The sequence below is a fragment of the Paracoccus fistulariae genome, assembly GCF_028553785.1.
Taxonomy (GTDB): Bacteria; Pseudomonadota; Alphaproteobacteria; order Rhodobacterales; family Rhodobacteraceae; genus Paracoccus; species Paracoccus fistulariae.
Genome location: NZ_CP067137.1, coordinates 1 through 56,745, shown reverse-complemented (window position 1 = coordinate 56,745; position 56,745 = coordinate 1). Strand labels below are relative to the sequence as shown.

Genomic DNA, 56,745 nt, shown 5'->3' with positions numbered 1-56,745 from the left:
TCCGGCAGGCGCAGGACACGCTGGATGACACGCTGGTCACCGCCCAGATCGACGGCACCCTGCAACAGTTCACGCTGCGCGTCGGCGAGGTGGTCAACCCGGTCCTGCGCACGGCGGCCGGCGTGCTGATCCCCGAGGACGCGGGCCGCGAACGCATGGTCGCGGGCTTTGGCCAGATCGAAACCAACGTGCTGAAGGTCGGCATGGTCGGTGAGGTTAGCTGTATCGCCCGCCCCTTCAAGATCATCCCGATGGTCGTGGTCGAGGTGCAGGATGTCATCGCCTCGGGTCAGGTCCGGGCCAGCGATCAGCTTGTCGATGTCCAGCAGCTGGCGACTCCGGGCACGGTCACGGCCGTGCTGGAGCCGCTGTTCCCCGATCAATATGGCAAGATCCTTCCGGGCAGCAGCTGCGTGGCCAATGTCTATACCTCGACCCATGAGCAGCTGGAAAATGAGGATGTCGGCTTCTTCAAAGGCCTGTTCCTGCACGCGGTCGAGGCGACGGGGCTGGTGCATGCCATGATCCTGCGCATGCAGACCGTGGTTGCCCCCGTCAGAACGCTGGTGCTGTCGGGCGGCCACTGACGTCTGACGAACGCGACTGGGCCGCACATCGCCGGATGCGTGGCCCGGTCCGCTCTGCAAAAAGTGAACTGGCGGGCGCAGATTTATTACCTTGACCGCGCGCGTCTGGACTAGATTGCCGAAAAACCACGCGGCAGGCAGATATGAAGCGCAGGATGAAACGGCTGGCTCTGGCCCTTACGGTCAGTCTTGGATTGCTGATCAGCTATCTTGGCATCTTGCAGATCAGCGGCAATTTTCACGAAGTCAGCGCGGGCACCGTTTATCGCGCCGCGCAGATGGACGGCCAGGCGCTGGCCCGGTGGAAGCGCGAATATGGCATTGCCAGCGTGCTGAACCTGCGCGGCGAAAATACCGGCGCCGACTGGTATGAAACCGAACGCGCGGTCGCCGACCGGCTGGGCATCGCACATATCGATTTTCGCATGTCGGCCAGCAGGCAGCTTGACGGCGAACAGGTCCAGCGGCTGATCGCCGTGATGAAAGACGCGCCCAAACCGATGCTGATTCATTGTCAGGCGGGGGCGGATCGCACGGGACTGGCAGCGGCGCTTTATGTCGCGGGGATTGATGGCGGGGACGAATCCGCCGCCGAACGGCAACTGTCCTTGCGCTATGGTCATATCGGTCTGCCCTGGATCAGCAAGGCATGGCCGATGAATGAGACCTGGGAACGGATGGAGGCCTGGCTGGGCTTTCCCGACAGCTAGGGCCGCCCGATCCGAAGGGCAGGAATAGCCGACCTCCGACAGCCCGCAACAACGTCTTGCAATCGTTTTCAATTCAATGCAGGCTGCGTTTTCAGGGGGGATTATCTTATGCATACAATTCAGGGGCCGGGCCTGTTTCTGGCGCAGTTTATCGGGCAAGAGGCCCCGTTTGACAGCTGGGACGGCATAACCCGCTGGGCCGCCGATTGCGGCTATCTGGGCGTGCAGGTGCCCGTGGGCGATGTGCGCATGCTGGACCTGGACCGCGCCGCCGACTCGCAGGATTACCGCGACGAGTTTCTGGGCATCGCGCAGCAGAACGGCGTGCAGGTGACAGAGCTTTCAACCCATCTGGAAGGGCAGCTGGTGGCCGTGCATCCGGCCTATGACAGCGGTTTTGACGCCTTTGCCCCGGCCGATCTGCGCGGCAACCCCAAGGCCCGGCAGGAATGGGCGGTGGGCCGCGTCGCCAAGGCCATTCGCGTCAGCAACCTGCTGGGTCTGGACCGGATGGCCAGCTTTTCCGGCGCGCTGGCCTGGCCCTATCTCTATCCCTGGCCGCAGCGCGCACCGGGCCTGGTCGAGGCCGCCTTTGACACTTTGGCCGCGCGCTGGCGTCCGCTGCTGGATCTGGCCGAGGAAAAGGGCGTCGATATCTGCTATGAGATCCATCCGGGCGAGGATCTGCATGACGGCGTCACCTTCGAGATGTTTCTGGATCGTGTGAACGGTCATCCGCGCGCGAACATGCTGTATGACCCGTCGCATTACGTGCTGCAGCAGCTGGACTATCTGCAGCATATCGACATCTATCACGACCGCATCCGGATGTTTCACGTCAAGGATGCCGAATTCAACCCGACCGGGCGGCAGGGCGTCTATGGCGGCTATCAGTCCTGGGTGGATCGCGCCGGGCGTTTCCGCAGCCCGGGCGATGGTCAGGTGGATTTCAAGCAGGTCTTTTCCAAACTGACCCAATATGGCTTTGACGGCTGGGCCGTGGTCGAATGGGAATGTGCGCTGAAACATCCCGAGGACGGCGCCCGCGAAGGGGCCGCCTTTGTCCGCGACCATATCATCCGCGTCACGCCGCATGCCTTCGACGATTTCGCGGCCAGCGCGGTGGACCGCAACGACATTGAAAAAGCATTGGGGATTACATGAAACCAGTTCGTCTTGGCATGGTCGGCGGCGGCAGCGGCGCCTTTATCGGCGCGGTTCACCGCATCGCGGCGCGGATGGATGGCCGCTTTGATCTGGTGGCCGGGGCGCTGTCCTCGGACCCTGACCGCGCGGCCCAAAGCGCCGCCGAGCTTGGCATCCGCTCTTACAGCGATTTCACCCAGATGGCCGAGGCCGAGGCCGCCCGCGATGACGGGGTCGAGGCTGTCAGCGTCGTCACGCCCAACCATATGCATGCCGCCCCCGCCATCGCCTTTCTGAATGCGGGCATCCATGTGATCTGCGACAAGCCGCTGGCCGCGACGGCGGAGCAGGCCGCGCAGATGGCGCAGGCGGTGCGTGCGGGCAAGGCGCGCTTCTTTCTGACCCATAACTATTCCGCCATGCCCATGGTGCGCGAGGCCCGCGCGATGGTCGCCGAAGGCGCGCTTGGCGATATCCGTCTGGTGCAGGCGGAATATCTGCAGGGCTGGCTGGCGGATCAGACCAGCAACAAGCAGGCCGATTGGCGCACCGATCCGAAACAGGCGGGGGCCGGCGCGATTGGCGATATCGGAACCCATGCCTGGCAACTGGCGGCCTTTGTGACCGGCCAGACGCCCGACACCCTGTCGGCGGATCTGTCCAGCATGGTTCCGGGCCGCGCGGTCGATGACGATGCCCGCATCGCGCTGCGCTATGGCTCGGGCGCCAAGGGCGGTATCTGGGTGTCGCAAGTGGCGGTCGGTCAGGAAAACGGCCTGTCGCTGCGCCTCTTTGGCACCAAGGGCGCGCTGGAATGGCGGCTGCGCCACCCCGAAGAGTTGATCTATACCCCGAAGGACGAAGCGCCGCGCATCCTGACCCGCGCCCAGGATCGCAGCGCCAGCAGCCGCACCCCGCCCGGCCATCCCGAGGGCTATCTGGAGGGTTTCGCCAATCTCTACAGCGATATCGCCGCCGTCATCCGGGGCGATCGCAGCGTCGAGGATCGCATTCCGGGCATTCAGGACGGGCTGTCCGGCATGGCCTTTATCGCCGCCTGCCAGAACTCTGCCCAGCAGGACGGGGCTTGGGTCAAGGTCCAGATCTGATCCGCGAAAGCGTTTCGGGTTGAAATTGAAGCCGTCCTGCTTCGCGTTGAGCGCCTGCCGTTGGGCAGGTGCAGCGGATATGTATCAACCTGAACCCGAAAAGCTCTAGCACATAAGCGACGCCATCAGGCAGCCCATCCGCTGCACCTCATCGTTATGGGCCTGCTCCACCTGCGCGATGCCCTAACGGCCGCTTTCAGAGTCCATATTTGACAGATTAGGACATTTGTCCTAACCTTGATTGCATCGACCCTGCAGAGGCCTTCATGTCACGATCAGCGACGCGCGAACGTATCGAAGAAAAGGCAGATGCCCTCTTCTACGAGGCAGGTTTCGAGGCAACATCCTTTGCGGATATTGCGAGTGCGATCGGGATCTCTCGCGGGAATTTCTACCATCACTTCAAATCCAAGGACGAGATTCTGGAGGCGGTGATCACCCGTCGCCTTTCGGCCACGCAGGCGATGCTGGAAGCCTGGGACACGGACGCCGCACCGAAAGACCGGATTTTGTCTTTCATCCGCATCCTGATCACCAATCGGACCAAGATCATGGCGTTCGGTTGCCCGGTCGGGACGCTAACGACCGAACTGGCCAAACTGGATCACATCGCAGAGGCGCGCGCCGCCCAGATTTTCACCCTGTTTCGCGACTGGCTTGCCGATCAGTTCAGGGCGCTTGGGCACCGGGACGACGCCGATGCGCTGGCGTTGCATGTCCTGGCCCGCTCGCAAGGCATCGCGGTGATGGCCTCCGCCCTCAAGGATGAGGCATTCCTGAGGGCGGAAGTCGCTGCACTGGAGGCGTGGCTTGACCAGCTTCCCGATCACACCCCAACGAAAGGCTAGACGCCGTGTTCATCATCTATCTTCGATTCTCCGAAAACAGATCAGCCGCCGCAGAGTTCATGCCGGCCCATAACGCATGGATCGCCCGGGGTTTCGAGGACGGCATTTTTCAATGCGTCGGCTCGCTGACCCCGGAAGGCGGCGGCGCGATACTGGCGACAGGAGAGAGCCGCGAAGAGATCGAGGCGCGGATCAATGCCGATCCGTTCGTAGAACATAATGTCGTCCTGGCCGAGATCGCGGAGGTCGACGTCAAGAAGACAACGCCCGCGCTTGACGTGCTGAAAGCCTGAAAGATGCCAAAGCTCTTCACGGGACCCGATGGCGCACCGCGCTGCAGCTGGTCAGGTGCGGCGCCCGAGTTCCTTGACTATCACGACAGGGAATGGGGTTTTCCGGTTCTCGACGACGCCCGCCTTTTCGAGAAACTCTGCCTTGAGACGTTTCAATCCGGTTTAAGCTGGCGCACCATTCTGGCCAAGCGACAGAACTTCAGGGCTGGCTTTGCCGACTTTGACTACGCAAAAATCGCCGAATTCGGCGACGCCGATCATGCGCGTCTGATGGCAGATAGCGGCATCGTGCGAAACAGGGCCAAAATCTATGCGACGATAAACAATGCTGGCCGCATGATCGAGTTGGTCAGGGCCGAAGGATCGCTTGCCGCCTTCGTCTGGAGTTTTGAACCCACGCGTGAAGAATTGGCCGAACCGCAATCGGCTTCGACCTCTGCAACGTCAGTGGCCATTTCCAAAGAGCTGAAGAAACGCGGATGGAAATTCCTTGGCCCAACAACGACTTTCGCCTTCATGCAGGCCATGGGCTTGATCAATGATCATGCCAGGGGCTGTATCGTCAGGACAAGCGTAGAACAGGCAAGGGCAGAGTTCGAACGACCGGGCCGTCCGGCACGGTCCTTATCGCCGCCTGCCTGAACCCTTCGCAACGGGATGGCCGCTGGGTCAGGCGCGTGATCCGCCGCCACGCATGCGATGTCAGTCGTAGCCGGGCCGTGTTTGCGGCGCGATCTGTTTCAGCAGGGCGGCGACGATGGCCTCGGGCCGGTCTTCTTGCAGCAGATGGCCGGCCTTCGGGATCAGGATGCAGTCCCGCGCCGACAGCATGCCCGCCAAAGCCTGCCCCTTGTCGCAGGGGATCCAGCCATCCTCTTGCCCCCACAGGACCGTCACCGGGCAATCCATCCGCTGATACATCCCCTGCACCTCATCCGTATGGGCCTGATCCATCTGCGCGATCTGACGGTAGAAGGTCGGCTGCCCGACAGGGCCGGTCCAGGGCGCTGAATAGATCTCCAGCGCCTCTTCGGACAGCGGGTGATAGGCAGCCGTCTGCAGATAGGCGCGCAACATCGCCTGATGCATATAGTCCGGCATGGTGGCAAAGGCCGCCTCATGCTGGCGGACATGCCGGACCAGCGGCGATCCCCAGGGGGCCAGCGCCACGGCGTCGAAGATCGTCAGCGACCTGTAACGCAGCCCGTTCAGATAATAGCCCCGCAGCGCCGTCGCGCCGCCGAAATCATGGGCCAGAACATCCGGCCGGCTCAGCCCCCATTCCTGAAAAAGCGCCGCCAGCACCCGGTTCTGCACCGCCAGCGAAACGTCCTGCCCCGCCCGCATCTCGGACTGCCCATAGCCCAGCAGATCGAAGTAATAGACCGTCCGCTGATCCGCGATCTGCGGAATGATCCTGCGCCAGACCTGCGACGAAAAGGGTGTGCCGTGGATCGCGACCAGCGGCGGACCATTGCCCAGCCTGCCCCACCGGATGGCGCTGCCCTCGACCATCGACATGTTGGGAAGATCCAGCATCAGGCGATTCCATATTGTCATATAGCTAAATAACGATATGATGTAATGCATGGACAGATCAACCCAAATCAAGGCCGTGGCCAGTCAGCCCCGGCTGACCATCCTGCGCCTGCTGGCGGAACCGGAAATCCATTCCAGCGATCAATGGTCCGCCGATCCGGTGCAGTTTGGCGTTTGCATGACGCTGATTGCGCAGGCGCTTGGCGTCGCACAGCCGACGGCAAGCCGGCATCTGGAGCTTTTGAAACAGGCCCGGTTCATTACCGTCGAAAAGCACCTGAAATGGTCCTATTGCCGACGGAATGAGGCAGAAATTCAGGATTTCCTGACATGGTTCGGCCAGGAGCTGGGCGGCGGCCCACAGCTGTCCCCGGACCGGCTTGCCAGTCGCCCGCCATCGCGCTAGCCAGCCCCTGCCCAGTTCCGGGCCCAAGAAGACATCACCATGCATCCATATCTGACCCGTGCGCTGCGCGCGCTTGGCCCGGCCATCCCGAACGCCCCCCTTTTCGAGGCCTGCCGCGCAGGGTTTGGCGCCCTGACCGGTCTGGCGGCGGTCAGCCTGTTCCTGCTGCTTTTGCCCGGCGACACCCATTTTGGCCTTTACCTGATCGCGCCCTTCGGGGCGACGGCCGTGCTGATCTTTGCCGTGCCCAGCAGCCCGCTGGCCCAGCCATGGTCAGCCATTATCGGCAATCTTGTTTCGGCGCTGGTGGCGGTGGCGGTCTGCCTGACCATTGCCGATCCGACGCTGCGGCTGGTGCTGGCGGTCGGGCTGGCGATCACCGCCATGATCCTGATGCGCGCGCTGCATCCGCCGGGCGGCGCCGTGGCCATGACCGCCGCGCTGTCGCCCGATGCGATCCGCGATCTGGGCTTCTGGTTCGCGCTGTCGCCGGTGGGTTTCGGAACCGCGATTCTGGTCAGCGTCGCGGTGATCTATGCCCGGCTGACGGGCCGCCACTATCCCTTCCGCCAGTTCACCGACCAGAACCCGCATGGCACCGATGATCACGTGCCGACCGAACGGCTTGGCCTCAGCGAAGAGGAACTGACCCAGATCCTGGCCCAATACCGCCAGTCGCTGAACCTGGGGGTCGAGGATCTGGCCCGCCTGATCGGCGCGGCCGAGATGCAGGCCGCAGGCCACCGGACCGGGCCGCTGACCGTGGGCGAGATCATGTCCCGCGATCTGGTGACGGTTGGCCCCGAGACGCCGCTGGATCAGATCGCCCGAGAGTTTCGCCAGCACGGCTTTACCTCCTTGCCGGTGGTGGACCCCGAGGATCGCTTTCTGGGCATTATCTTCCAGCTGCATCTGATCCGCAGCGACCCCGATCATCTGCCGTATGGCCGCGATGCGCAGGGGATCATGTCCCGCGACGTGCCCACCACGGCGCCGCAGGCAAAGGTCGCATCGCTCTTGACCATGATGGCGGATGGCGCCTGCGACGCGGTGCCGGTGCTGGAACAGGGCCGATTGACCGGCATCGTCACCCGTACCGACCTGATCGCCGCGCTGGCCCGCGAAAGCCTCAAGCGCCCGGCCTGAGATCCTACAGCCCGGCCAGCAGCGCCGCGCTGTCGGGCATCCGCGACAGGCTGTCCTCGATCCGGGCACGCCAGCGCGGGCCACGCGCGCGGGCATCCTCAAAAGCCTCGGCCAGATCCTCGGGCCGGTCCTGCGCCAGCGCGGCGATCAGAAAGGCAGCCTGCTGACGGTCCTTTTCGGATTTCAGCCGGTCCTCGTCCCGCCGCCGCGCGGCCACGATCAGCTTGTGAATAGCAAAGCGTTCGGGGCGCGGCACCTGCACCAGCACGCCGCTGCGATAGGGGATGGCGGCGGGGATCGGATCGGCGATCAGATAGTTCAGATGCCGCAGCGCCTGCGCCTGCACCCCAAGGGCCGGCAGATCGCGCAAACCCTCTTCACCGAAAGCCGGGGTCAGGAACTCGACCAGCGCGTGACCCGCCGTCTGCCGCCAGCGCCAGGCCTTGCCGGGCTGCAGGCTGGGTGCGGGCGCAAAGTCGAAATCGGCCAGGACCTGCTGCACCGGCGGCGCGGCCACATCCTCCAGCGCCAGCGACAGACGCTCGAAACTGGCGATATCCAGATCGTCGGTCTGCGCGGTCTGGTCAAAGCCCAGCCTCAGGTTCAACTCGCCCTCGTACAGTCGAAAGGCATGCGTGCCCACCACCGTCCCGCCCAGACGAAAGACCCCCGCCCCGGCCAGCGCGGCCATCAGGCTGCCCGTGGTCGGATCCAGGCCCAGAAACCCCTCGGCCCGCAGCAGGCGCACCAGCCGCGCCCGTTCCTTGCGGCGCTCTTCGGCCGGGGCCCGCGCGTCCTGCGCCTGCGCCATGCGCGCGGCCAGTTCCGGGCTATCCTCTCCGATATAGCGCTTGCGCACCTCGGATCCGACGCGAAAGCTGTCATACCAATAGGCGCGCCCATTGCGGCTGACCCGCGTCGGCGTCCCCCGCAAATCCCCGATCGCCTCATCGCGCAACGACCGCAGCAGATCGTGATAGGCAGCATGGGACAGCGGGCTGTGATGGGCGATAGCAGCCATGTTCAACAATCCTTTCGATTGTTGAATACAACCTTGTGCCGTGTTTGGGAAGTCGGCAGACAGCGATACGGTGCCGCTATCCCGGCAGGTTCTGCCGAAGGATATCACGGAAATTCCGGACAACCGCATCCCAATTTCGTGCATCGATGATACGCTGCCGCGCGCGCTTGCCTAGCGAGGCGCGGGCCGCCGGATCCTCGATCAACCGGCCAAGCGCCGCTGCAAGCGCCCCGACATCGCTGCGCGGCACCACGATTCCGGTCTCGTCATGGGTCACGATTTCCTTCAGCGCCGCCAGATCGGTCACGACGACGGCCTTTTCCATCGCCATGGCCTCAAGCGGTTTCAGGGGCGACACCAATTCGGCAACCGCCATATCCTTGCGCGGGATCGGCACGATATCGATCAGCGAATACCAATCCTTCACCTCTTGCACCGGCACGCGCCCGGGCATGATCAGCTTGTCCGTGATCCCGCCGGCGGCCGCGATCTGTCGCAGTTCCGGGCATATGGCATCCCTGAGATGCGCAGGCTCTGATCCGATCAGAAGCAGCCTGAAATCATATCCCTGCTGGTGCAACAACACGCAGGCCCGGGTAAGGTCATCCAGACCTTCATAGCCGGTAAACGATCCGACATAGCCGATCACCGCGGTGTCATCCGAGATCCCAACTTTCCTCGCCAATGCCGCATTGCGCGGGGCCGCCCTGAAAACCTCGGGGTCGGCCGCGTTGGGCAGAATATGGATATTCGGATTGCCGACCTGTCGCCTGCGTAATTCGCCCTTCATCGCCTCGGTCAGCGTGAAGACAAGATCTGCTTGCCGCGCAATCTCGGCCTCCATTTCGACGGCAGTCGCGAATTGCGGGGTCTTCGCGCGCTCGGGATCGGCGGCCAGCGTCGACAACTCCCAGAAACCGCGCATATCGTAGATGAAGGGCACGCCCATATAGCGTGCCGCCAGCAAGGCAGGCGCCGCATTTTCGTGATTGGACGCAGCCATGATCGCATAAGGCTGATGCGGTGCCAGCTTCTCGACCAGGGCAATGGCCGCATCTGTCACATATCGCATATTGCGAAAGTCCCGTTTTCCGGGCTGCAGGATGCGATGATAGTCTATCCCATCAACCGCTTGCATCGCCACGTCACCAGGCTGCCCGGTATCGCCGGGAAATCCCAGCCTGGTCACGCAATAGGGATCCAGACCGTTTTTCCGCATCGCGGCTATCAGATGATGCGAGCGCACCGAATAGCCGCTGCCATTATCGGGCAGGCTCATATGCAGCACGTAGCACAGGGGTCCGCTGCGATCCGATTGCCGCCCGACCTTCAGCTTCTCCAACCGCGCGCGCAATTCCTTGGCGCCGTAGCGAAGATCCTGATCGGCCTCCTGCGGCGCCAAACCCAGCCATGTCGGCAAATCCGTGCCGAACCCATCTTGCGTCAGCGCAAGACAGAGATCGCGGATATATGCGCGATCCTTCCGCGCTGCCGCCCGCTCATGCCAGGGCCGCGCTGCCCCGGTATCGGCTGATCGCGTGACAGCTTCTTGCAGCAACACCCGACGCGACGCGGCGCGTCCCGCGATACTCATGACTTCAGCCGCGCGAAACAGGGCGGCGCCTTGCGCGGAGGTTCCGGCTGCGGGTTCTTTGCTCATCGTTCCATGCCTGATATCTTTTCACCTCGCGAAGAGGTTGTGGGCTTTGCCCTAAATGCTCTGATTGGTGGCGAATATCAATCCGCGCTGTCCAAACGACAGATAGTGTTATAAATGAATGCGACACACCGCCGCTCGAAAAGCCGGGCCTGTTCCCTAGACACAGGTGAAGATTGACCGACGACCCCGCCCCTTTCATGCCAGATGCTGAAGTCGCGCATCTGAAACGTGTTTATTCTGACGCCACGGTCATTCTTGAATATGGTTCTGGCGGATCGACGGAATTGGCGGCAAGGATGCCCGGCAAATATATCATGAGTGTCGAAAGCGATCGGGATTGGGCACGAAATCTGCGGGAAAAGCTTTGTAGCCCCGAGATCCTGTCGCCGGTGGTCGTCCATCACGCCGATATCGGCCGCACTGGACCCTGGGGCAGGCCGCTTGACACCGAGGCATGGCGCAGCTTTCCCGATTACCCGAACGGCGTATGGGACCAGACCTGGTTTCGCCATCCGGATGTGGTGTTGATCGACGGCCGTTTCCGAACTGCCTGCTTTGCGACGGTGCTGCTGCGGGCAGAAAAGCCGGTGCGGGTTCTTTTTGACGATTACGGCGTGCGGCCGCTTTATCATCAGATCGAGGAATTCCTGCGCCCCCGTAAAATGATCGGCCGCATGGCAGAATTCCGGGTCGAGCCCCGCCATATCGATTCAAGGAAAACCGGATTGCTGATCCGGCAGTTCTTTCAGGGGTCGCTGCACGGAACGAACGAAACCTATTATCAAGTCGAACCCGAAAAACGCCACACCTGATTGTTGATGGCACACGCTATAGGTTAGTGGTTCACGAAGCACCTATCTTCGTATAAGCCGTCCTCAACCTCCAATCCATCCGGATAAAAGCGCCCATGAAATCCTCGCCCACGCAAGAGAATCGCGCCCCGCAAGCGGTTGCTGCTCAGCCGACGCAAAGCAACCTGCCCTCGGTCACGGAATCGGAACCCCAGGGGCAGACGCTTGGACAGGCGGCGTTCTGGCGTCCGCGCCATGCGGATGTATCGCCGGTTCTTGCCCAGATACCCTTCCTGTTCTGGTTGACCGAGGCGGCAAGCCCACGCCTGATCGTGCAAATGGGGCTGGATGACGGGATCGGCTATCTTGCCTTCTGTCAGGCGGCCGAGCGTCTGAACGGCGGCACGCTCTGCCTGGCGCTGGAAAACAAAACACCGGCCCTGACGCCCGCGCTGCAGGCAGAGCATGACAGCCATTATTCCGATTTCTCGCAGATCCTCAGCGGCAAGAAGATCGCAACGGATCTTCCCGAAGAGATCGATCTGCTGGTTCTGGGCACGGCGCCTGAACCCGACGCGCTGGACTTTCTGCATGACGACATTCTGCCGCGCCTGTCCGAAAGCGCGGTTATCGTCATCGTGAATCCCGATGTCGTGCTGGCCGATCAGGCAACCCGCCGCGTGCTGACGGGCAGCGACCGCCCGCGCCTGAATCTGGGCCCGGTCGTGACCGGAGGCGCGGCGCTGGATGTGATCCTTTACGGGTCGAAACAACCAGAGCGCGTCCGTCGACTTGTCATGCAGCAACCGGGCCAAACGTCCTGGTTGGCGATGCGTCAGGCCTTCAACCGGCTGGGCCAGGGCCTCGCCGCCGCGCGGCAGAATGAGGATATGTCGCGGGATCTGGCAGCATTGCGTGGCCGTGTAAAGCGCTCGGATACGGAGCTGAAGGAACTTGAGGTCAAGCTGGAAAAGGCCGAGGCATCGGAACAGGCCCAGCTGCAGCGAAACGCCGAACAGGCCGCCCGCATTCACGACCTGCAGCAAGCTGCGGAAGAGGCTGAGCGCATCGCGCAAGCGAAAGCCAGCGAAATCGACACATTGCGCAAAGCCTTTGAGAGTACAGAGTATGAGTACGAGCAGCGCATCGAGGATATTATCGTTCTATCTACAACATACCAAAGCGATCTCGCAAAAGAAGCGCAGAAGAACGTGGCTACCAGAGCTCAGTTTGAAAAGGCAAAAAAGCGCTTAGCAGAATTGGAACGCAATCTGCTAAGCATAGAAAAGCATCGTGATGAACTTATCTCCAGTACCTCGTGGAAGATTACGTCACCCATGCGCAAGATAATTAAAATGATACGAGGCTATTAGAGCTGGATATATAAGTCTGGACTTCTTACGGCGCGCGGCGGATTGATTTTATCTCCAGCTGGCTGCGCAAATAGATTTCATTTCTGTGCAGCCATCTCAGTTAGTGCCTTAATGTAGCCTTCCATATTTCCCAAAGCCGTAACCTTCGACCCATTAGGCAACGACATTCCGGAGAGCGGACTGCCTGCCTCAACGAGCGCCCAGAACGGAACGTTTGCCCCAAGATAATCACTTACCTTTGATGGCAGATATGGGTTAAGCGGTTTGATACCTTTTGTTTCTGCGTCGTTGACCAAAAGATAATCATACACCTTACAGCGCGACAAGAAAGCAAAATAGGAAAGGGGCTCTCTCTGAGTCACGCTGCCGATTACGCCAGATTCAAGAATGGCCTCCTCTAAATCTTTATTGTAAGAAGCATATATGTCCAGATGAAGCTTTGATTTTGTGTCGTCGTCCAGAACGGCCAAGGCTTCAAACACCGAGGATAAACCGCGAGTTTTATAGAAACTGCCGAAATACGCTATATTGACTGTCTGCGTCGAAGGTCGCCACTCATCATTCTCCAATTCGTAGTATTCAGATGGTGGGGTTGGGTGCGGTGCAATCTGTGACCGATCAATGATTGCCTGCTTCATCGACGATATCCATGGCTGCGATAGCATGTAGTCACGCTGATTTTTATTAGTAAACAAAATCTGATCGGCTAGTGTATATGCAAGATACTCACACCATTCCATGAGACTGTCAGAATCAAGTAAAGGATATCCCTTCTGAATTATCAGATCATCCACCCCAGATTCACGAAGCCAAGACATGTCCATTTTCCCAGGGCGCTTCTCCGACATAATGTCGGTGACCATGGGATCGGAGAACTCAGCAGTCCAACTTATTTCTGGAAGTGAGGCCTTTATTGCAGCCGCCGCAAAATTCGATGCAGGCCACATGACACGAGAATACATCCGCTCATAGCGCCTAGTCTTATTCAGAGATTTTGCATTTTCGTTCGCCTTACGGGCGAATTCCATTGTGCCAACCGGATCCAGCGTGGAGGTGGTATTGGAACTCAGTTCGACCTGCGCGCCAATGAGGTGATGAGAAATTTTCCTTAGATCATTATCTGCATTACGGAATTTTTTCATATTATCCGAGATGACATCGAAAGGACGTCCGGCTGTGAGCATTCGTTTTGCAGCCACAACTCCGGCGGTATCGACCCAAGGCGCAAAACAAAATGATACCACCAATGATCGTGAGAGACGCTCATTTATGTATTTATTGGCGCTATAGTCTGGGCAGCTATCTAACACCATTCTGAGAATCCGGTTATAGTCTTCCGGGTATTCTTTCAGATAGGCGACAATGAACGATGAGGCTGTAAATATTTTATCTTTGAAGATTCCAGAGCGATATCTTTTGGATAGATTATATATTCTTCTAATTACTTCCAAGCGGTCCAAGACGTTAAATTTAAACGACAGCCCCGGTCTAGATATTGAGCCAGGCCGCAGTTCACGATAATAGATGGCCTTATTTTCCGTTGGGCACAATTTAATCGTCGGATTGAATCGAGCCAAGACTTCCGCCCAGAAGACGACATCTTCACCATTGTCCAGTGCCACATCAAAGTTAACCTGCTCGCACATTTGCGATGGAAAGAGCTTTATACATGTCATGGTGAGAGCAGTGCCAGCACTTAGTGCATCCTCGACGTTTAAGTCCCGTTCTTTAGAAAACGTCGTTAAAAGTTTCGGATTTATAGGGCTCTCGTACTCACCCTGATCATCGAAGTCAACGATTTGCGAAAGGACGACTGACGTGCCATCAGCCTGTTCAAGAAGAGCTTCAAGAAAGTTCTTTGACAGATAATCATCGTCATCTAGGAATGTCATATGATCAAATATTGCCAGCGAGCATCCGAGATTTCTTGCAGCTGCCGCACTCTCCGGCGCGCTCTGCGCGAAGATGGTGTTGAGTGTCGGATAGTTTTCGCGAAACGCTGAAACCACCTCTTTAGTGCCATCATCGGGGCCGTTGTGAACAATAACGACTTCAAATTTTCTACGGTCAATAGACTGAGCAGCTAAAGACTGTAAGGCGCGACCGATCCTCTTGGCACCCTTGTATGTTGGCATAATCACAGAAACGCCACGGGGGCGGAGTATCGTATCCAGCGGCGGAGGCTCGGCTTTCAGAGAATCGACGTGAGAAACAATAGCATTCGCGGATCCAATGCGACCTTGTTCAGCAAGTACGCGCGCCACGAATGCCATGACGTCTCTTTTGTCGCGGAGTTCAGGCGAAATCGTCATACCGGCCGCCCGGTCCAGACGCCGCGGGTGTCGATGATCCGCTTTCCCGTGGGCGAGGGCATGGCCTTGAAGTCATCGTGATCGACCAGAAGCACCACAATGTCGCTGCTCGACAACGCATCGCTGGCACGCAGCAGGTTCGCCTTGCCCTGCATATGTTCAGGCAGCTCTTTGACGAAGGGTTCGACCACATCGACCTGGCCGGGGTAAAGATCGGTCAATCGCCGCGCGATGTTCAGAGCGGGGCTTTCGCGCAGATCGTCGATATTCGGCTTGAACGCCAGGCCAAAGCAGGCAATGCGCGCGGGCCGGTCCGAGGTCGCGGCATGCTCGGCCACGGCCTGATGCACCTTGGCCAGCACCCATTCGGGCTTGCCGTCATTGATCTCTCGTGCGGCGCGAATGATCCGGGCTTCTTCTGGCGCCTGGCTGACGATGAACCAGGGATCCACGGCGATACAATGGCCGCCGACACCGGGGCCCGGCTGCAGGATATTCACGCGGGGATGGCGGTTCGCCAGGCGGATCAGTTCCCACACGTTGATATCAAGCCGGTCGCAGATCAGCGACAGTTCATTGGCGAAGGCGATATTCACGTCACGGAAGCTGTTTTCGGTCAGCTTCGCCATTTCGGCGGTCCGGCAATCGGTTTCGATGCAATCGCCTTCGACCGCCAGCTTGTACAGCGCGCGTGCGCGGCTAGCGCAGCCCGCCGTCATGCCGCCGATCACACGGTCATTGCTGACCAGTTCGCGCAGGGCATGACCGGGCAGAATACGCTCGGGACAGTGCGCGATGCGTATATCCGCTTCTTCGCCGGCGGTTTGCGGAAAGCTGAGATCCGCACGCTCTTCGGCCAGCCAGCCCGCCATCTGCTCGGTCGCGCCAACCGGGCTTGTCGATTCAAGAACGACAAGGTCGCCCTTCTTCAGCACCGGCGCGATCGAGCGTGCCGCAGCCTCGACATAAGTCAGGTCAGGCTCATGCCCGTTGCAGAAGGGCGTCGGCACCGCAATCAGGAAGGCGTCGGCGGGTTCGGGCGTGGTGGTGGCGCGCAGATGGCCGGCGTCCACCGTGCGGCGCAGTGCATCCTCCAGCCCCGGCTCGACAATGTGAGTCTCGCCCCGGTTGATCTTGTCTACGGCACTGGCGTTCACATCCAGCCCGATCACCTTCACGCCGCGCAGCGCGAAAACAACCGCGGTCGGCAGGCCGATATAGCCAAGGCCGACCATACAAATGCTGTCAAATTTCATCGTCTTTTCACTTCTTGAAGTTGATGAGCGCGTCCAGAATGCGCGGGACTGCCTGTCCGTCGCCGTAGGGGTTATGCGCAAAACTCATGTCATCATAGGCGGCCTGATCGCTGAGAAGCCGCGTGGCTTCCGACACGATCACATCGGTGTCGGTCCCGACCAGGCGCACCGTACCCGCCGCCACCGCTTCCGGGCGTTCGGTCGTGTCGCGCATGACAAGCACTGGCTTGCCAAGCGAGGGCGCCTCTTCCTGAATCCCACCCGAATCCGTGATGATCAAATAAGAGCGGTTCATCAATCCGACGAAGGGAAGGTAATCCAGCGGCTCGATCAGGTGAATATTTTCCGCCCCACCCAGCAGCCGCTGAACAGGTTCACGCACATTGGGGTTGAGATGCATCGGATAGACGACATTCACATCCGGAAAGCGGTCGGCAATCTCCCGCAGCGCCCGGCAAATGCGTTCGAAACCGCCGCCAAAACTTTCCCTGCGATGCCCGGTGACAAGCACGATCCGATTGGCCGGGTTAAGAAAATCGAACCGGCTGCTGATCTCCTGGCTGATTTGCGGATCTTTTTCGATACGCTCCACGACATTCAAAAGCGCATCAATCACGGTATTGCCGGTGACCACGATCCGCGCATCCGGGATATTCTCGCGCAACAGGCTATCGCGCGAATTGTCGGTCGGCGCAAAATGCAGCGCGGCCAGCGCACCGGTGACACGCCGATTGCCCTCCTCGGGCCAGGGCGAATAGAGGTTCCCGGTCCTCAACCCCGCCTCGACATGGCCGACGGGGATCTGTGCGTAATAGGAGGCGATCGTCGCCGACAGCGTCGTCGCGGTGTCGCCATGCACCAGCACGATATCCGGCTGCGCCTCGGCCAGGACCTGCTTCAGCCCCTGAAGGATCTCGCTGGTGACTCCATAAAGGTCCTGTCCCGGCCGCATGACGTCAAGGTCGTAGTCGGCCCGAATGCCAAACAGCTCGGTCACCTGATCCAGCATTTCACGGTGCTGTGCGGTGACGCAGACCAGACTTTCAAAGCGCGGATCTTGGGTCAGGCCGTTCACAACTGGCGCCATCTTGATCGCTTCGGGACGCGTCCCGAAAACTGATAGGACACGCAATTTTCTATTCCATTCTTCCGTCGAACATTTCGCGCGTTTTCTACCAGCAATTGAATGACTGTGCCACCCGCAAAAGCAGCCATGCCCGCGCGTTTAAGCTAATGCTTTGATACCGTGCACAGTGTAAAGAGATGACTGTCTTGATGTGGCGCCGCTAAGCTACCTTCGGTTTTTTTAAAGTTTCCTGCGCCAAAATCTTAGCTTGCAGAGGGCGCTGGTCTGTGAAAGCCGAGCGGAATAACGCACCTCGAAATATCGTAGAAAGTTGATTTTATTCGATAATAATAACCTATCATGCATACCTTGCAAGCCGTATTAGGCCGGGTTTAAGCAGCGCAACGGGAAGGTTTCCCGGGCGAGTTCCCAGTTCCAATATGAAGGTATGCACCTGCGGCCCAACCGCGAGGAGTTGGCGTCGATACGCAGATGAGGGACCAGCATTCAACGCCATTGCGCGCCGCGTCCATGCAGGACTAAAGAAATCAGCGTCAGGCGCCAGTACTTGCACCCGCTCATCGGACGAAAATTCCCGCAAAGGCCGAGCGTACATCGGGTAGAACATCAAACGACGATGCACTAATAAGCACTCTGGACTAACCTATTGGCGGCAGCGGAGATCTCGCTCAGCCACAGCTAAGGTAAAGCACCTATGTCGGAATATACGCTAGAGGCCGCAGGCAGGAATATTAGGTACAGATATACTCCTGCTGCCGACGAGACGGCACCGCTTCTCGTCATATTTCACGGCCACGCACGAAATCCTAGGGCTTCCAAATTTCGCCATGCCAACTGGAACGTTCTCTGTCCGATTGATGATTTTGGTGTAGATCAGGCGGGATCCTGGTTTCTAGGAGAAGGTGGTGACTTTTTCTGGTTGGATGCCATGCCGCAGCTCATCAGTAATGTTTACGAGGGCAAGGAGGTGTACTTTTGCGGCAGCAGCATGGGCGGCTATGCGGCGATCCTTCATGGCACCCTCCAAAATGCTACTGCGGTTTATGCAAATATTGCACAAACCTGGTTGCTTGGCTCCACTTACTCTGAAAGAGGCATGAAACGATTCTTCTCACCTATTTTTGGAAATATTGTTGATGACAGATATAACGATCTTACCAACATCATAGACCCCGGACAGGATACCAGTTATATACTATCTGGGATTAGGTGGGATAAACCTGATTATATTCAGCAGCAAACGCTTAGATTTGCCTCCCATCTTGCTAATGCAAATGTGAACTTCAGTTTAGAGGTTCGGTTTGGATCTGGCCACGGCCTCACGCATTCAATTTCTGAGATAGCGGAGATTTTTACACAAGGCAGAAGTGCTCTGCGCATCCCGCAACATCTAAAAGAGGGCTAAGGTAACCTCGACATTGTTTTTCTTCGGGCCTTGCCTTCGTGATAGACTTATTGCGGAAGCCTCAGTAAACTTTCCGAACTCAGCGGAATGGAAGGTGCGTTCTCTTTTTATAACCGTATCGTCTGTAACAGATAGTCTAATTTTGCGAGCACCTTCAGTGCCGAAATGCAAGCAATTATGATCTTGAACGCAGTCAATGCTGGAATAAAAATTTGATGCCACTACAGAGCCTTTGGATTGTGGTGCTGTGTCCCTCAATGTGATAATCCCATCTATCAGCTTTTCCAAATCAACTTCACGGCGAAGAGCTATCCCATAACTATAGCTTTCACCGACGATTCTTGAGCCGATAATTCGTGTGCTCGGCATAAAGCCGTTCAAATAGGATGGTACCCTGATCGAATCCTGGTCAATGATATATGGAGCATTGTGAGAGAGGCAGGATCTGAGTAGCTTGCGCCGCTCATCCGTCTCATTATGTGACCCCAGACCACCATCTCCCAAAAATACATGACCCCCGAAGTATAGATGAATGGACAGATCGTCGTCGTGGCGGTGATAGTGCGATAGATGTGAATTCTTGAACAGAAGGTGAAAATCTTGTCCCAGAACAGTTCCGCGAACGATTACGTATCCCGACGCCGTATAGTCACAGATATCTATTTTCTTTTTTTGAATGTAGGGCAGTCCTACGTCGCCGCCTCGCGTGTCGCCCACCATTGGAAGGAGCCCATTTGGCAAGGTAATTGTAGAAAGAAATTCTTCTGCGGAAGCCATATATCTTTCACCTAGGTCGACCAATTCCGACTCTCCAAAGATCGAGAGTGTTTTTAGCTGTCTCAATCTTCGAGTCATCGTTTTCTGATAGCCTGGACTATTTTCCTTATGGACGCCCTCCGTAGTGAAGGCAAACTCAACCTCATCTTTCAGACGTTTCCTGTTAAGTGTTCGATATTCCTGAAACGCAGGCGCTGAGTACATCAGGGCGGCCACAAGACCCATCATCGCCTGATCGAAACCGTGATTGGTGTGCCTAGAATAGTGATCATCTTCCTTCAGCCAATCGAAGTGTTGAACTAGAATATTTGCCAATGCATCATCGGCAGCATCATTATCACTTCCAAGCTCGTTCAGGTGGCAGAATAAAAGCCAGTTTGCGATGTTCTTTAATCTATAGGCTACAGTGTGATCGTGCCATGCGAGAGGAGATTTTTCATTACAACTTGCGGTATTTTTCCACCAAATAATCGCGTCCCTGCAGGTTTTGTAGTACTTTAACTTTTCCTCATCGCTTTGGATTTCGTAACTGTTACGATACCATTCGAGGAAGGGAAGAGGTTGCAGTTGCCACCACCAGTTACGATCAAAGCCAGGTGCCTCCCAATCGAAGCCGACGACGTCAATTCGCGTTGCGTCGAAGCTCGTTGCCTTGAATACGCCGCCGTCGAGCAGGTCTTGTAGTCTCTTGTAATCTAAATGGCGTCGGCCGGAATTGGATTTCTGAAGAAATTTCGCCGCGGCAGGGTTGGCTGATCTCAGCAGCTCTTCGGCTATCATATTGCTAATTACTTTCTTGTCGTATCGGCGAATTGAACCTGCGTCAGGATGATTGCCTACATCGATAGCAGGAGGCAATCCACTCAGCAACACCGCAGACATTTCGGCGGGCCGATGCCCGTACATCTTTTGGAGGTAGTGATTAGCAACTGTATCTGTCAGGGAGCAGTGGCGACCCATTTCTGACGGTTTTTGCATAGCGCGTTCGCGACGGTGACCAGCTTTCTGGCGACGGCGGTGATTATGACCTTGTGCGGCTTGCCAGCCTTGCGGAGACGATCTGCGAAGGACCTCAGGTTTGGATTGTGATGTGCTGCGACTAAGGCCGCCTGGAACATCACGTGCCGCAGGGCGCGGCGCCCTCCGGCGATGGCGCGCTTCCCACGAAGAGTTCCGCTGTCGTGTGCGACCGGTGCTAATCCAGTGAGTGCTGCGGCCTCTTCGCCGGTGATGGTGCCGATCTCGGACATTTCTGCGATCAGCATCGAGCTGGCAACAGGGCCGATCCCAGGAATGGAGCGGAGGACGGCAGCCACCTCTGACAGGTGATCGTCGCTGGCGATGGCTCGGGTGATCCGGTCTTCCAGTTCCTCGATGATACCGTCGATCCTTTGCTTCAGTTCGCTGTCGACGTCCTCGAACATCAAAGCGGTTCCCAGTTTCTGGTGCGCGCGGATTTGAGCCAGAAGACGTTTGCGCATTTCGACCAACTGGGCTCGTTTTGATGTCAAAGCTCTGAGAAGGCGCAGCTTTTCTGTGGGAAGACCGCGGCCTGCTTCGGGCCGGAACACGAAGAAGCGGGCGATGAGTTCCGCATCGATCCGGTCGGTCTTGGCGCGCGTGCCGCGGCTTTGCGCAAACGCCTTTACCTGTGCGGGTGGCACTTGGCGGGCCGCAACACCCTCTGCCTCCAGAAGCGCCCAGAGCTGCCATTCTTGACCACCTGTCGACTCGAAGCAGACGATGGCATTTCGGTCCCGGGCAAGACTCGCCACGGCAGCATGACCTGCCGCAGCGTTTGGCACTCTGAGGCGATGGCCATCGGGGAGGCAATGAATGTCCAGCCAGTCGCAGCTGACATCTATGCCGATAACGCGGCCATGTGATAGGTTGTCCATGCTCTCTTCCTTCTGGTGCGCGGTCCTGCAAGGCCGCAATCAACTGTTCGAGACGATGAAGAGAGGCGGTGCCGACAGGCTAAGAAGCGTGGTCATGCCACAAGGGTCAGACGTCGCGCACCACCCCGTCACTGACCCTGGCCGGGGTCCGTGACGGGGCAAGTTTAGCAGAGCGCAGATACAGAAGGGTCAGGACCCATTGATCGGCAAGCCGTAGCGTGATTCACTGCCGCGAAAAGCGAGCGGTGACATGAGCGATCTATTCTGGCTGAACGACACGCAGATGGCGCGCCATCTGTGCCTCGCTCAGCCAGAAAAGGTTGCTCATCGATCAGGTCTCCTTGAAGAGCATGAATCACGCCAAACGTCCGAAATCAATGGGGCTGGAGCCTACATCAACCTCGGAGTGTCGCGGTATTTTGGAAAGAGTCTAGCCGAGCGACAAGTGAACATCCCACGTGGATGTTCACTTGTATTCTTCTTGGTACCAAGTCGTAGCGCCATGTTCGCGTGCCAGCGCAGTATGGGTGTAGGCGATGGCCGGGATACCATGCTCGACATCTTTGTGAAGGTCATCATCGGTCGATATCGAAGCATGAGCGGATCCTGCGGTATTAACATTCACCTGGTCCGCGAAGTAGTTCTGGATCTTCCTGATGATACCGATCATGGCGTCCTCCTGCCTGTTTTAACGCCCGCGATAGGGTATAGTACGAAATCAGGGCACATGTCATCAATCACGCCTAGGGATTGGAGAAGTGGCGGACAAGCAGCGGTCGTGTGGCAGATATGCGGCTGCTTGCGGCCTGACAGGCTGAGATCCGGATTGAGGAAGGTGTTGACGAAATCCTGCTTCGCATAGGGAGAAAGTTCCGGGGCGCAGAGGGAAATATAGGCCGCGATGATAGGCCTCACTCGGGTGGTCCCGTTTGTTAGTGCTTCAATCAGACGCAATTCAATCTGCTGCGAGATATGGTTGCGTAAGTTAACCTTCCTTCGGCTCCGGTCAGGCGAGAGCCGGGAGTGTCTGAAACTCTGTGTATCTGATGTGGCCCATGCGGTTTTCAGATACGTTCAGGCGTCGAAGCGCCCTGCGAACATTATGGCCAGCTGATTGCGGGCCGCAACCCATTCCCGGACCGCGCGGCCGCCCTTTTCGAAGTTGCGGATGGCGAGGAAGATCAGCTTCGTTGCGGCCTCCTCGGTTGGGAACGAGCCCTTGGTCTTCAGCGTTTTCCGCAGCACGCGGTTCAGCGATTCCACCGCATTCGTGGTGTAGATGATCTTCCGGATCGCCGCGCTGAAGGCGTAGAACGGGGTCACTTCCGCCCATGCCCGGCGCCAGGCCGGGGCGATGGATGGGTATTTCCCGGCCCATTTCTCCTCGAAGGCACCCAGTTGGCGGGCGGCCTGCTCAGCGGTGGGGGCCTCGTAAATCGGGCGCAGGTCGGCCGCCACGGCCTTGCGGTCCTTCCAGCTGCAGAAGTTCATCGAATGCCGGATCAGGTGAACGATGCAGGTCTGGACCGTGGTCTCGGGGAAGGCCGCAGTGATGGCCTCGGGGAAGCCCTTCAGCCCGTCCACGACCGCGATCAGGATGTCCTGAACGCCCCGGTTGCGCAGCTCATTCATCACCGACAGCCAGAACTTCGCGCCCTCGTTGTCGGCGATCCAGAGCCCCAGAACCTCGCGATCCCCTTCCCGGGTGACGCCCAAGGCGATGTAAACGGCCTTGTTTTTGACCATCCGGCTGTCAGCATCGCGGATCTTCACGCGCAGGGCATCGAAAATGACGATCGGATACATCCGGTCCAGCGCCCGGTGCTGCCACTCGCGGACCTCGTCCAGCACGGCATCCGTGACGCGGCTGATCAGGTCGGGCGAAACCCGCAGGCCGTAAAGATCTTCCAGGTGGGCCTGGATGTCCCGAACCGACAGCCCAGCAGCGTAAAGCCCGATGATCTTGTCATCCACCCCATCGATCCGGGTCTGGCCCTTCTTCACCAGCTCGGGCTCGAAGCTGCCCTCCCGGTCTCGCGGCACCGAAAGCGGCACCTCGCCGTCCGAGCCCTTCACCCTCTTCGTCGCGATCCCGTTCCGGCGGTTGGTCTGCTCAGCCGGCGGCTCCGCACCAGCCTCATAGCCCAGATGTGCCGTCAACTCGGCCCCGAGCATCCGCTCCATCAGCCGGATCTTCAGTTCCTTCATCAGCCCGGCGTCGCCCAGCAGATCCTCAGGCCGCTTGCAGCCTTTCAGCAGCTCGTCCAGCAGTTCGTTCGAAATCGTCATGGTCCTTGCTCCTCTCAGGAAGCATGGACCCAATCAGCCATCCACAGAAGACCGGACACTCTCGGAGAGCCTGGAGCTGATCGGCGAATTCTGAAGGCGACTATCGACAATCAGTTGCGGGCGCCCCCTGGAACAGCACTCGATCCTTGCCTCGACATCGAACACCTCCTCCAGCAGTTTCGGCGTAATGACTTCACCGGTCGGTCCGCAGGCGATCAGCCCGCCTTGATGCAGCACGATTGCCGCATGGCTGAAGCGCAGGGCATGACCAAGATCGTGCAGCGCGACAATGATCAGCAATCCCTGCTCATCCGCGAGCCTGCGCAGCAGTGACAGCAGGTCGATCTGATGGCTGAGATCCAGCGCCGAGGTCGGCTCGTCCAGCAGCAGGATCTGCGGGTCCTGTGCCAATGCCTGTGCCGCGCTGACCATCTGGCGCTGTCCGCCGCTGAGATCGCCGAGATTACGGCCGCGCAGATGGGTTATGCCCAGCAGGCGCAGCATCTCCTCGACCTTGGCGTGATCCTCGTCAAAGACCTTCAGTCGGCGACCCTGCATCCGCGCGAGCAGGATGGATTCGTAGACCGACAGAACCGGGCGCGCGCCATTGTCCTGCGGCATATAGGCGATCGGTTTCGCGCTTTTGGCCCCTTCGACCTGGACATCCCCGCCGCCGTGCAAAAGGCCGAAGATGCGCCGGAACAGCGTCGATTTACCCGCTGCGTTCGCCCCCAGCAATGCAACGACCTGCCCCCCGTGCAGGGGCGGTGTCGAGACGCCCGAGATTACCGCATTGCCAGAATAGCCGGCGGAAACGTCACGCAGTTGCAGGCTTACCATGTCGCCACCCGGCGGTTCAGGATCAGATAAAGAAAGAAGGGGATGCCGACGATGGATGTCACGATGCCGATCGGGATTACCGTGCCCGGGATGATCATCTTCGACAGGACCGATCCCACCGACAGGATCAGCGCCCCGGAAATGGCGGCTCCGGGCAACAGAAAGCGCTGATCTTCGCCCAGCAGCATCCGCGCGATATGCGGCCCGACCAGCCCGATAAAGCCGATGGTGCCGACAAAGGACACCGAGATCGAGGCCAGCAGGCTGACAATCATCAGCGCCTCAAGACGCAACCCGCGAAGGTTGACGCCCATGCTTTCCGCCTTGGCATCCCCAAGCCGCATGGCAGTCAGCGACCAGCCGCGCCGAGCCAGCAGTGGAATGGCTACGACCAGAACCGCCAGCGACACCCACAGTTTCGGCCATGTCGCCTTGGTCAGGCTACCCATGGTCCAGAAGACCACGGCCGCCACCGCCTGCTGGCTGGCAAAGAACTGGATCAGCGACATCAGCGCGTTGAAGATGAAGACCAGCGCAATCCCCAGCAGCACGATGGTTTCGCTGGTCACGCCGCGCCGCAGGCTAAGTGCATAGATCGCCAGCGATGTCAGCATGGCCATCAGAAAGGCATTGACCGGAATGATATAATCGACCGCCAGCGGAAACAGCGACACCCCGAAGGCCAGCGCCAGTGCCGCGCCGAACCCCGCCCCGGCTGAGATGCCCAGAGTGAAGGGGCTGGCCAGAGGGTTGTTCAGGATGGTCTGCATCTGCATGCCCGCGACCGACAGGCTGGCACCGACGACCAGCGCCATCAGGGCGACCGGCATCCGGATCTCCCACAGGATAACGCGTAACTGATCGTCCACCGCGCCGGGCAGGAACAGCGCCCGAATGACCTGTCCCAGTTCGTAATTCGCCGGTCCCAGTGCCAGATCCACGCAAAGGCTTATCAGCAACGCCACCGACAGCCCCAGCAGGATCATCTGTCTGCGAAGAACAAGGGCGCGATAGAAATCGCGCCCTTCAGCAGCTTGTCCGCTGGGGCCTGCATTACTGTTCATTCAAAGAGACCCAATACCCGGGCTTGTAGGGCACCGGCAGGAAACGTTCGTGCAGCTCCTGCAATGTAGCTTCTGGATCGAGCTCGGCGAAGAGTTCTGGGTGAAACCACTTCGCCAGACGTTGTACCGCCACAAAATAATAGGGGTTGTCGTAGAACTGATGCCAGATGGCGTGAACCTCTCCGGTCTTGACGGCGTCGATGCCGGTCATTGCGGTGCGGTGGGTCAGGGCTTCCAGCTTGCTGCGGGCCTCGGCCATGTCCGATCCCGGACCCAGGCCGACCCAGGCACCGCCGGGGACATAGGCCTCCCACTGGCCGCCGGTGACGATCACCTGCTGGGGGTTGGCGGCAATGATCTGTTCAGGGTTCAGCGTCCCGAAGGTGGTGGGCAGAATGTCGCTGGCGATATTCGTGCCGCCGACGATCTCGACATAGTCGCCGAAATTGCCGGCGCCGAAGGTCATGCAGCAATCATCGGAATAGCCGCCGGCGCGGTCGACAAAGACCCTCGGGCGTTCGAATTCGGCATCGGCCAGCACATCGGTGACCCGCGCCATCTGCTGTTCGACGAAACCGATATATTCCTCGGCCTTTTCCTCTTGACCGATCAGCTGGCCCATGATGCGCATGGACTGGATGCTATGGGCCATCGGATCCTCGCGGAAATCGACATAGACGATCGGAATGCCCAGTTCGGCCAGCTTGTCATCATAGCCCGCATCCTCGGTCGCCTGCTTCGCCTCGAAATTCATCAGCACGACATCAGGATCCAGCGCGGCGGCTTGCTCGACGTCGAAAGTGCCATCCTTGAAGCCGCCAAAGGTGGGCAGATCCTTGAGTTCGGGGAATTTCCCGGCATAAAGCGCATAGGTATCGGGGTCGGCTTGCAGCAGATCCTCGCGCCAGCCCACCACGCGACTGAAGGGCGCTTCGCGTTCCAGCACGCCAAGCAGGTAGATCTGCCGCCCCTCGCCGAGGATAATCCGCTTTGCCGGCGCCTCCACCGTAACCTCTCGTCCGGTCACGTCGGTAATGGTCACGGGATCTGCCAAAGCCTGCGAGAAATACGCCGCAGCCAGCACGGCTGCACTTGCGGAAAATCGAGTGAACATGCGCGACGCTCCAGTTGAGATGTTCGATACGGGCTATATTTTCCGAGTTAATTTGTCAACTAATGGCTGGGGAGGGCTATTTTCCCCTCTCGCCTGTCCCACGGGCGCGGCGCTTTTCATCCTCGGGCACAGAGCGGTCGGCACAGCTCGGCAATGCTGTCCTCGCCCTTCGGGCCGTCCAGCACGATCCTGATCTTCTCCGCGGCCGAATATTGTTTGTGCGTCGCACGGCGGATGTCCTTGACGACGTTCTTACCTTGGCCCTGCCTGGTTCCGGGTTTCTGTCTCTGATCAAATCACCCTGAACTGTCCCATTGACGCTGACGCCGGACACCACAGCTACCGCACCGCCCCGCTGCGCGGCCCGATGGGGAAGGATATTCCGCTGATGTCGCGCTGTTTTCAGTTGGCCGATCCCGTGACGCATTTCCCTGTGGATTGCGGTGACGCGGTTGTGGCGCGGCGCGGAAACGCGCTTAATATATCGGTCGGCCAACACAACAGGAGACCGACGATGCCCATTTCCCCCGAGACGATCGAGATGCTGCGCGAGGAATTGCAGACGCTGCCACCCAAACCCCGGGCCAGCCTGACGGCTCGGGACGCCGTGGCGGCGCTTGCGCCCGAGATCCGGGCAGCGCGGGCGGCGGGCTATTCGCTGGGTGATCTTGCCGGCCAGTTGGGAGACTGCGGCATCGCGATCAGCGCCAGCACGCTTGGCAGCTATCTGCGGGCGATCGGGCGTGAGGGCAAGGCGCGGCCGGATGGCCGCAAGCGTCGGCGGGCCGCGGGCTGAGCCTTGGGGTGCGAGAGTCAGCTTTCGTAGGCTTTCGCGCTTCCGTTGCCCGACGACCGCGGCGCCCCCATTTACCGACCCGGATTTTACCCGAGATGCCAAACGGACCGCGGCCGAGCGTTGGACGCGGTCCGTTTCCTGTTCGGGATAAAAATTTATCGGCTTGTTTCCAGCGGGTTCGGCGCGTTCTGGCCCTGGCAAGGGCATCACCTGACTGATGCGGGCACCACCTCCGGGACCGACCGGCCACTCGTTCAACAACTGCCCGATAATACCCGCCGGGGTTTTATCCGACCCGATAATATGGGGCGAACCTGATCGGGAGGGATTATCGGGCAGACGAGATGAAGCGGATATTTTCCTTCAAAAGAGCAGCCAGGATCAGAAGTCGACCCTGATCACCAGGGTTGCCTCGACCAGCAAAGATGTTCCTGATCAGAACCTGAGGATGGATTATCCAATCGGGCGGCTCTGACAAACCCAGGCATTCTATCCCTCAAGGGCGTCGCGTCACCAATGGGCCGGAGTGATCCTTGCAGAAAGGTCCGCCCTTTCCTCGATCAGCTTTCCTCTTCGAGGTTCAGCACATCGGCCAATATTCGCCTGATCATCTCTGGCCGAGTTGGCAGGTCAGGCACGTCGCGACGGTAGTCATCCAAGGCGGCAAGCATGGATCGCTGCATGCGCAAGGTAATGACCTCGGTGTCCGCTTTCGGACGGCCCATCTTCTTTGTCTCAGTCATGCGATTTTCCTCAAAAAGCCGGTTGACTTAATGACTACAACACTACATGATGCGCGAGCAAGGGGAAAGTTCGCACCTTTCACCCTCGCTCTGACCACGACGATCTATAAGGAGATCCCCATGGCTGTCTTGACGCCTACCACGCGCGATAGCGCGACTGAACCCCTGCCGCTTGCTGCCCTTTATACCAGCCCCGTTCTGGCGCTGTTCGATCAGTTGACCGACGCGCTCTCGCATTACGTCACGGCCGAGGCTGACATGTGCGAGATCGATTGCTGGGATCCGGCCTGGCGCCCGTGGTTGATTGCCTCGGAAGAGGCGCATGCGCGGGTCATCCAGATTCTGGCCGCGCTATTGGACGCGGATGCCTGTCATCCCGACGATGCGCTGCTGCTGGAGATGGGGGACGCGATCTGGGCGTTTCTGAGCGCCGAGACCTGCGCCGAGTTCCACGCGGGCAGCCGACAGGTGCAGCACTGCCTGCGGCTTTGCAGACTGACCCGCTATGGCTATGGCAGCCGTATCCCCGGCCTGATCCGGCCATCTGCATGCGCTGATCATGCTGGACCTGCACGGCTGGGACGCGGAATTCGAGGCCGACCGGGCGAACAGGCTCTGGATCTGACCCGCCGCCCGACCGGTGTCGCGATCCGCGAAGATCGCTCCCAAACTCCCTGACCCATCGCCAGCCGGAGCCTCGGCTGGCCCTACGTCACGCATGCTTTGCGCTCCGTTGATCCACCCGGACCAGCGATCGCGCCCCCACGCCCATACCACCCGCAGGAGACCTGCCATGAACACGCACATCCCCACCCTCCAGCAGACCTATGCCCAAAGCCGACAGCCTCGCTCCAAGCAGCCGGTTGGCGCCCATCTGTGGCGTGCGGCGAAAATTAAACGGTAGGCCGCGATTGTGACACTGACCTATCAAAGCGACTTCAGCGACCCGGCCCATTTCTGCTACGGCTCCCGTCAAGCCCTTGGCAGGTTGGGAGGCCCGCGCCAAGCGGCCTGTCTGGACTGGGCCAAAAAATGCCGGGCGGTTCAAATAGGTCTTGGCCAGACCCGAACAATAAAACAACCTGACGGTGCCGCTCGCCGAAAGTGGTGTTGACCTGATCCCGAAAAGCGCAGCCTGATCAGGCCGCCCCCTGCCATCAAAGGAAGTCAGACCGTACCGCCGAGCGAGCCCTCAAGCTGCGCAAGCTCTTGCCCGCCGGCCATCAGGTCCTGCAATTCCTCGGGCGAGATCTCTCCACGTTTTGCCGTCCCCAAGGTCTTGCCACGGTTCAGCACGGTAAAGCGGTCGCCGACCGCAAGGGCGTGGCGCACGTTGTGGCTGATGAACACAACGCCAACGCCTTGTTTACGGACGCGGTCGATGGTCGCCAGAACGTTCGAGGTCTGGCGCACCCCAAGGGCCGAGGTCGGCTCGTCCAGAATCAGGATCTTGGCGCCAAAATGCACCGCCCGGGCAATAGCTACGGTCTGACGCTCTCCCCCCGACAGTGTGCCAACCGCCTGATCCGGGCCACGCAGGTTGATGCCCATCTTCCGCATTTCATCCACGGTCACAGCGTCGGCATGTTTCTTGTCGAAAAAGCGGATCCCAGCCACTTTTCGCTCGGGCTCGTTGCCCATGAAGAAATTGCGCGACACGCTCATCAGCGGGATCATGGCAAGGTGCTGATGCACCGTCGCAATCCCGGCGGCGATCGCGTCGCGCGGGTCCTCGAAATGCATGGGCTTGCCCTCGAAATAGATCTCGCCCGCTGTCGGTTTGTGAACACCCGACATCGTTTTGATGAATGTCGATTTGCCTGCACCGTTATCGCCCAGCAAGCAATGACACTCGCCTGCGCGCACATCGAAACTGACACCCGCCAGCGCGATCACGCTGCCAAAGTGCTTTTCGATGTTCCGCATCTCGATAATCGGTGCCGCTTCAGGCGCCGTGGCTGTGGCCCGTTGCTCATCACTCATCTCACCGCTCCCCCGTGATAATACGCCGGATATAGGTGTTCAGGATGACCGCTCCCAAAAGGATCACGCCCAAAAACACGCGAAACAGCGAGCTTTCAACACCAGCAAAGAACAGACCCTGCTGCACCACCCCAAAGATCAGCGCACCAAGTGCAGCCCCGATGACCGAGCCGTAGCCGCCGGTCAAAAGCGCCCCGCCAATCACGACCGCGATGATCGCCTCGAATTCCTTCAGCAGGCCCCGGTCCGCACCGGCCGAGCCGAACTCCATCACCTGACAGACCGCGAAAACGGTTGCGCAAAAGGCAGTGAACATGAACATCAGGATCTTGACCTTGCTGACCGGCACGCCGGAATTGCGCGCGGCTTCGGCATCCCCGCCCGAAGCGAATATCCAGTTGCCGAACTTGGTTTTTGTCAGCAACACATGCCCGAACACGATCAGCAGGATGGCCCAAACGATCAGCATCGGAATGCCGTCGACAACCGGCTTGCCCGTGTTGGTGCCGCGTTCGAACGTCTCGATCAGCCCGTTCTCGCCTAGCCAGGTGAAAAATCCCTTGAAGATCTTTCCGCCAAAGACCGGGGCCAGCCAATCACCTTCGGCGACATCGGTGACACCCCCGATGATGGTTTTCCGCTCGATGGTCTGTGGCAGGAAGATGGTAAAACCGCGAAGGATGAACAGAAAGGCAAGCGTGACAATAAAGCTGGGCAAACCCGTTCGGACGACGATCAACCCATTGACCGCACCGATGGCGACGCAAAGAACAAAGGTCGTCAGGATGGCGGCCCAGACCGGCCAGCCATAAGAGACCGAGAAGATCGCGATCATCATGCCGGCAAAGCCGATCATGGACCCGACGGACAGGTCAAACTCTCCGGCGATCATCAACAGGCAGGCGCCAACCGCGATGATAACGAATTGCGCCGAAACCACCGACCAGTTCATGACGCCCTGACTGGTGAACATGCCGCTGTCGGCTGCAAAGAGCAAAAAGAACGTAAATACGGCAACCGTGCCGACGATGCCGCCCAGTTCGGGACGGATCAGCGCCTTTCGAAATGCAGAGATTTCTTTGACGCGCTCGTCTGGCTCTGCCGTGGGCTGGGTCGCGTTTGACATGCGACATCTCCCCGGTGACTAGTTTTTCAAGGATAGACGAGAGTGCAGGACGCCACATCCGCGGCGCCCCGATGCGGAGGCTTAGCGGTATTCGCCCGCGAATTCTTCGATTTTCTCCAGCCCGTCTGCGGTCACGAAACCGGGCCCCGAGTTGATGTTATTGCCGGGCAGCACGCCATAGCGGTGATAATTGGTCATGATCACCACCGGCAGATAGGCCTGCAGGAAGGGCTGCTGGTCAATGCCCCATTTGATCGTGCCGGATTTGATGCCCTTGACGATCTCTTCGCCCAGATCGAACGTGCCGAAATAGATCGCGCCCGCCATGCCGTTTTCTTCCAGCGCCAGCAAGGTCGGATCTGCCGAAACCGGGCCAAGGGTCAGCACGGCTTCTGTGTCGGGGTTGGCGGTCAGATAGGCCATTACGCGGTTCTTGATCTCGGCCGGGTCGACGCCGCTGTCCAGCATGGACTCGCCCAACTCGATGCCCAGACCGTCGGCAAAGCCTTGGCAACGCTCGACCAGCGTAGGCTGCTGGATCGCGTGGTTCACGCACAGAAAGGAACCGATCCCGTCATCCTTGGCGCGCTGCCCGGCGGCATAGCCGGCGTCATATTCCGGCTGCCCGACATACATCAGCGCGCCAACCTCGCGCGCCTGCTCGCCCGTGCCGGTGTTCATAATGATGACATCAATGCCACTGGCAACCGCATTGGAAATCGGCCCCTTCAGGACATCGAAATCAGCCAACGTCGTGATGATCCCGTCCGGCCCCGAGGCCGCGGCCTGATCAATGATGCGGGCCATGTCGGCCAGATCGCCGGTCGGCGGATTGCGGTATTCAACCTCGACCCCCATCTGCTCGCCCGCCAGGGCGATGCCGTTCTTGATCGTGTTCCACCAGCTGTCACTGTCGGGCGCGTGGCTCACAAGGACATAGCGTTCACCCTCGGCTGACGCAGCCGAGGCAGCCAGCACGGGCATGGCTGCGATCGCGGCCGCCATGACGATCTTCTTCGCCTTCGAATTCATCATTTCCTCCCTCAATCTGCGTCTTGCCGGCGCCAATCCCCGTGGGCGGCCCGTCTCCGCGACTCAAGTTTACCACACACATCCAATTTTGCAACCGGTTGCAAATCAGGCCACACTGTTCCAGGCTGCGCAAGCGATCTGCTTCGTGTAAAAGCCAGACAGAGAGGCCGAAGAAGAGAACATCTATGTCAGTGACGCTGAAAGAGGTTGCTGAACGGGCCGGCGTATCGCGCTCTGCCGTATCGCGGACCTTTACCGATGGCGCCTCGGTGTCCGACAAGATGCGCCGCAAGGTCGAGAAGGCTGCGCGTGAACTGGGTTACAGCCCAAACGCGTTGGCATCCTCGCTGACGACGGGGCGGACCAAGCTGATAGGACTGGTGTCGAACAACTTTCACAACCCGATCTTTCTGCAGGTTTTCGACCTTTTCACCCGCGGGCTTCAGGACAAGGGCCTGCGGCCGCTGCTGGTGAACCTGTCGCATGAGACCGAGCCGGAAAATTCGGTGCGAATGCTCAAGCAATATTCGGTCGATGGCGCGGTGGTCGCCTCATCGACGCTGCCACCCGAATTTGCCAAGGCCTTCCGCGATGCCGACGTTCCTGTGGTGCATTCGTTCGGGCGCTATTCCTCGGCCCCGCATGTGCATGTCGTCACAATCGACAACCGCGAAGCCGGTCGGCTGGCCGCGCAAACGCTGATCGCGCGCGGCTATACCGATGTGGCGTTCCTGGGCGGCCCGGAACAGGCAACCTCGACGCAGGACCGCCTTGCCGGCTTCATGTCGGAGCTGTCGGCCCATCCGCAGATCCGCAGCAGCCATTCCTTTGCTGACGCCTATTCATTCGACGCCGGTCGGGCCGAGATGCTGCGCATCCTGCAATCGCGCCCGGCGCAGGCCTATTTTTGCGGCGACGATGTGCTGTCGATCGGGGCGCTTTCCGCGATTGCGGATCAGGGCCTGTCATGCCCCGGCGATATCGGCATCATCGGACTGAACGATATGGAGATGGCGCGGTGGGAAAACATCAATCTGACCACGATTCATCAACCCATCGAACAGATTGTGTCCTCGTCCATCGAACTGATGGTGGCGCTTCTGGCTGACCCGGACCGCCCACCTGAGGTACGGATCTATTCCTGCCCCGTAATCGAACGCGGCACGCTCAGGCCTTTGCCAACAGCCGCGCTTTAGCGAAACATCGGCGGCCGCGCGTCAACCCAGGCACCACCCGCCCGTGCCGAGGCGACTGCGCCATGCACCGCCGCCATCGACCGCAGCCCAGCAGCGGCATTTGGCAAACCGTCGCGCGGCTCGCCCGCAATCGCATCGGCCAGATCACAATAGATGTTGGCCACCGCCAGCGGAAAGCCTTCTGGATGCGCGATCGACACACGCGACAGCCGTTGCGCATCCGCATGCAGACCAGCCTCGCCCTTTTCGATGATCTGCGTGCGCCCGCCAACCGGCGTGTAGATCAACTGGTTCGGCTGTTCGGACGCCCACCGCAAACCGCCGGTTTCCCCAAACACCTGGATGTCAAAGCCATGCTGCCGGCCAATCGCCACAGATGAGGTCCAGAGCCGCCCGACAGCGCCCCCCGACATGCGGAAATTCACCATCGCGTCGTCCTCGAGCTGCCGACTGGCGATGGTAGAGGCGAAATCTGCCGAGAGCTTTTCGACCTCATCGTCGCAGATAAAGCTGGCCATATGCAGCGCATGGATGCCGCAATCGGCGAACTGACCCGAGGCACCGGCCATGTCAGGATCATAGCGCCAGCGCACGCGCGGGTTATCGGCATCTGTCGCATCGCCGTGGTGTCCATGCGCGAAATTCGTCACAACCAGCCGCACCTTGCCGATCTCGCCCGCGCGCACCATGGCACGCGCCTGGCGCACCATCGGATAAGCGGAATAGCAATAATTTACCGCGCAGATTTTGCCGGATGCCTCGGCCACGCGCACGATGTCCTGACCTTCTTCGACGCTCATGGTCATCGGCTTTTCGCACAGGACGTTGAAGCCTGCCTCCAGAAAAGCCTTGGTGATCTCGAAATGCGTGGCGTTCGGGGTCGCGACGGTGACCAGATCGACACGGTCGTCGCGATCCTTTTCCCCGGCCAGCATCTCGGTCCAGTCGCCATAGGCGCGGTCCGCCCCGATCCCAAGCCGCTGCGCATAGGCACGGCCCTTCTCGGGCCGGTGGTCCAACGCACCCGCCACGAACTCGAAACGCCCGTCAGCTAGCGCACCCAAACGGTGCGCGGGTCCGATCTGGCTGCCGTGACCGCCCCCGATCATACCCCATCTCAGTTTCGACATGGCCCTGCCCTCTTATCTGAAGCCAATGGATTCAAGGTATCCGCGATTTTTGCGCGCATCGCCTAGGGCGTCGGGATCAAGCGTCGGATCGCAGTCCTGCTCGACCGTACACCAGCCCTGAAAACCGCCGTCCAAAAGGATCTGCCGAACCGCCGGGAAATCCACATCACCGTCGCCCAGATTGCAGAAGATCCCCTGCCCGCAGGCATCATAAAAGCCCGTCCGGTTCTCGATCACCCTCGTCTTGACCGCCGGGTCGATATCCTTGAAATGCATGTAAGAAATGCGGCCGATATGCTTTCGCATGAAGGCCACCGGATCAAAGCCGGCATAGGAATGGTGGCCGGTGTCAAAGCAGATCTTCAGGATGCTGTCATCGACCTCGTCCAGCAGCCGCTCCAGTTCTGGTTCAAAATCCATGAACCCAGCCGCATGGGCGTGAATGCCGACAGTCAAACCGTATTCCTCGGTCCCGATCCGCGCCGATTCGGCCAGCCGATCGCGAAACGCGACCCACTCGGCCTTGCCCATCTGCTCGGCCTCTCTGGCGCGGCCCGCCGTCGGCGCACGGCGCGGCGAGATCGAGTCGATCAGCACCATGTGCTGCGCCCCGTGCGCCCGGAGCGCCCGCCCGGTACGGTGCGTGGCGTCCAGCACCTCATCCCAGGCATCCGGGTCGTGATAAGGACGGAACACGACACCACCGATCAGCGACAGCCCGTACTGCTGCAAAGCCTCTCGCAGCAACGCAGGATCCTCAGGAATGAAGCCGATCGGGCCAAGCTCGATCCCGGTATAACCCGCCTCAGCGCATTGCTTCAGCACATCGTGCCAGGTCGGGTTGCGGGGATCATTGGCGAATTCGACGCCCCAGGAACACGGCGCGTTGCCGATACGAATGGTCATGTTCTCGATGCCTCCCGTCATTAGAAATCCTTGACGTCCTGCCATGTCCCGCGCGCAGCCGAAGCCATCATGGCCGCAATCACCCGGTTGACCTCATGCCCGTCGCGAAAGCTTGGCCAGGTAGACTGGCCCGCTGCGATCGCCCGCAGAAAATCCCTCGCCTCGATGATGATCTGGTCTTGATAGCCTGTGCCATGCCCCGGACCCTGACAGAACGGCGCATAATCGGGATGCGCTGGACCGGTCAGGATCTTGGTAAAGCCACGCGTCGCCTCTGGGCCGGACATGCGGTACAGCCACAGCGCATTCTGATCCTCTTGATCAAAGCGGATCGCGCCCTTTGTGCCGGAAATCTCATAGACATAGCCCATCTTGCGACCTGTCGCGATGCGCGAGAAATACATCTGCCCCATTGCTCCATTGGCAAAGCGGCACATCATCTGGGCGTGGTCGTCATTGTCGACCTGCCCGCCCGGCCGGTTTCGATGGACGGTCTCGTAACGGCCCATGACCTCGGCAATCGGACCCATCAGCGCCAGCGCGCCATTGATCATATGAGGCGACAGATCGCTCATCGTGCCATTGGCCATCCCCTTCGTGCGCCAGGTGGCAGGCGCCTGTGGATCGGCCAGAAAATCCTCGGTATGCTCACCGCGAAACCAGGTGATCCGACCAATCTCACCCTCTGCGATCAGGCGGCGCGCAAACTGACTTGCAGGGGTGCGGATATAGTTGAAGCCAACCATGTTCACGGCGCCTGCAGACTTGGCAGCGGCCAGCATCGCCGCACTGTCCTCCAGCGAAGCACCAAGCGGCTTTTCGCAGAACACCGGCTTGCCAAGCGCAAAGGCGGCCTCGGCAATGGCCCGGTGCGTGTCCTGCGGCGTGGCAATGACGATCGCCTCGACGCGCGGATCGGCAACCAGCGCCCGCCAATCAGCGGTTGCGCGCCCGAAGCCATAAGCAGCACGGTAACGTTCGGCGCTCTCTGGTGTTGACGCGCACACCATTTCCAGACGTGGGCGCAGAGCTGTGTCAAAGACGGCGCCAACGGCTGACATGGCCACGGCATGGGCTTTGCCCATATAGCCGCCACCCAGAATGCCGATTCCGATCTGTGTCAAAACGACCATCCTATGAATTTTGAATTGCAACCGGTTGCAAAAAACGTATCTTGAGAATCGACCGCCCGCAAGCGCCATTCTGCGGCGGCGACGAAATTTACAAGAGGTGCGTACAGACATGACCGCGTCCGACGATACCATACGCCTGACCACCGCCCAGGCCATCATCCGATGGCTCGCGCATCAATATATCGAAATCGACGGTGCGAGGACGCGTCTCTGTGGCGGAGGCTTCGGCATTTTTGGCCACGGCAACGTAACCTGCCTGGGCGAGGCACTGTATGGCGTACAAGACGAGCTGCCCCTTTATCGCGGTCAGAATGAAACAAGCATGGGCTTTGCGGCGGCAGGCTATGCCAAGCAATGGCTGCGACAGCGGTTCATGTTCTGCACCGCCTCGGCAGGTCCCGGCACCGCCAATCTGCTGACAGCGGCTGCCTTGGCCCATGCCAACCGGTTGCCGATGCTGATGCTGTGCGGTGACACCTTCCTGACCCGCCTGCCCGACCCAGTTTTGCAGCAACTCGAAAACTACAACGACCCGACCTTTGGCGTGAATGACGCTTTCAAGCCCTGCACCCGCTACTGGGACCGGATCACCCACCCCGCGCAGATCATCCAGTCGCTGCCAGCCGCCATCGCAACCATGCTGGACCCGGCAGATTGCGGGCCGGCTTTTCTTGGGCTGCCGCAGGATGTACAAGGCTGGGTCTATGAGTACCCGGTCGCGTTCTTTGCCGAACAAACCCACCGGATCAGGCGCCAATCGCCCGACACCGCCGAAATCAATGACGCGGCAGCAGCGCTGAAGGCCGCCAAACGGCCCATGATCATCGCAGGGGGCGGGGTGCAGTATTCCCGCGCTGTCGCTGATTTGACCGCCTTTGCCGAGCGCCACCAGATCCCCGTGATCGAAACCATCGCCGGACGTGCGAACATGCTGGCCACACATGATCTGAACATCGGCCCCATCGGCGTTACCGGCTCGGACAGCGCCAACGCAGTCGCCCGACAGGCGGATGTGATCCTGTGCGTCGGCACGCGATTGCAGGATTTCACAACCGGCTCATGGACGGCATTTGCCAAGGACGCGCAGCTTGTCTCGATCAACGCGGCCCGGCATGATGCGGGAAAGCATCGCTCCCTGCCAGTGGTCGGGGACGCAAAGCTTGCGCTGACCGCGCTGGATGCTGCGCTGGATTACACCGCCCCTGCCCCTTGGGTACAGTTTGCCAAGGCCGAGCGCCAGAAATGGGATGCCTATGTCGCGCAGAACGTCCGCCCCGGCAATCGCCCCAACTCCTACGCACAGGCCATCGGCGTCGTGAACGAACTCTGTGACCCGCGTGACCGGATCGTGGCAGCGGCGGGCGGACTTCCGGCAGAAGTAACTGCGAATTGGCGCACGCGCGCGACCGGCACGGTGGACGTCGAATTTGGCTTTTCCTGCATGGGCTACGAGATCGCGGGCGCGTGGGGTGCGCGCATCGCCCAGACGCAGCAAGAGCCCGATCAGGACACGATCACCTTCTGCGGTGACGGATCATACATGATGCTGAACTCGGATCTGTATTCCAGCGTTCTCAGCCGCAAAAAGCTGATCGTCCTCTTGTTGGACAATGGCGGCTTTGCCGTCATCAACAAGCTGCAGAACAACACCGGCAACGAAAGCTTCAACAATCTGCTGCAGGATTGCCCGACGATCCCCGAACCCTTCGGAGTGGATTTCGTGGGCCATGCGACCGCGATGGGCGCACAGGCAGAAAAGGTCGCCAACCCCGCCGAACTGGCCAAGGCGTTCAAACGCGCCAAGGCATCTGAAAAGACCTATGTGATCGTGATGGATGTCGATCCCTACAACGGCTGGACCACAGAGGGTCACGCTTGGTGGGAAGTCGGCACACCGCATGTCACCAGCAGCCAGCGCGTCCGCACCGCACACCAGAACTGGGAGGCCGAGCGCAAACATCAACGGCGGGGCGTCTGATGCAGCCGCTGATCGCCGCCATCAAACGCGGCCGCTTCGCCGTCTTTGGTCGCGCGGGCATGGACCTATTTGCCGATCCGCCAGGCACCAAGGCCGAAAACGCCCAGAGCTTCCGCGCCGATATCGGCGGCTCATCGGCCAATATCTGCGTAGGGCTGTGCAAATTGGGAATGCAGGCCGCGCTGGTTACCTCGGTCAGCGATGATACAGTTGGGAGATTTTGCATAAACCGACTGCGGTCTTATGGTGCCGAGACCGGCTATGTCAAAATCATCGGCGGCGAATACCGCGTGTCTTTGGCAGTCTATGAAAGCACGATCGAGGACTTTCAGCTCTGCATCTACCGCAACAACGCCGTGGATTTTCAGGTCACGGACGCCGATGTGGACCGCGTCGATTACAGCGATTTCAGCGCCCTCATCACCGCCGGAACCGTATTTGCCGCCGAACCCTCACGCAGCTCGACCTTCCGCGCCTTCCAGAACGCCCGAGATGCCGGGCTTCCGGTGATCTTTGACATCGACTATCGCCCTTACAGCTGGCCCTCGGCCAAGGTCGCGGCAGAGGTGCTGACCCGCGCGGGAGAAGACAGCGATCTTATCGTCGGCAATGACGAAGAGTTCGACTTCATGGCCGGCGGTCCGGGCAAAGGCCTGTGCAAGGCGCGTGATCTGGCAGCGGCCGGCAAGCTTGTGATCTACAAGATGGGCCATCAGGGCGCGATCACCTTTGCCGAGGGAAAGGAAATCCGGACCGGTATCTACCCGGTGACAGCGGTCAAGCCCAACGGTGCGGGCGACAGCTTTCTAGCCGGCCTTCTGGCATCTATCGCCGAAGGTCGCCCCCTGCGTCAGGCGGTGCTGCGCGGCTCGGCCTGCGCCTCGATCGTTGTCAGCCAGCCCGGCTGTGCGCCCGCCATGCCCACCAGTGCACAACTCGATGATTTTCTGGCCAATCACCCCGGCCCAACAGAGACCTGAAAGGAAAGGCCGATGCACATCGCCCCATATGACAACGCCAATACGCCGATCGTCGACGCGGATCACGAACTGGTGCCGCTGAACTATTTCAACATCATCAAACTGACGAAGGGCCAGCATTTCGACTATGCGGTGCCGGGTTATGAGACCTGCATCGTCCCTGCGACCGGCACCGTCGATGTACAGATAGACGGCACGCGTTTTGACGGCATTGGCCAGCGCACCGAAAATGTCTGGGATGGCGAACCCGAGGGCGTCTATGCCCCCACCGGCGCCAATGTCCGCATTACGTGCACCACCGACGCGACCGAGACCTTTATCGCCGGCGCGAAATACGACCGGAAGCTTGAACCCTTTTCGGTCCGGGCGGATGAATTGGACGTGGTGCAATATGGCTCGGATGACACAAAAACACACCGCAAGATCAAGCATATCCTTGGCGCCTCACATCACGGCAGGGTCGGGCGGCTGCTGGTGTCCGAGTTATATACCGTCGGTCTAGGCGGCTGGTCTGGCTTTCCCTCGCACAAGCACGACACCGACCGCCGGGACGAAAACGGCAACATCATTGAGACTCGCCACGACGAGACCTATAATTTCCGCTTCCGGCCGAATTACGGCTCGGGGATGCAAATGCTGCAACGGGACGATGGCAAGCCGGGCGACGCCTATCACATCGTGGAAGGCTCGACGATCCTGATCGACAAGGGCTATCATCCCTGCGCCGTGCTGCCGGGTTATGAAATGTACTATTTCACTATTCTGGGCGGGCTTAGCCAGCGCAGTCTGAAACAGTATTTCCAACCCACCCATGCCGAACAACTGCACACGATCCCCGGCATCATGGACATGGTGGCAAAGTTCAAATGACCCTCGCCACGCTATCTCAGGTCTTGCAACCCGCGTTGCGTGATGGCTATGCCGTCGCCGGTCTTGTGACGCTCGGATGGGAGGATATGCGTGCCTATGTCGCCGCCGCCGAAGCCGAGGATTGCCCTGTGATCCTGCAAGCCGGACCGTCCTGCCGCGAATATACCCCCCTGCCCGTTCTAGCCGCGATGTTCCGCCATCTGGCCGAGAACGCCTCGGTCCCGGTCGTAGCCCATCTGGACCACGGTTACACGGCGCATGATTGCCGTCTCGCCATCGACAGCGGTTTCACCTCGGTCATGTACGACGGATCGCGGAAGTCGCTGGCCCAGAATATCGACGAAACCGCTGCCATCGCTGAAATGGCCCACGCGGCAGGTGTGTCATGCGAGGGCGAGATCGGCTTTGTTGGCTATACCGGCGGCGAAGGATCGGCCGGGACCGACCCTGACGAAGCCGCGCAATTCGCCAGCCAGACCGGCGTGGACGCAATTGCCATCTCGGTTGGCAATGTACATCTGCAAAAGGATGGTGAAGGAGGCCTTGATGAGCCCCGCATCCGCGCGATCGAGACCGTCACCAGTGTGCCCTTGGTCATTCACGGCGGCTCTGGCGTGCCCGCCGCGCAACGTCAGGCTTTGGCGCGCGGCTCATCCATCTGTAAATTCAACATCGGCACCGAACTGCGCATGGCCTTTGGACAGGCGCTGCGCGACGCCGTGAGCCGCGATTCGGCGCGCTTTGACCGTGTGCAAATCCTGCGTGAAACTCATGATCCATTGGTGACAGCAACCCGCAGGGTGCTGCGCGATTTCAAGGCGCTGTGACATGCTGAGTATAGGACTTCTTGGCTGCGGACGGATTGGCAAGGTCCACGCGCAATCCATCGCCCAGCTGGAGGGCGCCCGCGTCGCGGCGGTGGCCGACGCCTTTGAAGAACCGGCCCGGATGCTGGCGGCGCAAACCGGCGCCAAGCTGATGACGCCTCTTGCGCTAATCGAGGACGCATCGGTAGATGCCATTGTAATCGGGACGCCGACCGATACGCATTACGATCTGATCCACGCCGCAACAGCTTCCGGAAAAGCGATATTTTGCGAAAAGCCGGTGGACATGTCCGCCGACCGCATCCGCGATTGCATCGATGCGGTCAGATCAGCGGGCATCCCCTTTCTGACCGCCTTCAACCGCCGTTTCGATCCGAACTTCGCCAATGTGCAATCGCGCATCGCGGCCGGAGAGATTGGCGAAGTCGAAATCGTCACCATCCAGTCCCGCGATCCCGAACCGCCACCGCTCGATTACATCAAATCCTCGGGCGGGTTGTTCCGTGACATGATGATCCACGATCTCGACATGGCACGGTTCCTTCTGGGCGAAGAGCCCGTGTCGGTCTATGCGGTCGGCGCGGCGCTGGTTGATCCCGAAATCGGGCAGAGCGGCGATGTAGACACAGCCGCTGTCACGCTGACCACAGCCCGCGGGCGTATCTGCCAGATCACCAATTCCCGGCGGGCCAGCTATGGCTACGACCAACGAATCGAGATTCACGGCGCCAAGGGAATGCTGCGCGCCGAAAACATGCTGGAAAACACCGTCGAGATCGCCACAGCCTCCGGCTTCACCAAAGCCCCTGCACAGCATTTCTTTCTGGAGCGCTACCAGGCCGCCTATCGCGCGGAAATGGCCCATTTCATCGATTGCGTGACCCGAGGGAGGCAACCGTCGCCCAACATCGTCGACGGGCTGCGTGCCCAGATCCTGGCCGACGCCGCGACGCACTCGCGCGAAACCGGTCAGGTTATCTCGGTTGCTTAGTTGTTCAGTCCCGGCATCTGGTGGATCGGATCGACATTGAATCTGTCTGGCTCTGATGTCCATATTTTGCAGATGTATTCGTAGGGCGTGAGGCCGCTGAGGGTCTTGAGCCTGCGGGCGAAGTTGTAGGCGGCCATGAAGTCACGGAGGTGCGTCCGGAGCTGATCATGGCTGTCGTAGTGGAAGCGTTTGACGGTGGCGTCTTTGATTGTTCGGTTCATCCGCTCGACCTGTCCGTCCCTCGGGAAAACAGTCCCCGGACTGTTTTCTGATCCTCGGAACTCCATGGGTGGTTTGGCTTGGTTAGGCACGCACGAACAGCATCCGGCTGTGACACAGGCGGACATGTGCCACCTTCACCGTGGTCGTCGCGCCGTCGATCACCACGATCTTGTGGCTCCAATCGAACTGGTAGGCCTCGCCTGGATCGAAGGTTAGTGGGACATAGGCGGCCGCAGATGCCACCTCTGCCTCCTTCGACCAGGAGGCCGCGTATCGCCGGACGGCATCATAGCCGCCATCATAACCTCAGGCGCGGGGTTCCTCGAAGATCCGAATACGGGTCAGTCGCTCGCGCTTGGGCTTCCGCGCGTTCACCGCCAGCATCTCGTCCAGCATGTCTTTCCAGGGCCCGATCTTCGGCAGCGGCTGAATGGTTCGCTCATAGGCGAGCTCCGTAGCACCCGACCGGATCCCCGCGCCGCTTTCAACCTCTGATGAGGCGGCGTTAAATTGCGACGATATAGACGCCCGCGAATTTGCTTAGACATCGCGTACCCAGATCCGCGTGCTGCGCACAAAGACTGCCGGGCCGGAAAACGCGCCACGCCTGTCACTGAAGGGCCGGGTCGCACGGGCAGTAGGTGATGGGCTGGATCAGGCCGCTGATCCGGCCGGTCAGCCTTACTGATTGGCCTTTACCCGCGACATCATCCGGCATCTGCTGGAACTGGCCGAGTTTCCGGCCGATTGCGCGAGTCCGCACGAGCTGTGCTCGCTCTTCCCGACCCAGACCTTACAGGACACCGTTCCGTTGGCGGCATCCCGGTCGAGCGAAAAGCATGGCGCGATTTCGCCGCGAAACCTATCTGTCGACCAGCGGGATATCATAGCTGCGGAACTTCGTGTCCACCGAAACCAGCCACAAATCTTCACAGCGCGCTTGCGCGATCAGTAAGCGGTCGAATGGGTCTGAATGATGTGGCGGAAGCGCCTGCACCGCCCGGGCATGTGTCCAGGTAATCGGCAGAGGCTGCGCACCCGCAGCGAGGGCACGGTCAAACAGGTCAACCGGAACGTCAAGCTTACCCAAACCCGATTTGATAGACACTTCCCAGACAGTCGCGGCACTAACGTAAATGGCGTCTGCCCCGGCGATATTATCCTTCAAACCCGCGCTTAGCCTTGGGTCATCCAGCATCGCCCAAAGCAGGATATGGGTATCAAGCAGCAGCCTCATTCAGGCAGAACGCTGCTGTTCCTAAACAGTCTGGCGACCTCTGCGTCCCCTGCCCCGATATCATCCGGCAATTGGAATTGACCCTTCATACATCCAATCAGTTTGTTGCCGGTCCGCTCTGCAGCAGTCAACCGCGCGACCGGACGACCATAACGGGTTAGCTCAATCTCTTCTCCAGCCTCAACGCGGCGGATCAATTCGGCCAACTGGGCCTTTGCTTCTGCGACGGCGATCTGCATCATGGGTCTCCTTATGACCAAGATTTAGGTCATAATCAGGCGAGAATCAAGAAGCAGGTCAGCGGGGTTTCGCGGCGGAACGGGTGTGTCTGAAACTCTGTGTATCTGATGTGGCCCATGCGGTTTTCAGATACGTTCAGGCGTCGAAGCGCCCTGCGAACATTATGGCCAGCTGATTGCGGGCCGCAACCCATTCCCGGACCGCGCGGCCGCCCTTTTCGAAGTTGCGGATGGCGAGGAAGATCAGCTTCGTTGCGGCCTCCTCGGTTGGGAACGAGCCCTTGGTCTTCAGCGTTTTCCGCAGCACGCGGTTCAGCGATTCCACCGCATTCGTGGTGTAGATGATCTTCCGGATCGCCGCGCTGAAGGCGTAGAACGGGGTCACTTCCGCCCATGCCCGGCGCCAGGCCGGGGCGATGGATGGGTATTTCCCGGCCCATTTCTCCTCGAAGGCACCCAGTTGGCGGGCGGCCTGCTCAGCGGTGGGGGCCTCGTAAATCGGGCGCAGGTCGGCCGCCACGGCCTTGCGGTCCTTCCAGCTGCAGAAGTTCATCGAATGCCGGATCAGGTGAACGATGCAGGTCTGGACCGTGGTCTCGGGGAAGGCCGCAGTGATGGCCTCGGGGAAGCCCTTCAGCCCGTCCACGACCGCGATCAGGATGTCCTGAACGCCCCGGTTGCGCAGCTCATTCATCACCGACAGCCAGAACTTCGCGCCCTCGTTGTCGGCGATCCAGAGCCCCAGAACCTCGCGATCCCCTTCCCGGGTGACGCCCAAGGCGATGTAAACGGCCTTGTTTTTGACCATCCGGCTGTCAGCATCGCGGATCTTCACGCGCAGGGCATCGAAAATGACGATCGGATACATCCGGTCCAGCGCCCGGTGCTGCCACTCGCGGACCTCGTCCAGCACGGCATCCGTGACGCGGCTGATCAGGTCGGGCGAAACCCGCAGGCCGTAAAGATCTTCCAGGTGGGCCTGGATGTCCCGAACCGACAGCCCAGCAGCGTAAAGCCCGATGATCTTGTCATCCACCCCATCGATCCGGGTCTGGCCCTTCTTCACCAGCTCGGGCTCGAAGCTGCCCTCCCGGTCTCGCGGCACCGAAAGCGGCACCTCGCCGTCCGAGCCCTTCACCCTCTTCGTCGCGATCCCGTTCCGGCGGTTGGTCTGCTCAGCCGGCGGCTCCGCACCAGCCTCATAGCCCAGATGTGCCGTCAACTCGGCCCCGAGCATCCGCTCCATCAGCCGGATCTTCAGTTCCTTCATCAGTCCGGCGTCGCCCAGCAGATCCTCAGGCCGTTTGCAGCCTTTCAGCAGCTCGTCCAGCAGTTCGTTCGAAATCGTCATGGTCCTTGCTCCTCTCAGGAAGCATGGACCCAACCTGTAATAGGCCCTGCGCTTCTGACTTGTGAATCAAAGCCGCAACATCGAGCGCCGGGTTCTTGAAGCGCTCCCGCATCCGACGCAGGGCCAGAATGGCCTCCGAGGGATCCAGCTCGATTGTATCGGCGATGAAGTCGTCGGCGGAAATCGCCTGGATGGCGTGCGCGTCCAGAACCGCAAAAGGAAAGTCGGCAAGATTGTCCGTCACGATGACTGAAGCAGACGTCGCTATTGCCGCTGCCAGCACGTGGTTGTCGTCTGGATCGGGCAACGCGAGCCTGTCTTCGAATATCTCATAACCAGTCACCATAGCTTCAGGGAATGCTGCTTCGATTGCCGCCCTTTGCCGGGAACCATCGGTTGCGCCCTTGATGATCTGGGCGATCGCTTTCTGGGTCTCGTCAAGAATGCGACTGCTCCACCGAGGCCGGAACAAGCCGGCCTCGGCCAGGCTCAGAAGCATGTTTCTTCGAAGCGCGCCGCCAAGAACGCAGGCATCGAGGAGAGCTGTGAACCGATCAGTGTATCGGCTCATACAAGACCTTCTTCCGCGTCCATTGCGGCAAGGTCACTCAAAGTATCCGAGCGAGACGCGTCACGCTCATTCTTGTAGGCAAAAAGATCGTCTGCACGAACCCGGCGATGGCGGCCGGTCTTCGCAAACGGAATCTTACCTTCCTCGAGAAGCTTCACCAGGAACGGGCGGGACACATTGAGAAGGTCTGCTGCCTGCTGCGTGGTCAGCTCTGACTCTACGGGGATCATCCGAAATCCGCGACCGCTCGACACGAGCCGCAGCACTTCGAGCAGCGAAGCCGTCAAGGCAGGCGCAAGCGTCACAGTTTGAACTTCGCCGCCTTCTAGGGCAAGTGACAGCTTCGTCGGTTCGCCTTCCTTGATCTGGGAGGCGACAATCGTTCTGAGTTGCTCGGCGTTCTTGATCTCGACCTCGTCGGGTAAACGATCAAAGAACGCCTCTTTTCTGAGGGCGTTCATCTTCTCTCTCCGGTTCTCTCTTCTCGTGTTTGATATAGGGTATCCATCATTCGAAACAATCGCAACATTCGAAATATTCGAAATTCGCTAAGATTATGTAAACAGGTTGCATGACCCGAGCAACGCACCGCTCTTATGAAGAACCGACCACGCCCGCATCGACTAGTTGTTCGAGGTCAGTCCGGGTGGGTTGCGTGCCTGGCGGCGCAGGCCGCCCAGTCGGCGCCAGCGTGACGGCATGGTGCTATTCGCGAGCAACAGCGCCTGAGCCTTGGCAGTTATGGCCGTCCGCGTATGACAGCGGAATTGCAGGAGTCGGGCTTTCCCGTCGGCGAGCGGCGGGTCGGCAGGCTGATGAAGGAGAACGGGATTTGTGCTGTGCGAACAAGGAAATACAAGCGCAGCACCGACAGCGATCATGCGTTCAACATCGCGCCCAACCCGCTCGATCAGGATTTCTCGGCGACAGGCCCCAACCAGAAGTGGGCAGGCGATATCAGCGTTCGGCCTCTCTCCCGGACCAGTGGCGTTCGATGCCTCACTCTGGACCGGTGAAGGCTGGCTTTATCTCGCCGTGATCATCGATCTCTATTCCCGGCGCGTGATCGGCTAGGCCGTCAGCGACCGCATGAAACGCGACCTCGCAATCCGTGCGCTGCAGATGGCCATCAACCTGCGCCAGCCGCCGCCGGGCTGCATTCACCACACCAATCGCGGCTCGCAATATTGCAGCCACGATGACCAGAAGCTCCTGCGCAAGTATCGCTTCGAGGTTTCGATGAGCGGCAAGGGCAACTGCTATGACAACGCCGCCGTCAAACGTCGCGGGTTCTCTCGAACCGGTGGCGTTCACCCGCTCCATCTTCGAGGCCCTCAGGGCCGAACTGATCTGGCGCCGGAATTGGGAAACCAGACGGCAGGTCGAATTGGCCTTGTTTGAATACATCAACGGCTTCTAAAATCCCAGGCGGCGCCATTCAGCCCTTGCCGGGAACAGCCCCGTACACGCCGTAGTCAAACACGGCGAACCCTATCGCCCCTTCTTCGAAGGGGTGAGCCCAGGCGGAAGGACCCTTGTCTGATCAGAGCCGTGGAGGCAGTTCGCTGACCTCGTAGATAATGTTCAGGTCTTCCGCTTGGGATTTTGGATCTCGTCTTAAGGACGGTGAGGGCCGCCATCGCGCGTACCGTGTGTTTGCTATGGGAGAGACCGCTTCTTGACGGCGGAGACCGCCTGGACAACCTATCACATGGCCGCGTTATCGGCATAGATGTCAGCTGCGACTGGCTGGACATTCATTGCCTCCCCGATGGCCATCGCCTCAGAGTGCCAAACGCTGCGGCAGGTCATGCTGCCGTGGCGAGTCTTGCCCGGGACCGAAATGCCATCGTCTGCTTCGAGTCGACAGGTGGTCAAGAATGGCAGCTCTGGGCGCTTCTGGAGGCAGAGGGTGTTGCGGCCCGCCAAGTGCCACCCGCACAGGTAAAGGCGTTTGCGCAAAGCCGCGGCACGCGCGCCAAGACCGACCGGATCGATGCGGAACTCATCGCCCGCTTCTTCGTGTTCCGGCCCGAAGCAGGCCGCGGTCTTCCCACAGAAAAGCTGCGCCTTCTCAGAGCTTTGACATCAAAACGAGCCCAGTTGGTCGAAATGCGCAAACGTCTTCTGGCTCAAATCCGCGCGCACCAGAAACTGGGAACCGCTTTGATGTTCGAGGACGTCGACAGCGAACTGAAGCAAAGGATCGACGGTATCATCGAGGAACTGGAAGACCGGATCACCCGAGCCATCGCCAGCGACGATCACCTGTCAGAGGTGGCTGCCGTCCTCCGCTCCATTCCTGGGATCGGCCCTGTTGCCAGCTCGATGCTGATCGCAGAAATGTCCGAGATCGGCACCATCACCGGCGAAGAGGCCGCAGCACTCACTGGATTAGCACCGGTCGCACACGACAGCGGAACTCTTCGTGGGAAGCGCGCCATCGCCGGAGGGCGCCGCGCCCTGCGGCACGTGATGTTCCAGGCGGCCTTAGTCGCAGCACATCACAATCCAAACCTGAGGTCCTTCGCAGATCGTCTCCGCAAGGCTGGCAAGCCGCACAAGGTCATAATCACCGCCGTCGCCAGAAAGCTGGTCACCGTCGCGAACGCGCTATGCAAAAACCGTCAGAAATGGGTCGCCACTGCTCCCTGACAGATACAGTTGCTAGGCAATACCGCATGAGATACCGAATGCCGCATGAACCGATCAGCCACTCAGGATCCGTCTTATCTGCGGGCGGGGCCGGATCCGGGCTTTTCGAAACAAGGAAGCAATAGCAGCGCCGAACATCCCGCAGGGCACCGACCCGGTCAGATGCGGGACGGACGGTCGCAGGTTTCAGCCACATGCGACCGTCCTTGGCGTGAGGCGCAGCCGTTGACCTGGCTGCGCAGGATTCCGTCAGATGTTGAGCCTGACCTGATAGGTCAGCACCACGTCCGAGACGTAGAAATTGCCGCCTGCGCTTGGGGCCTTGTGGATCAGGATGGTGTTCTGTCGTGCGATCCCGTCGCCTTTCTTCAGACCGGTGCCGCGCAGCAGTTCATGGACGGTCTTGTGTCCATGGCCGCCACGCACGGAAAGCTCGACAGAGGCGTTGGAGGATCGCGGATCGTTGACGCTGTCATTCACATGGACCCAGCAGATGCAGTCCTGCGTCGCGTCCACCCGAAATGTCAGAACAGGGATCGCGCGGCTGGTGCCTTCGACGAAATTATCCGGCAGGTTGAAGCTGAAGCGCAGCGCCTCGCGGCGGCTGGCGTCCTGGAAGGTCTGGTAGTCGGCAAGGGTTACGGTTGGCATGGGAATCGTCCTTTCGTGGTGGAGGAGGAGGAAGTCCGAAACGGTCTGCGCCGGGCAATCGGCATCGTCCGGCGGTCTCTGTCATGCACCGATCGCGGGCCTTACGTCCGGGCGGTGCGGAACCTGGCAAGAAGCGCCAGCCCTGCCAGCATCAGCACGGCCGAGGCAGGCAGCGGCACCGGCGATGGCGGGTCGATGGGCACGGCCACATCCCCGACATCGAAACGATAGGTGTTGAACTCGTCACCCGCCGCGCGGGCGAAGATGCTCAGGCGGCCGGTGTTTTCGAAGGCCCGGGCATCTGTCTTCAGCGACAGAAAGAAGCTTTCTTCATGCGTGCCCTGAAACAGGTTGCTGATCGTCAGGGGGAAATTGAACGCAAAATCCAGCACATTCCCGTCGGCAGAGCGCGTCGCGCTGGTCGGGCCGCGATCTCCCAACCCGTCGGTGCGATAGCTGGCATCGATGGCATAGCTGCCAAAGCCCGATATCTCGACCCGGTCGACCAGCAGGTTTCCAGCCGTGACATTGGCCCCAAGCAGGATGCGCGGACCAAAGATCATCGTATCGTCCAGCGCCGATCGGGTGACGCGGTTCTGCACCTTGAAATAGGCGAACAGCGTCTGCTGACCGTCCGGCACATAGGACAGTGACGTGGACAGCAGGTTGTCGTTCACCACCGTGCCGGCCAGTTCGGGATTGCTTTCTGCTGTCGATCCCGGCATCACGATCATGCCGCCCGGGTCAAGCGTGGCAGCCTGCGGACAGGCCGCTGCCAGAACCCATGCGGAAAACCCGATTGCCAGTCCTTCTCTGAAACCAGTTACCATGTGAAGCACCTCTGATCTATATGGTGACAGGATGCAGCCAGCGCCGCATCTTCCAAGCATAGCCGAAACCACCCCCTCGGGCATGAGTACACATACTCATTTTGCGCGGGCTCATCTTGCGGGGCTCATTTGGCGCCGGAATTATCGCGGCAGGATCCAGGGCTCGCTCTGGCAGCGCAGCACCACCTCGACGCGGTTATGGCAGCGCAGCTTCGAGAAGATCGAGGCGACGTGGTTTTCCACCGTCCGCCGCGACCGGCACAGGGTCTCGGCAATCAGCGCATTGCTTTTGCCATCGACCAGATGCGCCAGCACGGTCAGTTCCGCCCGGGTCAGCGCATAGGGGTTGGCGGCGGCGGATCTGCGGGCGGCCTTGTCCAGCGACCCAAGCGGGATGTCAAAGCGCCGACGCAGCGCATGTCGGGCCGCGGTGACGCCCAGTTCCGCGAAACCCCGGTCGGCAAGGCGCAGCGCCTCCGGCGTGGCGATCAGGGCCTGCGACCACAGCGCCAGATAGCCAGAGGATTCGGCCCTGAAGCCATCCGCCGCCGCCGTGAACTGCCCCCGCGCGGCCTTCTGAAAGGGATCGGGCAGCGCGGCCTGCGACAGCGCCGCGACAGGCCGGTCGGCAAGGCGCGACCAGAAGACCGCCTCGCCCCGCTTGCGCGGGCTCAGATGATCGGGCCCCAGCCGGTCCAGCCAGCCGACAGCCTCATCCGCCAGGTCTGGTTCATGCGCCAGGACGGCAGCCTCGATCAGCGCGATATGCAGCGTCGACAGATATTGCGGCTCGTCTATCTTCCCGGCCTCTTCCAGCGCCTCGCGCAGGGTGGTGATCGCATCGGGCAGATCCAGCCGCAGCCTTGTCCGCGCGCGGATGATCAGCGCGGGCATGCGCATCACAAGCGTCTGCCCCTCGCGGGTCAGCACCTCTTCGGCGATCTGCAGGGCATCGCCATAGCGGTCCATTTCGAAGAACAGATGCGCCTTGCGGCCGATCAGATAGAAGGTCCAGGCGTCAAGATCATGGGCGGTGTCAAAGGCAATGCCTTCCTCCAGCAGATCGGCGGCGGCCTTCAGATCCCGCGCCTCGACCAGACATTCCGACAGGTTGGTATAGACCCGGGCCGCCTGCTCATCCAGCCCGCGCTCCAGCGAGATCGCAAGGCTTTCGCGCAGCAACCCCTCGCCCGTCGGATCGCCACGAAACATCCGGGCCGAGCCGATGGTGTTCAGCGCATGGGCAAAGGTCTCGTCATCGCCGATTGTGCCGGCCATCGCGCGGGCCTCTTCGCCCCAGGTCATCGCCTCGGGCATCTGGTCCTGCAACATGTGGAACTGCGCCCGCAGCGCATAGGCCCTGGCCCGCGCGGGCGAGGCCTTGCGGCCCTCAAGCTCGGCAATCGCTTCGCGGACATAGCGTTGGGCGATCTCGGCCTCGCCACGATACCAGTGCAGGCGCGACAGCCAGCGCAGGTTTTCGCCCACCCGCTCGGTATCGCCCACCTTGCGCCACAGCGACACCGCCTGTTCACGCGCCGCAATGACATCCTCGTCGATCCGCAGCGCCAGACCCGCCTCATAGGCCCAGCTTTCGTAAAGCTCGGCGGCGATATCGGCGGGCTGGTCCGGCAGCAGCGGCAGCAGATGGCCAAGGTAACGTGCCGCCTCGCGATGCGCGCCCAACCGCGCCGCGACGGCCGCCGCGCGCGGCGCTTCGCGCAGAAGGACATCGTTGCGATGCGCCCCGGTCGCATGATGGACGACATGGCCAAGCATGTCGTCGCCCGTTCCGTCCCGCAGCAGCAGATCCAGAAAAACCCCATGCGCCGCGCGGCAGGCCGTCGGCGGCAACCGCTGATAGACGGCCAGCCGCAGCAATTCATGCCGGAACTTGATGTCCTCCCCGGCGAGGATCAGGAACCTGCGCTGGACCGCGACATCGCAATGGGCCGGCCCATCCTCAAGCTGGCGAATCCAGTCGAACGGGATCGCCCCCGGACAGCAGGACAGGGTTTCCAGAAACCGGCATTGCGCGTCGGACAAACCGTTCAGACGCGCATTGACCGCATCCGCGACCGAGCCGGGCAGCGCCGCCAGTCGCGCATCGTGGTTCATGATCTCGGTCAGATAGAACGGGTTGCCGCCGGTGATCTCGCGCAAGTCGGCGGCGGATTGCGGATGATCGCCGCCCAACTGGCGGATGGCATCGACCGACAGCGGCGCCAGATCGATCCGCGTCTTTCGCTGCGCGGGGATCGCGCCCAAGGCGCTGTGCAGCGCATGGCCCGGATCGACCTCGTCATCGCGAAAGCTGGCGATCAGCAGCACCGGCAATTGCGAAAGCCTGCGACCGATGAACTGCACCCAGTCCAGCGATCGCTGATCGGCCCAATGCAGATCCTCGATCATCAGCACGACCGGGCCGCGCGCGCCTTGCAGCTTGCGCAGGAAGCCGTCGAACAGATCGCGCTCTGCCGGCAGAAGTCGGCGATCCTCGCTCAGCATGGCGTCCAGATCCCGGACCGCACCCATGGGGCGCGGCGTATCCAGCGGGTCGCAGATCGCCATGGCCTGCGGCTGATCCTTCGGCAGCCCTTGCGCAAAGCATTCAAGCAGCGCCGATTTGCCGATCCCCGCCTCGCCGGCCACGAAAACCGCATGGCCGCCCTTATGGGCAATGCCGGTCAAGGCAGCGTGACAGATGGCAAGCGGGTCATCGCGCTCTAGAAGCATGGTTCTTCGCGCCTGTGCTGACGGGACGGAATGTCGCCTCGCAATTCTTCCATCCGGCCGGGCCTCGGGCAAGAGGGAACCGTTCGGTTCATATCGGACCGCCGTGGCCGAGGATGTCGCATGATCTGGCTCAGCGTCCCGAGAGCCCGACCGGCAGCGTCAGAGGGCAGGCTGGCAAGCGCCCCCCCTGCCCTGCCCGGCATCCGACCTGTTCTGCATGGGGCGGGCCGATCCGCACCCGTATCGGCCTTTTACAAAGCACCAAACGATGACTGTGCTATCCACCATTTATCCGCATAATAACCCATATATGCGGAGCACTTCGGCGCCCTGTCCCGCGCCATATCATCCCCGATAATGTTCCCTTATCACGGCTCTTGACATCCCCGCAGGGAAGACGACATTCTGGGCGCATGGACCTGCCTATCACCCCCCTGTCGCTGACGCCGGAAGAGGCCGAGGCGCTGACCGACCTCTACCGTCGCGGAACGCCTGCCAACACGCTCCGCGCGTGGGAGCGTGACCTGGCCTATATCTCGGCCTGGAAGCTGGCGACCTATAACGAACCGCTGACCTGGCCTGAAAGCGAGCCCGTGGCGCTGCGCTTCCTGACGGATCACTCGACCGATCTGACCGACCGTCCCGGACCCGCGCAACAGGCGGCGCAGGCGCTGATCTCCCTCGGCCTGCGCCGCAGCCTCGCCTGCCCTGCCCCGGCGACGCTGGACCGGCGCGTGGCCAGCTGGCGGGCCTTCCACCGGATGAAGAACCTGCCCTCGCCCTTCGAGGCCCCACTGGTGGCGCAGGCGCGCGGCCGGGCGCGGCGCGCAGCGGCCCGACCCACGCAGCGCAAGTCCGGCAACCCGATCACCCGACCGGTGCTGGAGGCGATGCTGACCACCTGCGACCACAGCCATCGCGGCCTGCGCGACCGGGCGCTGCTGATGCTGGGTTGGGCCTCGGGCGGGCGGCGCCGGTCCGAGATCTCGGCCCTGAACCTGGACGATATCCACAGCCGGGACTTTGCCGAACGGGGCCTGCTGCGGGTCCGGCTGCTGACGACCAAGACCACCGGACCCGATGCCGCGCCGCGCCTGCCGCTGAAGGGGCGCCCTGCCCGCGCGGTCATGGACTGGATCCGGTTGGCGGGGCTGTTGGGCGGCCCCTTGTTCCGCCACGTCAGCCAGGCCGACCGCGTGCTGAAACGGCGTCTTGGCCCCGATGGCGTGCGCGATGTGATCCGGCACCGGCTGGAACTGGCCGGCTATCCGCCCGATTTCGCCAGCGCCCACGGGCTGCGCGCGGGCTTTCTGACACAGGCCGCGCTGGACGGCGCGCCCCTGCCCGCCGCCATGCAGCTGAGCCTGCATCGCAGCGCCAATCAGGCGCAGCGCTACTATGCGGATGTCGAGATCACGGACAATCCCGCCACCGATCTGCTGGGATAGATGGCGGGACGGATCTTCCCCGCGGGGAAGGCCCCCGAAGATCAGTCAAGCTGATCCAGCAACGAGGCCACGGCAGCCTCCAGCCTGCGACGGTCCACGGTGGAAAAGTCGCGCGGCAGCCGGATTTCCAGCCGCCCATTGGCAGCGGTACATTTCGCGCGACCCTGCGGCCGGACAATCTGGAACGTGGTCTTGGCCTTGCCGGTGGAGGCGGCGCCGGTGCCCTTGGCCGTCGGCGCGCGGCCCGAGGCGACCGGATCCCCCTGCCCCGCGAAACGGCGCAGCAGGTCAAGCTCATCCTTGATCGAGCGCGTGTCCCAATCCTGAAGCTCTGCCTTGATCGCGGCGGCGGTGCCCGGAATCTCCTCCAGCCGCTGCGCCAGCGACAGGCCAAGCGCGCGCGGGATTTCCTGCGGATAGAGCAGCGCCTCGCCCAGGCTTTGCACCAGCGGGATGAAGTTGCGGATATAGCTGCGCTTCTGATAGCCGGCCGATTTGAACAGGATCGCGACGGCCTTTTCCGGGTCATGCTCGGACGTCTGCGGGTCCATCGCGTAATGCAGGGCCAGCTGCGCCATCTCGGCGAAAGAGATGTCCTTGCGAACCATATTCTCATCGACCATGCGACGATAGAGCTGTTCCAGCGCGTCGCCACGCGCGGCAATGCCCGCCGGGATCCGGCCCCAGGCCTCGTCATCGCCGGTCTCTTCCAGAAGCTGGCGATAGGCCGAGAGGCGGCGGAAGCCCTGGATCAGCTCGTAACGCCCCTCGCCCGCAGGCTCGACGCGGATCGGGTTCGACAGGCCGATATCGCGGATGGATTCGACCAGTTCGGCCAGCTCGAAATCCGCGACCGGGGCGCGGTCGCGGATCAGTTTATGCGTGTCGATCGCCGCCAGCGGGATCATGTCGGTGATCAGGCCCGCGCGCTTCAGGCGCACATGCTCTTGCGCCAGCGCGTCATTTTCGGCGCGGATCTGGGCCTCGACGCGGGCGCGGTCGCGGGTGCTTTCGGCGGTCTCGGCAATGGCCGAGGCCATCGGGCCGCGACGGGTTTCCTTGTCGCCGGCCTTCCCCGCAGGGAAGGTTTCGGGCTCTTCGGCGGGGATTTCGATGTCGAACATGCGGCGCTTGCGGCTCATGCCTGATCCTCCAGCTTGTCCCAGGCGGCCAGCACATGGGTCTTGAATTCGTCATAGGCCTGATCGAAGGTCGCCCGCGCCCGACGCCATGTGCCGCGCGTCATGTCGCGATAGTCGATCTCGTAGATCGACGAGAGGAAACGGCCCGATTGTTCAACGGCACGGGTCATCTCGATCGGGTGCTGCGCCATGCGGTCGCCAAAGACCTGCTGAAAGGCGCCCATCATCGCCTGATGCAGATCGTTCGAAGGCTCGTAGCGGGTCATCAGGAAGCGGATGTCGCAGAAGGCCTTGGGCAGCGTGATCTTCCCCGTGGGGAAGTTTTCGAAGCCATGCGACAGATCCTCAAGCGCCTCGGCCAGCTGACCGATGAAGCTGGTCGTCGAGTCATATTCCCAATAGCCGGGGCCAGAGGGGATATAGAGCATGTCGGCGGCGAAGACCGCATTCATCGACTGGTAGCCGATGGCCGGCGGGCAGTCGAAGAGGATCAGGTCATAGGCATCATCGGCCAGGCTGTCGAGAAAGCGCGACACCGCGCCGAAGAAGGTCCATTCCGGGTTCAGGTGGCGATACTGGGCGCTGGCGAATTCGACGAAGGCGGCATTGGCGCAGCTGGGCACGATGTCGATGGTCGGCCAGGCAGTCGGCTTGATGAAGTCGCCGGGCCGAAGCGTGCCAAGGCCCATGTCGCGGATCGAGGCCGGCAGCTTTCGCTGGGGCAGGGCGGTGCCCGATTCCGCCCCGGCCGAGGCCGCATTCATCCGGTCGGTCTCGCGTTCCAGATCGCGGGCCATGATGCCCCAGACCGTGTGATCCTCGCCCACATCGCTGAGGCCCATGGAATGGGACAGCGTCGCCTGCGGGTCGAAATCCACCACCAGCACACGATAGCCGTCCAGCGCGGCAGCATGGGCGAAATGCAGCGCCACGGTGGACTTGCCGGCCCCGCCCTTGAAATTGGCGATGGCGGCGCGGAAGGCGCGCTTGCCCTCGGGGCGGGGCGGCATCAGCGAGGTCTTGTTCACCTTGATGCGGCGGCGCAGCTCGTTGATCTCATCCAGACTGAACCAACGCTGGCGGCCATCCTCTTCGACTTCCCCGAGGGGAAGGTTCGGATCGGCGGCCAGCTTGCCGCGAAAGGTGGACTGGTTGATGTTGAAGATCAGTTCGGCCACCTCCCAGCTGGAAAAGCGCCGCAGGGTCTTTTCATTGGCGGGGCTGAAGGTCTGTCGGCGGATCCATCCCTGCATCTTCAGGGATTGCGCCTGCAGCCGGGCGAGGTCTTCGTGCGTATACAT

52 protein-coding genes and 3 pseudogenes (1 of these 55 only partly in view) are annotated in these 56,745 nt (G+C 60.6%); 23 read left to right on the top strand and 32 right to left on the bottom strand.

Annotated elements, in window-relative coordinates; all coding sequences use genetic code 11:
- The 7 genes from JHX87_RS18195 to JHX87_RS18165 form a co-directional block, all read left to right on the top strand.
- Positions 1–587: the 3' end of an HlyD family secretion protein gene (locus JHX87_RS18195; protein WP_271886895.1), read on the top strand. 652 nt of this gene lie to the left of the window's left edge; 587 of the gene's 1,239 nt are visible here — the last part of the coding sequence; its start codon lies beyond the left edge, outside the window; its stop codon occupies positions 585–587.
- Between the two features lie 155 nt (positions 588–742).
- Positions 743–1,297, top strand: coding sequence for a dual specificity protein phosphatase family protein (locus tag JHX87_RS18190; RefSeq protein WP_271886894.1), 555 nt, complete (start codon positions 743–745; stop codon positions 1,295–1,297).
- A 108-nt stretch (positions 1,298–1,405) separates the two neighbouring features.
- Positions 1,406–2,461, top strand: coding sequence for a sugar phosphate isomerase/epimerase family protein (locus tag JHX87_RS18185; protein ID WP_271886893.1), 1,056 nt, complete (start codon positions 1,406–1,408; stop codon positions 2,459–2,461).
- A complete protein-coding gene (locus JHX87_RS18180; RefSeq protein WP_271886892.1) occupies positions 2,458–3,552 on the top strand; it encodes a Gfo/Idh/MocA family protein in 1,095 nt (364 codons plus the stop codon). Before JHX87_RS18185 ends, JHX87_RS18180 begins: the two co-directional genes overlap by 4 nt.
- Before the next feature lie 266 nt (positions 3,553–3,818).
- Entirely contained in the window at positions 3,819–4,400 is a 582-nt protein-coding gene (locus JHX87_RS18175; RefSeq protein WP_271886891.1) for a TetR/AcrR family transcriptional regulator, read from the top strand.
- Positions 4,401–4,405: 5 nt separating this feature from the next.
- Positions 4,406–4,693: a YciI family protein gene (locus JHX87_RS18170; RefSeq protein WP_272833951.1), complete on the top strand. Its 288-nt coding sequence runs from the start codon at positions 4,406–4,408 to the stop codon at positions 4,691–4,693.
- Between the two features lie 3 nt (positions 4,694–4,696).
- A complete protein-coding gene (locus JHX87_RS18165; RefSeq protein ID WP_271886889.1) occupies positions 4,697–5,335 on the top strand; it encodes a DNA-3-methyladenine glycosylase I in 639 nt (212 codons plus the stop codon).
- Between the two features lie 60 nt (positions 5,336–5,395).
- Here JHX87_RS18165 and JHX87_RS18160 read toward each other — a convergent pair whose 3' ends face one another.
- Positions 5,396–6,232 (bottom strand): alpha/beta fold hydrolase, encoded by an 837-nt coding sequence (locus tag JHX87_RS18160; RefSeq protein WP_271886888.1) that lies wholly within the window; start codon positions 6,230–6,232, stop codon positions 5,396–5,398.
- A gap of 49 nt (positions 6,233–6,281) precedes the next feature.
- On the opposite strand from JHX87_RS18160, the gene JHX87_RS18155 reads away from it, so the two are divergent.
- Both JHX87_RS18155 and JHX87_RS18150 read left to right on the top strand, forming a co-directional pair.
- Positions 6,282–6,638, top strand: coding sequence for an ArsR/SmtB family transcription factor (locus JHX87_RS18155; RefSeq protein WP_271886887.1), 357 nt, complete (start codon positions 6,282–6,284; stop codon positions 6,636–6,638).
- Positions 6,639–6,677: 39 nt separating this feature from the next.
- Positions 6,678–7,784 (top strand): HPP family protein, encoded by a 1,107-nt coding sequence (locus JHX87_RS18150; protein WP_271886886.1) that lies wholly within the window; start codon positions 6,678–6,680, stop codon positions 7,782–7,784.
- Between the two features lie 4 nt (positions 7,785–7,788).
- Here the strand turns inward: JHX87_RS18150 and JHX87_RS18145 are convergent, their stop codons facing one another.
- Complete coding sequence (locus JHX87_RS18145) at positions 7,789–8,805, bottom strand: nucleotidyltransferase family protein (protein ID WP_271886885.1); 1,017 nt, start codon at positions 8,803–8,805, stop codon at positions 7,789–7,791.
- Positions 8,806–8,881: 76 nt separating this feature from the next.
- Positions 8,882–10,465 carry a glycosyltransferase family 4 protein gene (locus JHX87_RS18140; protein ID WP_272833950.1) on the bottom strand — a complete coding sequence of 528 codons (1,584 nt, stop codon included), beginning with the start codon at positions 10,463–10,465 and terminating at the stop codon, positions 8,882–8,884.
- 314 nt (positions 10,466–10,779) lie between these two features.
- Here JHX87_RS18140 and JHX87_RS18135 point away from each other — a divergent pair, with 314 nt between their 5' ends.
- Both JHX87_RS18135 and JHX87_RS18130 read left to right on the top strand, forming a co-directional pair.
- The gene (locus JHX87_RS18135) at positions 10,780–11,277 is read left to right on the top strand and encodes a hypothetical protein (protein ID WP_272833949.1); all 498 of its coding nucleotides are present in this window, start codon (positions 10,780–10,782) and stop codon (positions 11,275–11,277) included.
- Positions 11,278–11,594: 317 nt separating this feature from the next.
- A complete protein-coding gene (locus JHX87_RS18130) occupies positions 11,595–12,629 on the top strand; it encodes a hypothetical protein (protein WP_271886883.1) in 1,035 nt (344 codons plus the stop codon).
- Positions 12,630–12,706: 77 nt separating this feature from the next.
- Here JHX87_RS18130 and JHX87_RS18125 read toward each other — a convergent pair whose 3' ends face one another.
- The 3 genes from JHX87_RS18125 to wecB are packed head-to-tail and all read right to left on the bottom strand — an operon-like array spanning position 12,707 to position 17,284.
- Complete coding sequence (locus tag JHX87_RS18125) at positions 12,707–14,902, bottom strand: glycosyltransferase (protein WP_271886882.1); 2,196 nt, start codon at positions 14,900–14,902, stop codon at positions 12,707–12,709.
- A gap of 35 nt (positions 14,903–14,937) precedes the next feature.
- On the bottom strand, positions 14,938–16,197 hold the full coding sequence (gene wecC / locus JHX87_RS18120; protein ID WP_271886881.1) for a UDP-N-acetyl-D-mannosamine dehydrogenase: 1,260 nt from the start codon (positions 16,195–16,197) through the stop codon (positions 14,938–14,940).
- 7 nt (positions 16,198–16,204) lie between these two features.
- Complete coding sequence (wecB, locus tag JHX87_RS18115; protein ID WP_419182194.1) at positions 16,205–17,284, bottom strand: non-hydrolyzing UDP-N-acetylglucosamine 2-epimerase; 1,080 nt, start codon at positions 17,282–17,284, stop codon at positions 16,205–16,207.
- A gap of 694 nt (positions 17,285–17,978) precedes the next feature.
- Here wecB and JHX87_RS18110 point away from each other — a divergent pair.
- Complete coding sequence (locus JHX87_RS18110; RefSeq protein ID WP_271886879.1) at positions 17,979–18,689, top strand: hypothetical protein; 711 nt, start codon at positions 17,979–17,981, stop codon at positions 18,687–18,689.
- Here the strand turns inward: JHX87_RS18110 and JHX87_RS18105 are convergent.
- The 7 genes from JHX87_RS18105 to JHX87_RS18075 form a co-directional block, all read right to left on the bottom strand.
- A complete protein-coding gene (locus JHX87_RS18105; RefSeq protein WP_272833966.1) occupies positions 18,675–20,444 on the bottom strand; it encodes a heparinase II/III domain-containing protein in 1,770 nt (589 codons plus the stop codon). The genes JHX87_RS18110 and JHX87_RS18105 overlap by 15 nt on opposite strands.
- Complete coding sequence (locus JHX87_RS18100) at positions 20,405–21,364, bottom strand: IS110 family RNA-guided transposase (protein ID WP_272833779.1); 960 nt, start codon at positions 21,362–21,364, stop codon at positions 20,405–20,407. Before JHX87_RS18100 ends, JHX87_RS18105 begins: the two co-directional genes overlap by 40 nt.
- 466 nt (positions 21,365–21,830) lie before the next feature.
- Complete coding sequence (locus JHX87_RS18095; RefSeq protein ID WP_271886987.1) at positions 21,831–22,034, bottom strand: hypothetical protein; 204 nt, start codon at positions 22,032–22,034, stop codon at positions 21,831–21,833.
- A 404-nt stretch (positions 22,035–22,438) separates the two neighbouring features.
- Complete coding sequence (locus tag JHX87_RS18090) at positions 22,439–23,653, bottom strand: IS256 family transposase (RefSeq protein ID WP_272833674.1); 1,215 nt, start codon at positions 23,651–23,653, stop codon at positions 22,439–22,441.
- Positions 23,654–23,686: 33 nt separating this feature from the next.
- Positions 23,687–24,493 (bottom strand): ABC transporter ATP-binding protein, encoded by an 807-nt coding sequence (locus JHX87_RS18085; protein ID WP_271886916.1) that lies wholly within the window; start codon positions 24,491–24,493, stop codon positions 23,687–23,689.
- A complete protein-coding gene (locus JHX87_RS18080) occupies positions 24,487–25,557 on the bottom strand; it encodes a FecCD family ABC transporter permease (RefSeq protein ID WP_271886917.1) in 1,071 nt (356 codons plus the stop codon). The genes JHX87_RS18085 and JHX87_RS18080 overlap by 7 nt, the downstream gene beginning before the upstream one ends.
- Positions 25,547–26,671, bottom strand: a complete 1,125-nt coding sequence (locus tag JHX87_RS18075; RefSeq protein WP_271886918.1) for an ABC transporter substrate-binding protein — start codon at positions 26,669–26,671, stop codon at positions 25,547–25,549. The genes JHX87_RS18080 and JHX87_RS18075 overlap by 11 nt, the downstream gene beginning before the upstream one ends.
- A 514-nt stretch (positions 26,672–27,185) precedes the next feature.
- Between JHX87_RS18075 and JHX87_RS18070 the strand changes: the two genes are divergently transcribed.
- A complete protein-coding gene (locus JHX87_RS18070; RefSeq protein WP_271886919.1) occupies positions 27,186–27,467 on the top strand; it encodes a hypothetical protein in 282 nt (93 codons plus the stop codon).
- 560 nt (positions 27,468–28,027) lie between these two features.
- Here the strand turns inward: JHX87_RS18070 and JHX87_RS18065 are convergent.
- Positions 28,028–28,210 carry a hypothetical protein gene (locus tag JHX87_RS18065; RefSeq protein ID WP_271886920.1) on the bottom strand — a complete coding sequence of 61 codons (183 nt, stop codon included), beginning with the start codon at positions 28,208–28,210 and terminating at the stop codon, positions 28,028–28,030.
- 120 nt (positions 28,211–28,330) lie between these two features.
- Here JHX87_RS18065 and JHX87_RS18060 point away from each other — a divergent pair, with 120 nt between their 5' ends.
- Positions 28,331–28,888, top strand: coding sequence for a hypothetical protein (locus tag JHX87_RS18060; protein ID WP_271886921.1), 558 nt, complete (start codon positions 28,331–28,333; stop codon positions 28,886–28,888).
- Positions 28,889–29,377: 489 nt separating this feature from the next.
- Here JHX87_RS18060 and JHX87_RS18055 read toward each other — a convergent pair whose 3' ends face one another.
- The 3 genes from JHX87_RS18055 to JHX87_RS18045 form a co-directional block, all read right to left on the bottom strand.
- Positions 29,378–30,193 carry an ATP-binding cassette domain-containing protein gene (locus JHX87_RS18055; RefSeq protein ID WP_271886922.1) on the bottom strand — a complete coding sequence of 272 codons (816 nt, stop codon included), beginning with the start codon at positions 30,191–30,193 and terminating at the stop codon, positions 29,378–29,380.
- Between the two features lies 1 nt (position 30,194).
- On the bottom strand, positions 30,195–31,319 hold the full coding sequence (locus tag JHX87_RS18050; RefSeq protein ID WP_271886923.1) for an ABC transporter permease: 1,125 nt from the start codon (positions 31,317–31,319) through the stop codon (positions 30,195–30,197).
- Positions 31,320–31,400: 81 nt separating this feature from the next.
- The gene (locus JHX87_RS18045) at positions 31,401–32,351 is read right to left on the bottom strand and encodes a sugar ABC transporter substrate-binding protein (protein ID WP_377776083.1); all 951 of its coding nucleotides are present in this window, start codon (positions 32,349–32,351) and stop codon (positions 31,401–31,403) included.
- Between the two features lie 185 nt (positions 32,352–32,536).
- Between JHX87_RS18045 and JHX87_RS18040 the strand changes: the two genes are divergently transcribed.
- Positions 32,537–33,547, top strand: coding sequence for a LacI family DNA-binding transcriptional regulator (locus JHX87_RS18040; RefSeq protein ID WP_271886925.1), 1,011 nt, complete (start codon positions 32,537–32,539; stop codon positions 33,545–33,547).
- Here the strand turns inward: JHX87_RS18040 and JHX87_RS18035 are convergent.
- The 3 genes from JHX87_RS18035 to JHX87_RS18025 are packed head-to-tail and all read right to left on the bottom strand — an operon-like array spanning position 33,544 to position 36,707.
- On the bottom strand, positions 33,544–34,677 hold the full coding sequence (locus JHX87_RS18035) for a Gfo/Idh/MocA family protein (RefSeq protein ID WP_271886926.1): 1,134 nt from the start codon (positions 34,675–34,677) through the stop codon (positions 33,544–33,546). The two genes, JHX87_RS18040 and JHX87_RS18035, sit on opposite strands and share 4 nt — an antisense overlap.
- Before the next feature lie 12 nt (positions 34,678–34,689).
- The gene (locus JHX87_RS18030) at positions 34,690–35,583 is read right to left on the bottom strand and encodes a TIM barrel protein (protein WP_271886927.1); all 894 of its coding nucleotides are present in this window, start codon (positions 35,581–35,583) and stop codon (positions 34,690–34,692) included.
- Positions 35,584–35,603: 20 nt separating this feature from the next.
- The gene (locus JHX87_RS18025) at positions 35,604–36,707 is read right to left on the bottom strand and encodes a Gfo/Idh/MocA family protein (RefSeq protein WP_271886928.1); all 1,104 of its coding nucleotides are present in this window, start codon (positions 36,705–36,707) and stop codon (positions 35,604–35,606) included.
- Positions 36,708–36,825: 118 nt separating this feature from the next.
- Between JHX87_RS18025 and iolD the strand changes: the two genes are divergently transcribed.
- Genes iolD through iolG form a run of 5 tightly spaced genes read left to right on the top strand, consistent with a single transcriptional unit; the run spans position 36,826 to position 42,362 of the window.
- Positions 36,826–38,694, top strand: coding sequence for a 3D-(3,5/4)-trihydroxycyclohexane-1,2-dione acylhydrolase (decyclizing) (gene iolD, locus JHX87_RS18020; protein WP_271886929.1), 1,869 nt, complete (start codon positions 36,826–36,828; stop codon positions 38,692–38,694).
- Entirely contained in the window at positions 38,694–39,674 is a 981-nt protein-coding gene (locus JHX87_RS18015) for a PfkB family carbohydrate kinase (protein ID WP_271886930.1), read from the top strand. Before iolD ends, JHX87_RS18015 begins: the two co-directional genes overlap by 1 nt.
- Positions 39,675–39,686: 12 nt before the next feature.
- Complete coding sequence (locus JHX87_RS18010; RefSeq protein WP_271886931.1) at positions 39,687–40,544, top strand: 5-deoxy-glucuronate isomerase; 858 nt, start codon at positions 39,687–39,689, stop codon at positions 40,542–40,544.
- A complete protein-coding gene (locus JHX87_RS18005) occupies positions 40,541–41,371 on the top strand; it encodes a class II fructose-bisphosphate aldolase (protein WP_271886932.1) in 831 nt (276 codons plus the stop codon). The genes JHX87_RS18010 and JHX87_RS18005 overlap by 4 nt, the downstream gene beginning before the upstream one ends.
- A gap of 1 nt (position 41,372) precedes the next feature.
- Positions 41,373–42,362 (top strand): inositol 2-dehydrogenase, encoded by a 990-nt coding sequence (gene iolG, locus JHX87_RS18000; RefSeq protein WP_271886933.1) that lies wholly within the window; start codon positions 41,373–41,375, stop codon positions 42,360–42,362.
- Here the strand turns inward: iolG and JHX87_RS17995 are convergent.
- The 7 genes and pseudogenes from JHX87_RS17995 to JHX87_RS17965 form a co-directional block, all read right to left on the bottom strand.
- Positions 42,359–42,601: pseudogene (locus JHX87_RS17995) on the bottom strand (integrase core domain-containing protein); the annotation flags it as partial. The gene iolG and the pseudogene JHX87_RS17995 overlap by 4 nt on opposite strands.
- Before the next feature lie 67 nt (positions 42,602–42,668).
- A pseudogene (locus JHX87_RS17990) lies at positions 42,669–43,055 on the bottom strand (IS21 family transposase); the annotation flags it as partial.
- 391 nt (positions 43,056–43,446) lie between these two features.
- A complete protein-coding gene (locus JHX87_RS17985; protein WP_271886934.1) occupies positions 43,447–43,821 on the bottom strand; it encodes a type II toxin-antitoxin system VapC family toxin in 375 nt (124 codons plus the stop codon).
- Positions 43,818–44,060: a type II toxin-antitoxin system Phd/YefM family antitoxin gene (locus tag JHX87_RS17980; RefSeq protein WP_272833955.1), complete on the bottom strand. Its 243-nt coding sequence runs from the start codon at positions 44,058–44,060 to the stop codon at positions 43,818–43,820. The genes JHX87_RS17985 and JHX87_RS17980 overlap by 4 nt, the downstream gene beginning before the upstream one ends.
- Before the next feature lie 136 nt (positions 44,061–44,196).
- Positions 44,197–45,411, bottom strand: coding sequence for an IS256 family transposase (locus JHX87_RS17975; RefSeq protein ID WP_272833674.1), 1,215 nt, complete (start codon positions 45,409–45,411; stop codon positions 44,197–44,199).
- Positions 45,356–45,982, bottom strand: a complete 627-nt coding sequence (locus JHX87_RS17970; protein ID WP_271886982.1) for a PIN domain-containing protein — start codon at positions 45,980–45,982, stop codon at positions 45,356–45,358. The genes JHX87_RS17975 and JHX87_RS17970 overlap by 56 nt, the downstream gene beginning before the upstream one ends.
- The gene (locus tag JHX87_RS17965) at positions 45,979–46,443 is read right to left on the bottom strand and encodes a helix-turn-helix domain-containing protein (RefSeq protein WP_271886981.1); all 465 of its coding nucleotides are present in this window, start codon (positions 46,441–46,443) and stop codon (positions 45,979–45,981) included. Before JHX87_RS17965 ends, JHX87_RS17970 begins: the two co-directional genes overlap by 4 nt.
- A gap of 175 nt (positions 46,444–46,618) precedes the next feature.
- On the opposite strand from JHX87_RS17965, the pseudogene JHX87_RS17960 reads away from it, so the two are divergent.
- Together JHX87_RS17960 and JHX87_RS17955 are read left to right on the top strand one after the other, a co-directional pair.
- A pseudogene (locus JHX87_RS17960) lies at positions 46,619–47,399 on the top strand (IS3 family transposase); the annotation flags it as partial.
- Between the two features lie 278 nt (positions 47,400–47,677).
- On the top strand, positions 47,678–48,637 hold the full coding sequence (locus JHX87_RS17955; protein ID WP_272833779.1) for an IS110 family RNA-guided transposase: 960 nt from the start codon (positions 47,678–47,680) through the stop codon (positions 48,635–48,637).
- A gap of 249 nt (positions 48,638–48,886) precedes the next feature.
- Here the strand turns inward: JHX87_RS17955 and JHX87_RS17950 are convergent, their stop codons facing one another.
- From JHX87_RS17950 to JHX87_RS17940, 3 genes are all read right to left on the bottom strand, one after another.
- Entirely contained in the window at positions 48,887–49,288 is a 402-nt protein-coding gene (locus JHX87_RS17950; protein ID WP_271886806.1) for a hypothetical protein, read from the bottom strand.
- Positions 49,289–49,389: 101 nt separating this feature from the next.
- On the bottom strand, positions 49,390–50,118 hold the full coding sequence (locus tag JHX87_RS17945) for a hypothetical protein (protein ID WP_271886807.1): 729 nt from the start codon (positions 50,116–50,118) through the stop codon (positions 49,390–49,392).
- 141 nt (positions 50,119–50,259) lie between these two features.
- On the bottom strand, positions 50,260–52,854 hold the full coding sequence (locus JHX87_RS17940; protein WP_271886808.1) for an ATP-binding protein: 2,595 nt from the start codon (positions 52,852–52,854) through the stop codon (positions 50,260–50,262).
- 413 nt (positions 52,855–53,267) lie between these two features.
- Between JHX87_RS17940 and JHX87_RS17935 the strand changes: the two genes are divergently transcribed.
- Positions 53,268–54,302: a tyrosine-type recombinase/integrase gene (locus JHX87_RS17935; protein WP_271886809.1), complete on the top strand. Its 1,035-nt coding sequence runs from the start codon at positions 53,268–53,270 to the stop codon at positions 54,300–54,302.
- Positions 54,303–54,343: 41 nt separating this feature from the next.
- On the opposite strand, the gene JHX87_RS17930 is transcribed toward JHX87_RS17935, so the two are convergent.
- A complete protein-coding gene (locus JHX87_RS17930; RefSeq protein WP_271886810.1) occupies positions 54,344–55,444 on the bottom strand; it encodes a ParB/RepB/Spo0J family partition protein in 1,101 nt (366 codons plus the stop codon).
- Positions 55,441–56,745 (bottom strand): AAA family ATPase, encoded by a 1,305-nt coding sequence (locus JHX87_RS17925; protein WP_271886811.1) that lies wholly within the window; start codon positions 56,743–56,745, stop codon positions 55,441–55,443. Before JHX87_RS17925 ends, JHX87_RS17930 begins: the two co-directional genes overlap by 4 nt.

Bases quoted from the DNA above. Each gene is read 5' to 3' on its own strand.
- JHX87_RS18190 (WP_271886894.1), top strand. From the start codon at position 743: ATGAAACGGCTGGCTCTGGCCCTTACGGTCAGTCTTGGATTGCTGATC.
- JHX87_RS18185 (WP_271886893.1), top strand. From the start codon at position 1,406: ATGCATACAATTCAGGGGCCGGGCCTGTTTCTGGCGCAGTTTATCGGG.
- JHX87_RS18180 (WP_271886892.1), top strand. From the start codon at position 2,458: ATGAAACCAGTTCGTCTTGGCATGGTCGGCGGCGGCAGCGGCGCCTTT.
- JHX87_RS18175 (WP_271886891.1), top strand. From the start codon at position 3,819: ATGTCACGATCAGCGACGCGCGAACGTATCGAAGAAAAGGCAGATGCC.
- JHX87_RS18165 (WP_271886889.1), top strand. From the start codon at position 4,697: ATGCCAAAGCTCTTCACGGGACCCGATGGCGCACCGCGCTGCAGCTGG.
- JHX87_RS18160 (WP_271886888.1), bottom strand. From the start codon at position 6,232: ATGCTGGATCTTCCCAACATGTCGATGGTCGAGGGCAGCGCCATCCGG.
- JHX87_RS18155 (WP_271886887.1), top strand. From the start codon at position 6,282: ATGGACAGATCAACCCAAATCAAGGCCGTGGCCAGTCAGCCCCGGCTG.
- JHX87_RS18150 (WP_271886886.1), top strand. From the start codon at position 6,678: ATGCATCCATATCTGACCCGTGCGCTGCGCGCGCTTGGCCCGGCCATC.
- JHX87_RS18145 (WP_271886885.1), bottom strand. From the start codon at position 8,805: ATGGCTGCTATCGCCCATCACAGCCCGCTGTCCCATGCTGCCTATCAC.
- JHX87_RS18140 (WP_272833950.1), bottom strand. From the start codon at position 10,465: ATGAGCAAAGAACCCGCAGCCGGAACCTCCGCGCAAGGCGCCGCCCTG.
- JHX87_RS18135 (WP_272833949.1), top strand. From the start codon at position 10,780: ATGAGTGTCGAAAGCGATCGGGATTGGGCACGAAATCTGCGGGAAAAG.
- JHX87_RS18130 (WP_271886883.1), top strand. From the start codon at position 11,595: ATGGGGCTGGATGACGGGATCGGCTATCTTGCCTTCTGTCAGGCGGCC.
- JHX87_RS18125 (WP_271886882.1), bottom strand. From the start codon at position 14,902: ATGGCATTCGTGGCGCGCGTACTTGCTGAACAAGGTCGCATTGGATCC.
- wecC (WP_271886881.1), bottom strand. From the start codon at position 16,197: ATGAAATTTGACAGCATTTGTATGGTCGGCCTTGGCTATATCGGCCTG.
- wecB (WP_419182194.1), bottom strand. From the start codon at position 17,284: ATGGCGCCAGTTGTGAACGGCCTGACCCAAGATCCGCGCTTTGAAAGT.
- JHX87_RS18110 (WP_271886879.1), top strand. From the start codon at position 17,979: ATGTCGGAATATACGCTAGAGGCCGCAGGCAGGAATATTAGGTACAGA.
- JHX87_RS18105 (WP_272833966.1), bottom strand. From the start codon at position 20,444: ATGCAAAAACCGTCAGAAATGGGTCGCCACTGCTCCCTGACAGATACA.
- JHX87_RS18100 (WP_272833779.1), bottom strand. From the start codon at position 21,364: ATGGACAACCTATCACATGGCCGCGTTATCGGCATAGATGTCAGCTGC.
- JHX87_RS18095 (WP_271886987.1), bottom strand. From the start codon at position 22,034: ATGATCGGTATCATCAGGAAGATCCAGAACTACTTCGCGGACCAGGTG.
- JHX87_RS18090 (WP_272833674.1), bottom strand. From the start codon at position 23,653: ATGACGATTTCGAACGAACTGCTGGACGAGCTGCTGAAAGGCTGCAAG.
- JHX87_RS18085 (WP_271886916.1), bottom strand. From the start codon at position 24,493: ATGGTAAGCCTGCAACTGCGTGACGTTTCCGCCGGCTATTCTGGCAAT.
- JHX87_RS18080 (WP_271886917.1), bottom strand. From the start codon at position 25,557: ATGAACAGTAATGCAGGCCCCAGCGGACAAGCTGCTGAAGGGCGCGAT.
- JHX87_RS18075 (WP_271886918.1), bottom strand. From the start codon at position 26,671: ATGTTCACTCGATTTTCCGCAAGTGCAGCCGTGCTGGCTGCGGCGTAT.
- JHX87_RS18070 (WP_271886919.1), top strand. From the start codon at position 27,186: ATGCCCATTTCCCCCGAGACGATCGAGATGCTGCGCGAGGAATTGCAG.
- JHX87_RS18065 (WP_271886920.1), bottom strand. From the start codon at position 28,210: ATGACTGAGACAAAGAAGATGGGCCGTCCGAAAGCGGACACCGAGGTC.
- JHX87_RS18060 (WP_271886921.1), top strand. From the start codon at position 28,331: ATGGCTGTCTTGACGCCTACCACGCGCGATAGCGCGACTGAACCCCTG.
- JHX87_RS18055 (WP_271886922.1), bottom strand. From the start codon at position 30,193: ATGAGTGATGAGCAACGGGCCACAGCCACGGCGCCTGAAGCGGCACCG.
- JHX87_RS18050 (WP_271886923.1), bottom strand. From the start codon at position 31,319: ATGTCAAACGCGACCCAGCCCACGGCAGAGCCAGACGAGCGCGTCAAA.
- JHX87_RS18045 (WP_377776083.1), bottom strand. From the start codon at position 32,351: ATGAATTCGAAGGCGAAGAAGATCGTCATGGCGGCCGCGATCGCAGCC.
- JHX87_RS18040 (WP_271886925.1), top strand. From the start codon at position 32,537: ATGTCAGTGACGCTGAAAGAGGTTGCTGAACGGGCCGGCGTATCGCGC.
- JHX87_RS18035 (WP_271886926.1), bottom strand. From the start codon at position 34,677: ATGTCGAAACTGAGATGGGGTATGATCGGGGGCGGTCACGGCAGCCAG.
- JHX87_RS18030 (WP_271886927.1), bottom strand. From the start codon at position 35,583: ATGACCATTCGTATCGGCAACGCGCCGTGTTCCTGGGGCGTCGAATTC.
- iolD (WP_271886929.1), top strand. From the start codon at position 36,826: ATGACCGCGTCCGACGATACCATACGCCTGACCACCGCCCAGGCCATC.
- JHX87_RS18015 (WP_271886930.1), top strand. From the start codon at position 38,694: ATGCAGCCGCTGATCGCCGCCATCAAACGCGGCCGCTTCGCCGTCTTT.
- JHX87_RS18010 (WP_271886931.1), top strand. From the start codon at position 39,687: ATGCACATCGCCCCATATGACAACGCCAATACGCCGATCGTCGACGCG.
- JHX87_RS18005 (WP_271886932.1), top strand. From the start codon at position 40,541: ATGACCCTCGCCACGCTATCTCAGGTCTTGCAACCCGCGTTGCGTGAT.
- iolG (WP_271886933.1), top strand. From the start codon at position 41,373: ATGCTGAGTATAGGACTTCTTGGCTGCGGACGGATTGGCAAGGTCCAC.
- JHX87_RS17985 (WP_271886934.1), bottom strand. From the start codon at position 43,821: ATGAGGCTGCTGCTTGATACCCATATCCTGCTTTGGGCGATGCTGGAT.
- JHX87_RS17980 (WP_272833955.1), bottom strand. From the start codon at position 44,060: ATGCAGATCGCCGTCGCAGAAGCAAAGGCCCAGTTGGCCGAATTGATC.
- JHX87_RS17975 (WP_272833674.1), bottom strand. From the start codon at position 45,411: ATGACGATTTCGAACGAACTGCTGGACGAGCTGCTGAAAGGCTGCAAA.
- JHX87_RS17970 (WP_271886982.1), bottom strand. From the start codon at position 45,982: ATGAGCCGATACACTGATCGGTTCACAGCTCTCCTCGATGCCTGCGTT.
- JHX87_RS17965 (WP_271886981.1), bottom strand. From the start codon at position 46,443: ATGAACGCCCTCAGAAAAGAGGCGTTCTTTGATCGTTTACCCGACGAG.
- JHX87_RS17950 (WP_271886806.1), bottom strand. From the start codon at position 49,288: ATGCCAACCGTAACCCTTGCCGACTACCAGACCTTCCAGGACGCCAGC.
- JHX87_RS17945 (WP_271886807.1), bottom strand. From the start codon at position 50,118: ATGGTAACTGGTTTCAGAGAAGGACTGGCAATCGGGTTTTCCGCATGG.
- JHX87_RS17940 (WP_271886808.1), bottom strand. From the start codon at position 52,854: ATGCTTCTAGAGCGCGATGACCCGCTTGCCATCTGTCACGCTGCCTTG.
- JHX87_RS17935 (WP_271886809.1), top strand. From the start codon at position 53,268: ATGGACCTGCCTATCACCCCCCTGTCGCTGACGCCGGAAGAGGCCGAG.
- JHX87_RS17930 (WP_271886810.1), bottom strand. From the start codon at position 55,444: ATGAGCCGCAAGCGCCGCATGTTCGACATCGAAATCCCCGCCGAAGAG.
- JHX87_RS17925 (WP_271886811.1), bottom strand. From the start codon at position 56,745: ATGTATACGCACGAAGACCTCGCCCGGCTGCAGGCGCAATCCCTGAAG.